This is a genomic window from Pseudomonas sp. No.21, assembly GCF_054558415.1.
Map to the genome: position 1 here is coordinate 57,506 of NZ_BAAJNO010000008.1, position 55,724 is coordinate 113,229.

The window sequence follows — 55,724 nt, forward strand, 5'->3', positions numbered from 1 at the left end:
CGTCCCTGGGCGAGCCGCCATCGGCGGGCGGCGTGGCCTCGGCGGGCGCCGCGTGCGCCGGGGCGGCCGCACCGAGGTGGGCGGCGAGGGCGCCGAGCAGCTCGGTCTGATGCTGTTCGTCCACCGGCAGGTCGCCGGTTTCCGGGTCGATCAGGGCGATCATCGAGACGATCTCGTCGAGGCAGCGCAGCATCAGCGAGACCAGCGACGGGTCGAGCGCGCGGTGGCCGTCGCGCACCGCCATCAGAAGGTTCTCCAGGTGATGGGTGAAGCTCACCAGGGGCGTGAGGGAGAACAGGCCGGCCGAGCCCTTGAGGGTGTGCATGGCACGGAACAGGCCGTTGATGGCAGCCGCGTCGTCGGGTTGCTGGTCGAGTTGCAGCAGGTATTCCTCGGCCTGCTTGCCGAGGTCACGGGCCTCTTCGATGAAGCCCAGCAGCAGCTGGCTCCACTGTTCTCCATTGAGCATCGGGCGCCTCCGTTCAGGCCACTGCCGGCTGCTCGCCGGGCAGCAGCACGTCCAGGCGCAGCAGGCTGACGACTTCCAGCGCAGCGCCTTGCAGGTTCACCACCTCGAACGTGTGGCCGGCCAGCACCAGTTGGCGACGCAGGCCGAGCAGCAGTTGCACGCCCGCGCTGTCCAGTTCCTCCAGCTCGGCGAGGTCCAGGCGCCAGGCCTCCACCCGGGCATTGGCCGCGAGCAGGGCCAGGAGCTCGCCATGGGCCTGGGCCACCTCGTAGATGGTCAGGCTGCCGCCCAGGGCGAGGCGCGCGGGGCTGGCGGCGGTGTCGAATTCGATGGCGAGCATCTCAGCCCACCAGCTTTTCGACGGCGGCCAGCAATTGCTGCGGCTGGAAGGGCTTGACGATCCAGGCGCGCGCGCCGGCGGCCTGGCCCTCGGCCTTCTTGCTCTGCTCGCTCTCGGTGGTGAGCATGACGATGGGGGTGAAGCGGTAGTCCTTGTGGGCCTTGATCTCCTTGACCAGGCCGATGCCGTCGAGGTTGGGCATGTTCACGTCGCTGATGATCAGGTTGATCTTCTGCCCGTTGAGCTTGGTCAGGGCGTCGCGCCCGTCGACGGCTTCGATGACCTGGTGGCCGGCGCCGCCGAGGGTCATCTTCACCAGTTGGCGCATCGACGAGGAGTCGTCGACTATCAGGATGGTCTTGGCCATGGGGCCTCCAATGATCAGAAAAAGGTGACTTCGCTGTTCTGCGCAGGCTGGCCGCGACGGCCGGTGCGCTCTTCGTCCGTGGTGAACTGCCGGCGCAGCTCGGTGAGCCAGCGTTGCGGCTGGCCGAGGATCGGGTCCTGTTCGCGCAGGGCGTGCAGCAGGCGCTCCAGGTCGTTCTGCAGGTGGTCGAGCATCTGGTCGCTGCGGTCCTGGAACTGCAGGCTGACGACGATTTCCTGGATGTCCGCCTGGGTGGTGCGGGCGTCGCGCTGCAGCTCGCGGGAGGTGTCGGTGAGTTCGTCGAGGTTGGCGCTCAGGCCCTGCATGATGTCGCCGGCCACCTGGTCCAGGTAGCGCAGGTTGCTTTCCTCGCTGGCCGAGAGTTCCTCGGCGGCGCTGACGGTGGAGCGGATCGCCTGGTTGATCTCGCCGACCTTCTCGACCATGCGCTGGCCGGTCTCGGCGGAGAGGCTGGAGAGCTTGCGCACCTCGTCCGCCACCACCGAGAAGCCGCGTCCGTAGTCACCGGCGCGGGCCGCTTCGATGGCCGCGTTGAGGGCCAGCAGGTTGGTCTGGCTGGCGATGTCCTGGACGTGCTTGGACATGCTCTGCAATTCGCTGGCGTAGCTGTTGAGGTGGCCGATGGTGGCCAGCAGCTCGTTCTTGTGGGCGGTGGCCTGGTGGAAGGCGGTGGTGACCTCGTCCAGGCGTTGCTGGGCCTGGCGCAGGTTGTCGGTGACGCCGGCACCGCCGATCACGCTCTCGGAGCGTTGCAGGGTCTGGTCGAGGCGCTGGGCCAGGCTGGCGAAGCGGCCGAACAGCTGGCTGACGTTGCCGCTCACCAGTTCGCGCACCTGGCCGATGTTCTGGCCCCAGGCGGGCAGTACCGCGGCGAGCAGGGGTTGGCAGTCGGTGGGCGGCGGCTCGGTGCGGGTCGGCGCCGCTTCCACCACCACCGGTGCACGGGGGCGCAGGAGGAGGGCGGCGACGGCGGCCAGGGCGATACCGGCTCCCGCGACCCAGGGCATCTCCAGCCCCAGGCCGGCGAGACCGAGGAGGAGGGCGAACCAGAGAACGGAATAGGCCAGCACGGCAGAGTCCCGGTAGTGGAGTGATACCGGGAACGATAGGAGGTGCGCTGCTCCGTCGAAATCGGGGCAGCCCCTAGGGCGGTCTAGGGGAATCCCGCCATGCGGGTGATCAGGGCACGCAGTCGCTGATCACCAGGCGGTTGCGGCCCTGGGCCTTGCCCTGGTAGAGGCGCTTGTCGGCGCGGCGGTAGAGCTCGTCGCCGCTGTGGCCGTCGGTTTTCCATTCGGCCAGGCCGAAGGTGGCGGACAGGGGGATGCGCTGCTCGCCGTATTGCAGCGGCGAGCGCTGCAGGTCGTGGCGCAGTTCCTCGACCAGGCGCGCGGCGTCGTCGCGGGTGGTCCGGCCCAGCAGCAGGCCGAACTCCTCGCCGCCCAGGCGGCCGATCAGGTCGGTGGCGCGCAGCCGTTGCTGCAGGCGCTGGCAGATATGGCGCAGGGCCTGGTCGCCGGCGTCGTGGCCCCAGCGGTCGTTGACCTGCTTGAAGTCGTCGACGTCGAGCACCACCAGCACCAGGCCGGCCCCCGTGCGCTCGGCGTCGCGGATGCTCTGCTCCAGGGCCTGCTGGAAGAAGGCGCGGTTGGCCACGCCGGTGAGGGCGTCGCTCTGCGCCAGGCGCCGCAACTGGGCGTGGGCGATCGCCCGGCGGGCTTCGTAGATGTGCATGAAGGCCAGGATCAGCAGGCCGCAGAGCATGGCGTTGCCCAGGTCGATCAGGCCCTTGGCGTCGGGCTGTGGCGGAAAGCGCAGCAGGTAGGCGATCACCGCCAGGACCAGATAGGGGATGGCCAGGAGGAAGCCGCGCAGCTTGCCCAGCAGCAGGTAGGAGAGCACCGGCACCAGGTAGATCCAGACGAAGGCGGTGGGCGAGGCGCCGGGCATGACGATGATGTAGAGGAGGAAGCTGAAGGTCGGCAGCAGGTAGGCGTAGAGCCAGGGCGTGAGCACCTGGACGTGGCGGATGCGCTGGCAGGCCCAGCCGAGCAGGGCGGCGGTGGTCATCTCCAGCAGGGACAGGGGCAGGTTGCCGGCGAGGAACTGCAGCACCGAAAAGCAGGCCAGGGTCAGGGCGGTGGAGGCGAAGATCAGCCGCACCAGGGCACGCTGGTCGGCGTCTTCCAGACCGGGGGGGCTGTGATGGGGTTGCTGCATCGCGGGCTCATCCGCAGGCCGTGAGCGCCTAGGCTATCGCAGGGCGTCGGCGCGCCGTTAGCCTTTCCTCCGGTTTCGCCGGTCCCGCGCGCAGGGTATTCGCGCCAGGGGATGATCCACCCGTCCTACGGCGTGTGTAGAGCATTGCCGTAGGTATTCGCCTCAATTACTGTATGCACATACAGTAATTCGTACCGAGATCCCCATGCCTGCCTCCTTTGCTTCCGCCCTCACGGGCCGCCTTCGCCGGGATGGCGCCTGATGGGCGCCGTGGTAGCCCTCGATGCGTTGCTGAACGAGCGGCGCATCTGGAAGGGCCAGGCCAGTGCGCATCCTGTCGGTGCGCAACCCACGGGGCATGGTGCCCTGGATGCGGCGCTGCCTTCGGGCGGCTGGCCGGAGTCGGCCCTCAGCGAAATCCTTGTGCCGGGCGCGGGGCTGGGTGAGTTGCAACTGCTCTGGCCGACCCTGGCGCGGCTCACCGCCAGCGCCGAACGGGTGGTGCTGGTCGGCGCGCCCTACCTGCCGTATCCCCAAGCCTGGCAGGCTGCGGGGGTGGACCTGCGCTGGCTGGTGCTGGTCGAGGCCGAGGGCCGCGACGCCCTCTGGGCGGCCGAGCAGTGCCTGCGTTCGGGCAGCTGCGGCGCCGTGCTCTGCTGGCCGCGCCAGGCGGACGACCGGGCCCTGCGCAGGTTGCAGGTGGCGGCGGAAACCGGGCAGACCCTGGGCTTCGCCTATCGCCCCCTGCAGGAAGCCCTCAACCCGTCGCCCGCCGCCCTGCGCCTGGCACTGGACGGCCCGGGCCGGGTGCGCGTACTCAAGTGCCGGGGTGGCCTGGCGCCGACCGGCACCCTGGCCCTCGCGGGGCACTGATGCGCTGGGTCTGCATCCTGCTGCCGCAGCTGGCGCTGGACGCCGTGCTGCGCCGCCGCGACGACCCCGAAGCGCCCCTGGCCCTGGTCACCGGCACGCCCCAACGCCGCGTGCTACAGGCGGTCAACCCGGCCGCCCGGGCCCTGGGGCTGCGCCCGGGCATGGGCCTGACCGCCGCCCACGCGCTGACCCGTGATTTCGCCCAGGCTGAATACGACGCCGGGGAGATCGAGCACTGGCAGCGCTTTCTCGCCGCCTGGGGCTACGGCTTCAGCTCCCATGTCAGCCTGCGCTACCCCCGCGTGCTGCTGCTGGAGATCGCCTCCAGCCTGGCGCTGTTCGGGCCCTGGCCGCGCTTCGAGGCGCGCCTGCGCGAGGAGCTGGCGGCGCTCGGCTTCCGTCATCGCATCGTGGTGGCGCCCAATCCGGTGGCGGCCCGCATGCTGGCCAACATCCACGATGGCCTGGCGGTGGAAGAGGGCGCGGCGCTGCAGGATGCGCTGGAGCGCATGCCGGTGGAGCGTGCCGGCTTCGAGCCGGAGGTGGCCACGGCCCTGGGGCGCATGGGGCTGCGGCGCATGAAGCAGGTCCTGGCGCTGCCCCGCGAGACCCTGGCCAAGCGCTTCACCGCACGGGTGCTGCAGCACCTGGACGAATTGCAGGGGCGCCGCGCCGTGGCCCTGGACTGCTACCTGCCGCCGGATGAGTTCGATGCGCGCATCGAGCTCAACTTCGAGGTGGAATCGAACCAGGCGCTGCTGTTCCCCCTGCGCCGCCTCACCTCGGACCTCGCCGCCTTCCTCGCCGGGCGCGACAGCGGTGTGCAGCGCTTCGTCCTGCACCTGCAGCACGCCAGCCAGGCGGACAGCCAGGTGCCGGTGGGCCTGCTGGGTGCCGAACGCGACCCGGCGATGCTCTTCGAGCTGGCCCGTGGGCGCCTGGAACAACTGCAGGTGGTGGCGCCGGTGCGCGCCTTGCGCCTGCTGGCCCGCGACCTGCCGCGCTTCGTGCCCGAGCACCGCGAACTGTTCGACCCGCGACCGCAGCAGAACCTGCCCTGGGAAGCCTTGCGCGAACGCCTGCGGGCGCGCCTGGGCGATGACGCCGTGCAGGGCCTCAAGGCCCATGCAGACCACCGCCCCGAGCATGCCTGGCGCCTGGGTGTGGACGGCCAGGCCGGGCCGCTGCTGCAGGGGCCGCCTCGGCCCGGCTGGCTGCTGCGCGAGGGCCAGCCGCTGCGCGAGTTCGCCCCGCGCCTCCTCGCCGGGCCGGAGCGGGTGGAGTCCGGCTGGTGGGATGGCGACGACCAGCGCCGCGACTACTACCAGCTGGAGACCCGCGACGGCCGCCGCGCCTGGGCCTGGTGCCCGGCGGGGGAGATCGGGCCCTTCACCCTGCTCGGGTGGTTCGCATGAGCGCCGGGTACGCCGAGCTGCACTGCCTGTCCAACTTCAGCTTCCAGCGCGGGGCCTCCAGCGCCGCCGAGCTGTTCGAGCGGGCGAAGCAGCAGGGCTACGCGGCCCTGGCGATCACCGACGAATGCACCCTGGCCGGCATCGTGCGGGCCTGGCAGGCGGCCAAGGCGAGCGCGCTGCCCTTGATCGTCGGCAGCGAGATGGCGATCGAGAACGGCCCGCGCCTGGTGCTGCTGGTGGAGGACCTGGGCGGCTACCAGCGCCTGTGCCGCCTCATCACCCGGGCCCGGTGCCGCGCTGCCAAGGGCGAGTACCGCCTGCTGGCGGAGGATTTCGAAGGGGCCCTGGATGGCCTGCTGGCCCTCTGGCTGCCCGGCGAGCCGGCGGACGAGGAGCAGGGCCGCTGGTTGCGGGCCCGCTTCCCCGGGCGCCTGTGGCTGGCGGTGGAGCTGCACCGGGGGCCGGACGACGCCAGCCGGCTGGCCCGCCTGCAGGCCCTGGCCGCTGAGCTGGCCATCCCCGCCGTGGCGGCGGGTGACGTGCACATGCATGCCCGGGGCCGCCGTGCCCTGCAGGACTGCATGACCGCCATCCGCCACCACTGCACCCTGGCCGAGGCCGGGCAGCGGCTGTTCCCCAACGGCGAGCGCCACCTGCGCTCACTCGCGGTGCTGGAGCGCTTCTACCCGCCGGCGTTGCTGGTCGAGACCCGGGTGATCGCTGCGCGCTGCCGCTTCGACCTGGGCGAGATCGACTACCAGTACCCGCGCGAGCTGGTGGCCGAGGGGCATACGCCGGTGAGCTGGCTGCGCCATCTGGTGGCCACGGGCATCCATGAACGCTGGCCGGGTGGGGCGAGCGATAAGGCATTGGAGCAGGTGGAACATGAGCTGTCGTTGATCGAGGAGCTGGGCTACGAGAGCTACTTCCTCACGGTGCACGACATCGTCCGCTTCGCCCGCTCGAAAGGCATCCTCTGCCAGGGGCGCGGCTCGGCGGCCAACTCGGTGGTGTGCTTCGTGCTCGGCATCACCGAGCTGGACCCGAGCCGCTTCAACCTGCTGTTCGAACGCTTCCTGTCCAAGGAGCGCAAGGAGCCGCCGGATATCGACGTCGACTTCGAGCACGAGCGCCGCGAAGAGGTGATGCAGTACGTGTTCCGCCGCTACGGGCGGGGCCGCGCCGCGCTGACGGCGGTGGCCAGCACCTACCACGGCGCCGGCGCGGTACGGGATATCGCCAAGGTGCTGGGCCTGCCGCCGGACCAGGTCAACGCCCTGGCCGAGTGCTGCGGCAGCTGGAGCGACCGTGCGCCGCCCATCGAGCGCTTGCTGGAAGCCGGCTTCGACCCGGAAAGCCCGGTGATGCGCCGCGTGCTGGCGCTGACGGGCGAGCTGATCGGCTTTCCCCGGCACCTGTCGCAGCACCCGGGTGGCTTCGTCATCTCCGAGGCACCGCTGGACACCCTGGTGCCGGTGGAGAACGCCAGCATGGCCGAGCGCACCGTGGTGCAGTGGGACAAGGACGACCTCGACGCCCTGGGCCTGCTCAAGGTGGACGTGCTGGCCCTGGGCATGCTCACCACCCTGCGGCGCTGCTTCGGGCTGATCGAGCGGCATCGGGGCAGGATATTGACCTTGGCGGGATTGCCTGAGAAAGACGCCGCCACCTACGAAATGATCAGCCGCGCCGACACCGTCGGCGTGTTCCAGATCGAGTCCCGTGCGCAGATGGCCATGTTGCCGCGCCTGCGGCCGAAAGCGTTCTACGACCTGGTGATACAGGTGGCCATCGTGCGGCCGGGGCCGATCCAGGGGGACATGGTCCATCCCTACCTGCGGCGGCGGAACAAGGAGGAGGCGGAGGACTATCCCTCCGAGGAGCTGAAGACGGTGCTCCAGCGCACCCTCGGTGTGCCGCTGTTCCAGGAGCAGGTGATGCAGATTGCCATGGTGGCGGCCGAGTACACGGCCGAGGAGGCCGATGGGCTGCGTCGCTCCATGGCCGCCTGGAAGCGCCATGGCGGCCTGGAGCCCCATCGCATCCGCCTGACCGAACGCATGCTGAAAAAGGGTTACGAGCTGGCATTCATCCAGCGCCTCTTCGAACAGATCAAGGGCTTCGGCAGCTACGGCTTCCCCGAGTCCCACGCCGCCAGCTTCGCCCTGCTGGCCTATGCCAGCAGCTGGCTCAAGTGCCACGAGCCGGCGATCTTCGCCTGCGCCCTGGTCAACAGCTGGCCCATGGGCTTCTACACCCCCGACCAGGTGCTGCAGGACGCCCGCCGCCACGGCATCGAGGTGCGCCCGGTGGACGTGCGCCACAGCGACTGGGATTGCGACCTGGAGCCCGATGCGCGCGGGCGCCTGGCCATCCGCCTGGGGCTGCGCATGGTCAAGGGCTTCAACGAGGAGGCAGCCGGGCGCATCTCCGCTGCACGTGCCATTCGTGCCTTCGACGATGTGGCCGACCTCTGCCACCGCGCCCGCCTGGATGCCCGCGCCCGCGAGCGCCTGGCCGATGCCGGCACCCTGCGCGGTCTGGCCGGCCATCGCCACCGGGCACGCTGGGCGGTGGCGGCGGTGGAGGAGGAGCTGCCGCTGTTCGCCGGCCTGCCGCAGCAGGCCGAGCTGCCCGTGGACCTGCCGTTGCCCAGCCGTGGCGAGGACCTGCACGCCGACTATGACACCCTGGGCACCACCCTCGGCCCCCACCCGCTGGCTCTGCTGCGCGGCGCATTGGCCAGACGCCGCTGCCGCAGCTCCCGCGACCTGGCCGGCACCGAGCACGGCCAGGCGGTGAGCGTGGCCGGCCTGGTGAAGGGCCGCCAGCGCCCGCAGACCGCCAGCGGCGTGGTCTTCGTCACCCTGGAAGACGAGTTCGGCATGGTCAACGTGGTGGTCTGGCACGACATCGCCGTACGCCAGCGCCGTGTGCTGGTGGGCTCGCAGATGCTGCAGGTGGACGGCCGCCTGGAGACCAAGGACGGCGTGCGCCACCTCATCGCCCGCCGCCTGCACGACCTCACGCCGCTGCTGGCGGGGCTGGATGTGCGCAGCCGGGATTTCCATTGACGGTGAACGACTGAGTCGCCCATCGCGAATGAATTCGCGCCCACGAGAAAGCCGCCAGCCCCGAGGGGGCCTGACCGCTGGGTAGGGTGGAGGTCGCTTTCTACCTCCACCGGCGGTGTGGCCGGCGAGCCCGGATGGTGGACGGGTGAGGCGTCGTCCACCCTACGCCCGTAGGTTGGCGCCGAGCGTAGCGAGGCCCAACGGTGAGCCGGAGGAGAGTGGTGGGTTGAAGCACAAAGCCGCCAGCCCCGAGGGGGCTTGACCGCTGGGTAGGGTGGAGGTCGCTTTCTACCTCCACCGGCGGTGTTGCCGGCAAGCCCGGATGGTGGACGGGTGGAGCGTCGTCCACCCTACGCCCGCAGGTTGGCGCCGAGCGTAGCGAGACCCAACGGTGAGCCGGAGGAGGGTGGTGGGTTGAAGCACAAAGCCGCCAGCCCCGAGGGGGCTTGACCGCTGCGTAGGGTGGAGGTCGCTTTTTACCTCCACCGGCGGTGTGGCCGGCGAGCCCGGATGGTGGACGGGTGGAGCGTCGTCCACCCTACGCCCGCAGGTTGGCGCCGAGCGTAGCGAGGCCCAACGGTGAGCCGGAGGAGGGTGGTGGGTTGAAGCAAACAGCCGCCAGCCCCGAGGGGGCCTGACCGCTGCGTAGGGTGGAGGTCGCTTTCTACCTCCACCGGCGCTGTTGCCGGCGGGCCCGGATGGTGGACGGGTGAGGCGTCGTCCACCCCAATCCGGCGGCCGGCCTGCGAAGCCAGGTGTAAGAGAAATGAGACAGCTGTCACATGATGGCAACCTGTCACTGCTTGAATGACGCCCATTCTCAGTGGAAGGAGCCTTGGATCATGGCAGCCGAAAGCAGTCTGGCGCGCCTGCTCAAACCCGTCGCGGGGCTGGAACCGGCGATGAGCATCAGCGATGTGGCCGACCGGCTGCTGACCTCCGAGCACAAGACCTTCCTTTCCCTGCCGGTGGTGGATGCCGAGGCCCGGCCGCTGGGCCTGGTGAGCCGCTACACCCTGCAGGACATCTTCATGCAGCGCTTCGGCCGCGACCTCTGGGGACGCCGCCCGGTGAGCGAGGTGATGAATGGATCGCCCCTGGTGCTGAGCCTGGAGATGAGCCTGGAACAGGCGGCCAAGCAGATCACCGCCGAGTTGCAGTACCCCATCACCGAGGATTTCATCCTGGTGGACGCCGGGGGCCGCTACCAGGGCCTGGGCACCGTGCTCGACCTGCTCAAGGCCATGGAGCTGCGCATCGCCCAGCGTAACCAGGTGCTGCGCAAGGCCCTGGTGGATCTCCGGGAATCCCAGGCCCAGCTGGTGCAGTCGGAGAAGATGGCCTCCCTGGGGCAGATGGTCGCCGGCGTCGCCCATGAGCTGAACACCCCCCTGGGTTACGTGAAGAACAACGTGCAACTGCTCGACCAGCTCACCGCGCCGCTCACCGAGCTGGCCCGCAGCCAGGCCGCCCTGGCCGATTGCCTGCGCGACCCGGATTGTGACGAGCAGCGCCTGGGCGATGCCCTGGACGCCGCTGCGGCGATGCGCGAGCAGGTGGCGCCGGAGCTGTTGGCCGAGGACCTGCGGCAGCTGTTCGGCGACACCCTCTATGGCCTGGAGCAGATCGGCGAGCTGGTGGCGGGGCTCAAGGATTTCGCCCGCCTGGACCGCGCCATGAGCGAGGAAGTGGACCTCAACGATTGCATCCGCAGCGCGCTGTTGATTGCCCGCAACCACATCAAGGACAAGGCCGAGGTGGTCCAGCAGCTCGGCGAGCTGCCGCGCGTGGCCTGCGCGCCCTCGCAGATCAACCAGGTGCTGCTCAACCTGCTGACCAATGCCGCCCAGGCCACGGTCGGCTTCGGTCGCATCCAGATAAAGAGCTGGGCCGAGGCGGACTGGGTATGCATCTCGGTGCAGGACAGCGGTTGCGGCATGGCACCGGACGTGGTGCGGCGCATCTTCGATCCCTTCTTCACCACCAAGCCGGTGGGCGAGGGCACGGGGCTGGGCCTGTCCATCAGCTACAAGATCATCCAGGACCACGGCGGCAGCATTCGCGTGGCCTCTGAAGTGGGGCGCGGCACGCGCTTCCTCATCCGCCTGCCGCGCGTGCAGGCCCGTGAAATGAAACGGAGCGCCTGAACCCATGACTTCGCCCATCCGCGTGATGTTCGTCGACGATGAGGAGCGCATCCTGCGCAGCCTCGCCCTGCAGTTCCGCCGTGACTACGAGGTGCTCACCGAGAGCGACCCGCTGCGTGCCCTGGAGCGGCTCGCCAGGGAGCCGGTGCACATAGTCGTCAGCGACCAGCGCATGCCGCAGATGAGCGGCGCCGAGCTGCTGACCCAGGTGCGCGAGATGGCGCCGGACTGCCTGCGCATCCTGCTCACGGGCTATTCCGATCTCGATGCGGCGGTGGAGGCGCTGAACAGCGGCGGCATCTTCCGCTACCTGACCAAGCCCTGGGACCCGCAGGAAATGGCCTTCACCCTGCGCCAGGCGGCCGAGATCGCCGGGCGACAGGCGCTCGCTCCGGTCGCGCCGCTGCCGGTTGCCACCCAGGCCGCTGCGCTGAGCGTGCTGCTGCTGGACGAGGACGCGGAGACCCTGGCCAGCGTCGCCGACTTCTGCATGGGCGGCGGCCATCGCCTGCTGCGCCCGCGCAACCTGGCCGAGGCGGTGGCGATGCTCAACGACGAGCCGGTGGACCTGCTGGTGGGCGACCTCAAGTTCGCCGGCGAAGACACCGCGCCGCTGCTCAAGTCCCTGGCCCAGGCCCATCCGCGGCTGCTCAGCCTGGTGGTGACGCCGTTCCGCGACACCCAGGCGCTGCTCAAGCTGATCAACGAGGCGCAGATCTTCCGCTACCTGCCCAAGCCGATCCGCCGTGGGCTGTTCGAAAAAGGCCTGAAGGCCGCCGCCGAGCAGGCCCAGGCCTGGCGCGCGCAGCCGCTGCGCGCCCCGGCCCGCCAGGCCGAGGCACCGCGCGAGGGCCGCGAGCGGGAGAAGGTGGGCAGCCTGCTGGGCATGCTCGGGCGGCTGCGGGAGCGGTTGAGCGCCTGAGCCGGTTTGTTTCCCTGGGCTGAAGCCCCGGCTACGGCCTGTTGTCCGCATGTTGGCGCACGAGCCCCCTTGAAACCGCCGGTGACCGCAGCGCCCGGCGCTTGGGGCGCAACCGGCGCCAGCCGATCACCACGCCGCTGACGCTGATGGCCAGGCCGCCGAGGCTGAAGGCGATGATCAGCACCTCCCGCAGCAACGGCCGCTCCAGCAGCGGCGGCCAGTCCCAGCTGTGCAGCAGGTTGAACAGCCAGCGACCGGCGCGGCGGTTGTCGTCCAGCACATCCAGCACCGCGCCGCTGTAGGGGTCGATATGCACCCAGCTGTGGCCGGCATCGTCGAAGGCCAGGCGCAGCAGCGGCAGGCGTTTGGGCTGGCCGCCGTACATGCTGGCTTCGCCGCGCGGGTAGTAGTAGGCGTCGTAGGCTTCCAGCCAGGTCGATTGCGCCACGGGTTGCGGCGCGGCGGCTTCCAGGGTGCTGCGGGTCAATTGCGCCAGGGCCGGGCCCGCGTCCGCCAGGGGCAACACGCGGCTTTCGCCCCGGGCGTCCAGCGCCCCGAGATAGGCCGCGCCGCCGAGCATGCGCCATTGCAGCTCCACCGGTTCCAGGCCGGATTCGCGGAAGCGCTGCAGCGCGTCGTCGACGCCGACGCCGAAGGCGCTGCCGTGCAGTTCGCCGCCCTGGAAATCCCGCGCGGCGAGGGGCGAACGCCCTTCGGTGAGGTGCCAGGGGCGCATGGACATCAGGCCGCTGAAGATCCAGGCGATCAGCAGCAGGCCGAAGCCCAGCCCGGTGAGGTGGTGCCAGCGGGCGAAGCCGGCCGGGTAGGGCGAGCGCGAGCCGCTGCGGTAGGGCCTGGAGAAGCGCCAGCGCAGCAGGCCGACCACGGCGCCCAGCACGGCCATCGCCGTGGCCGCCAGTGACAGGTAGATGACGATGCTGGCCCAGATGCCATCCAGTACGCCGCCACGCAGCGGGTAGAGCCAGTGCAGCCAGGCGCCCAGGTAGTTCCAGGCGCGTTCGGCGCGGCTGGCGTCGCGCACCACCTCGCCGGTGCGCGAGGAGACATAGAGCAGGCTGCGCGCCGTATCGTCGACCCGCACCTTGTGCAGCGGGCGGTCGGCATCCAGGGCCCGGCTGTGGCTCCACAGGTCTTCGTCCACTTCCTCCAGGTAATGGGCCTCGGCGCCGCTGTACAGCCGCGCACTGGCCAGGGCCTGCAACGGGCCCTGGGGCGCGAGCAGGCTGCCGTCGCGGGCGTCCACCGCGAGGCTGGCATCGCGGTAGCCGAGCAGGTAGCGCGGCTCGCCGGCGATGCTGACCAGGCGCAGGCTCGAGGGCGCTTCGCTGCGGCCCGTGGCCTTCAGCGCCACGGCGGGCTCCACGCAGCACCCCGCCGCCAGGGGCGGCAGCGGGGCGAGGCGCTCGGCCTGGGTCAGCTTGGGGTAGCCGACGAAGAGCATGACCACGCCCGAGACGAACCACAGGGCCATGAACAGGCACAGGGCGATGCCCAGCCAGCGATGCCAGAGGTACAGGTGGCGTTTCATCCGGCGGCCCTCAGAAGCGCATGTCCAGGGCCAGTTCCAGGCTGCGTGGCTCGCCCAGGTAGTACTGCGCACCGGTCTGGTGGATGAAGCGCGCATACACCTCGTCGGTGAGGTTGCGCAGGCGCGCGGTGACCTTGGTGTCGGCACTCAGGCGGTGTTCGAGGAAGGCGCCGTAGAGGGTGTAGGAGGGCACCCACTGGGTGTTCGCGTTGTTGGCGTAGACCGAGGAGACGTAGCGCGCGTCGACGCCGGTGCGCCAGTCCTCGGCCAGGTCATAGCTCAGCCAGAGGTTGGCCAGGCGGTCCGGGATGTTGACCGGGGTCTTGCCCTTGCGCGAGACGTTGGCGCCGCTGACCACTTCGTTGAACTCGTCGAAGCGTGCGTCGACCCAGGCGAAATTGCCCTCGACGGTCAGGGCGGGCGTGAGCCGGTAGGAGGCGGCGATCTCGATGCCGTCGGAGGTCTGCTGGCCGGCCTGGATGGTGCTGTTGGGGTTGTTGGCGTCGGCGATGGGGAAGTCCTTGCGCACGATGCGGTAGGCGGCGACGGTCGCCGAGCCACGGCCTTGGTCGAAGTCCAGCTTGCTGCCCACTTCCACCTGGCGACCGGTGCTCAGGTCGTAGTCGCGCACCTGGGTGAAGCTGGCGCCGGTGAGGGTGCCGCCCGGCGGTTCGGCCGAGGTGCTGTATTGCACGTAGAGGTTGGCGTCGGAGGTGAACTGCCAGACCAGCCCGGCGCGGCCGGTGACGGCGTCCCAGCGGCGCGAGAAGGCGGCCGGCGCGTTGGCGCTGACCGCGCCGTGGTTGCGGGCGTCCAGCTCGATGTGGTCGTAGCGCAGGGCGGTGACCAGGGCCAGTTCGTCGGTGAGCTGCTGGCGGTTCTCGGCGAAGGCGGAGGTGGTCTTCACCTCGTTGCTGCGGGCCTTGACCAGGCCGCCGGCCATGCCGGGGATGTCGTCGAAATGGCCGGGGTCGAAGGCGCCGGGCAGGACGGTGTCGAAGATCGCCGAGGAGGAGCGCGGGTAGACCGCCTGCTGGTTGACGCTGTAGTCGAGGCCGAAGGCCCAGTCGCTGGCCCGGCCGAACAGTTCGTCCTTGTGCAGGAACTCCACGCGGTTGCCGTTGAGCTCCTGGTCGTGGCGCTGCAGGTAGGCGCCGGTGCGCTGGATGGCACTGTTGCCGGCGGTGTAGCGATAGGTCTCCAGGTTGCGGTAATCGCGCTGGCCTTCGTAGTGGTAGAAGGTGTTGCGCAGGCTGCTGGCGTCATCGAAGCGGTAGTCGGTGATCGAGCGCAGCCAGCGGGTGCGCTGCTCGTAGTGGCCGTCCTCGACGTTGTAGTTGGAGAAGCGGTCGTGACGGTCGATCTTCAGTTCGCCGGCCTTGGGGTTGAGGGTCGGCGCGCCCCAGTAGGGGCTGTCTTCCTTCTCCTCCAGGTACTCGATGGCCAGGGTGTGGGAGAGGTTGTCGGTGAGGTCGCTGAGCAGGGAAAAGGCGAAGTTGCCGGCGCCACGCTCCTGGCGGTCGATGTAGCCGTTGCCGTCGTTGCGGCTGTAGTCGATACGCGCGTAGTGGTGCGGGCCGGGGCCGTCGTTGAGCACGCGGTTGACGCCGATGGAGACCTCGCGGTCGTCGAAGCGGGCGTAGCGGATGCGCGCCTCGCCGCTGTTCTCGCGGCTGGCCAGGCGGGTGACGTAGTTGAGGCTGCCGCCCACCGAGCCGCTGCCGTGGAGGAAGGAGGAGGGGCCGCCGATCAGCTCGACGCGGTCGTAGATCCAGGCATCCACCGGGCGGTTGGCGCTGGTGTATTGCAGGCTGATGCCGTTGAACAGCTGGTTGACCTGGGCGCCGTTGAAGCCGCGGTAGGCCACATAGCCGCCCCAGCCGGGCGGGGCCGAGGCGTTGACCCCGGGCAGCGCGTTGGCGACGTCGAGGAAGTTGCGCGCGCCGATGCGTTCGATCTTCTCGCGGTCGGCGATGGCCACCGAGGCGGGGTTCTCACGCGGGCTGAGGCCCAGGCGCGAGGTGCCTTCGGCGGCGGCGTCGAGGTCCAGGCCGGGGTTTTCCCTGTCGGCGCTGATGGTGCTGGCAGGCAGTTCCAGGGTGTCGCTGGCGTGTTGGGCGTAGGCGGGCGAGCAGGCACAGGCCAGCAGCACCAGGCAGGTGTGTTTCGGGTTCATCGGCTCTTCCTTGTCGAGCGGGCACGGGTGATCCGGCGCGGGAGCGCCAGGTGGTCAGGCGAGCGAGGAAGAGACGGGGGAGGCGCGGGGGTTGAGGGAGGGCCAGAGTTCCCGCGGCGGCGGTTGCGGCCAGCTATGGGCATCCAGCGGGGTGGCGGGGGCGCCGAGGAAGGCGTCGATCTGCCAGCCGAGGCTGCTGAGGGTCACGGCGGGGGCGAAGGAGGAGCAGAGCGGGCAGCTGTACTGGGCCGCGAGCTGGGGCAGTTGCTTGCCGCTGTCGTCGACCCCGGTGCCCTGGGTGTCGTTGGCCGAGCAGAAGGCGCCACCGAGGCCGCTGAGGGCCAGGCCGCTCATCTGGCCGTGGTGGATACCGCAGGCGAACAGGCTGAACAGGACGCTTGCGTAGAGCATCCAGGCGATCAGCGGGCGTTCGGTGCGGGTGAATTTCATGGGCGGCGACTTTATCAGGTCATCGGGGCGCTCGGGAGTGGTCGTTCGTGGCGTTTTGCCGCAGGCCCGTGCACGAGGAAGTCACGGGCGGCGTGGGCATTCGGCGCGCACCGGATCAGCCGGCGGCGCCCCCGCGCTCACTTGCTGTTGCACCCCCAGCTGCGCACCAGGCAGGCGTTGCCGCCGCGTTCCTGGCATTCGGCGAGGGCGCGGGCCTGGGCGTTGCCGGCGTTGAAGTCGGCGCCCCAGCCATAGGCGGTGGAACCGTTGACCTGGTCGGCGGCGTAGGCGGCGCAGCCGCTCTCGAAGTTCAGCACCACCTCGCAGCCGCTGCCGCACTCGCCCAGCGCGCGGTCCTGGGCCTGGGCGAGGTCGGGGTAGTCGTAGGCGAAGCCGTATTGCAGGCCCTGGTTGCTGTCGATGGCCAGGGCACCGGCGGCGTGGACCTGAGTGGTGGCCAGGCCGAATGCCAGGCACAGGAAAAGGTTGCGGGCGATCGCCAGGGGCCGTTGCATGGTGAGTCCTCGAAGGGCCCGCGGGATGGGTAGGTGGGGGCGGGTGGCGGAAGACTAAAGGGAAGGGATGGCGCTGGCTAGTATCTGGCCATCATCCTTGCGCGGGGGCCGAGCATATTGGCAATCAAGCCCCGTTTTTCAAGTAAGTAAGTTCTGACATCAGGATTTAAATTACTTACAAGTTTCGCACTAAAAGATCACTCGGTAATTCACCTGATATGACAGGTGCCTGGCGCAATCAGGTAATGATCGGGTTTATTCGGGTATCGCCTCATTCATGGGGCTGATGGTTCTTGTTTAAGTTCGCCTGCAACTTAGTCTCGGCTTCGCTCGCTCAAGACGGCATGCGGCAAATACAACCCTTTTCAATCACCTGGAGAGTGCCTGGCCAGCGTGGCGCTTATATAAGTCGCGGCACCAAATGAACAATAAAACGACGCACGTCGCCTTGATCCAAGAACAACAATAAAAGAGGACGATGCAATGCTTTCAAGACACTTGCCCTTTCAACTAAGCCGTTATTCGACCCTGCTGTGTACAGGGGTGCTGGCCATGCCGGCGGCGGCCGACCTGGTCGACGACGGCAGCGCTCGGCTGGACCTGCGTAACTACTACTTCAATCGTGACTTTCGCGAGGGCCGTGCTGCCGACCGCGAGGAGTGGGCGCAGGGTTTCATCCTGCGCCTGGACTCGGGCTTCACCGAGGGCAGCCTGGGGGTCGGCGTCGATGCCATCGGCATGCTCGGCGTGAAGCTGGACTCGGCGCCAGGACGCACCGGTACCGGATTGCTGCAGGTCGACCGCAGTGGCCGTGCGCAGGATGACTATTCGAAGCTGGCCCTGGCCGGGAAGATCAAGTCCGGCAAGACCCAGCTCAAGCTGGGGGCCTTCACGCCGCCAGTCCTGCCGACACTCAAGCCCAACGATGGCCGTCTGTTCCCGCAGCTGTTCGAAGGCGGGCTGCTGACCTGCGCCGAGTTCGAGAACCTGGAGCTGACCGCAGGGCGTTTGAGCCGGGTCATGCAGCGCAACGCCACGCAGTACGCGCCACTGCGGCTCAATACCCTGAACCGGCGTTTCCAGGGGCATGGCGCGACGGCGGAGCACTTCGACACGGCCGGGGTCGACTACCGATTCCACGCGCATTGGCTGGGGCGCTACCACATCGCCCAACTGGCGGACATCTACCGCCAGCAGGTCTTCGCCCTGGGCCACAAGGGCGCCCTGGGGGCCGGGGCCCTGAGCAGCGATCTGCGCCTGAGCGTCATGCGTGACCAGGGCGGCGCCAGGGGCGGCAAGATCGACAACCGGGCCCTGCAGGGGTTTCTGGGGTATGCCTACGCCGGTCACAGCCTCGGCGTGGCCTACCAGCGGATGATGGGGGACACCGGCTATGCCTACCTCCTGGGTTCGGACGCCAACCTGATCAACTTGTCGATACTCGGTGACTTCGCCAATGCCAAGGAGCGTTCCTGGGCATTGCGCTACGGGTATGACTTCGCCGGCCTGGGAATACCCGGCCTCAGTCTCAATAGCCGTTATATGTTCGGCGACCATGCCGAGATCATCGGGACTCGCAAGATCGGCAAATCCCGGGAACTGGATAATGAACTGCGCTATGTCGTGCAGGACGGTCCGCTGAAGGACTTCAGCGTTCGCTTGCGCAGTGCGGTCTTTCGTTCCAATCACGCCAGTAACTTCCAGCGCGACACCGACGATATACGCCTGATGTTCAATTACTCGTGGGCCATCCGCTGATTCGATGGCGCAACGCACCGCAGCGGCTGGAACTTATCAAGAGGTCATCCCATGTACCGTCACTTGTCGAAATGCCTGTTCAGTCTGTCGTTGCTGGCGCTGATCGACCCGAGCGAAGCCGGGCAACCTGACCCGCAGCAAAGGATTCCAGAGTTCCGGCCGGGTTATCTGGTGGGCTATCTGCAGAAGGAGGAGCTGCCCGATAGCCTGGCACTGCTGCCGCCACCCCCTGCGGCGGGTACGCCTGCCTTCCTGCTGGACCAGCACCTGGCTGAAAAAAGCCAGGCCCTGCGGGGCAGTGCGCGCTGGGAGCTGGCGATCCGCGATGCCGACCTGAAATTTCCCGCCGCTGCCGGCACCTTCTCCTGTGCCCTGGACGCGCCCATCAGCCAGCAGCAGACACCGGCGTTGTACCGGCTCCTGCGCCGCACCCTGGCCGATGCGGGCCTCGCGACCTACGGCGCCAAGACGCGCTACGCCCGGACCCGCCCCTTCGTATTCAACCGCCAACCCAGCTGTACCCCGGCGGATGAGTCCAGGCTGGCGAAGGATGGTTCCTATCCTTCCGGGCACAGCGCCATCGGCTGGGCCTGGGCGCTTTTGCTGAGCGAGCTGGCCCCGGAACGCAGCGACGCCCTCTGGGCCCGAGGCCGGGCCTATTCGGAAAGCCGCATGGTCTGCAACGTGCACTGGTACAGCGATGTCCGCGAGGGCCGCGAGGTAGGCGCCACCGCCGTGGCACGCCTGCATGGCGACCCGACCTTCCAGGCGGATTTCGCCCTGGCCAGGAGCGAGCTGATGGCCGTTCGCGGCCAGGGGGCGGTCGCCGGTCGCGACTGCGCGGCAGAGGCCAGGGCCCTGGCGATGGGAATCGACTAGGAAGGGGCCCCTTCCGGCTGGTTTCCGACCTGGCGGAGCTGGATGGAAGTGGGAAGGGGGGACGGCAACCACGCGCAGGGCGTGGTTGCCGGAAGGTGGTCACTGGCTGCCGCTGGAACCACCGGAGGAACTGCCGCTGCCGCCCGAGGAGCCCGAGCCACCCGTGCCGCCGGTTCCTGCCGGGGCGCCGGTCCCGCTGCCACCCATGCCTCCGGTGCCCGCACCGCCCGTCCCGGAGCCGGAGCCACCCGTGCCCATTCCACCGGTTCCCGAGCCGCCGGTTCCCGTTCCGCTGCCATTGGTGCCCGGGGTCAGGGCGCCGCCCTGGCCGCCGGTGCCACTGCCCGTGCCGGCACCCCCCGTCCCGGTGCCGCCGGGCGCACTCGGGCCACCGACGCCATTGCCGGGCGACTGGGTGCCTGAGCCCGTGCCACTGTCCGTGGAGGGGGTGGTGGGGGAACTGGGCGTGCTCGGGCCGGGCACGGTGGGGCCGGTGCCGCCATCGGTTTCGGCCAGTGCGCTGAGGGAGGCGCCGGCCAGGCAGCCGGTGAGGATGAAGGCAGTCAATGTGTTCAGTCTCATGGAATTCTCCAGGTGCTGTGGGTTACATGGAATACGGCCCACGGCGTCCGGAAGGGTTCGAGAAGAATGATCAACGGTGGCTGCGCGCCATCGGTCAGCGAGGTGCCGTGCCGCTTGATCAGCGGCGACCGCCACGCATAAGGTTGCAGCCTTCAGGAAGAACCAGACCTGGCCCGCCCAGGCAGAAAGGATGTTGCATGCCCGCTTTTCGCCGTAGCGCACTCGACACCGAACGCTCCCAGGCCGTCGTCCGGCTGGTCATCGCCAGCCTCGCCACGCTCTACACCGTAGTGGCCGAACTCATCGGCCGCATGCCGGAGGACAAGGCCCTTCCCATCCTCATCTACAACACGCTGTTCCTGGCGGTTTCCTTCGTGCTGCTGACGAGCATCGTGCGCTGGCCGGGCGTGTACCCATCGCGCCGGCTGTTCTCCATGGTCCACGACTACGCCGGCATCGGCTTCTCGATGATCGTCGGCGGGCCGGCGATGCTCCCGGCCTACGGCCTGTTGCTGTGGGTGACGGTGGGCAACGGCCTGCGCTTCGGTTCGCGCTACCTGGCGGTCTCGACCCTGCTGGCGCTGGTGGCGCTGGCGGTGATCACCGCGCTCAACCCCTACTGGCAGGAGCAGCCCTACATGGTGCTGACGCTGGTGGTGACCACCATCATCGTGCCGGCCTACGTGAACATCCTGCTGGGCCAGGCGCGGCGGGCCACCGAGGCGGAGAGCGCCGCCAACCTCGCCAAGTCGCGCTTCCTGGCCCAGGCCAGCCACGACCTGCGCCAGCCGATCCACAGCATCAGCCTGTTCACCGCCTGCCTGCGCGACGCCGACCTGGGCCACGAGGAGCGCCAGCTGGTGGACAGCATCGACAAGTCGCTGCACAGCGTTTCCCAGCTGTTCCGCTCGATCCTCGACATGTACAGCCTAGATGGCGGCAAGGTGGTGCCGCGCACCCAGCCGGTGGCACTGGAGGCCCTGCTGCAGGACCTGGTGCGGCAGAACGCCGAGGCCGCGCGCTGGGCCGGGGTGCGCATCCAGTTGCGGGTGCCGCCGCAGCTGCACGTGCTGGCCGACCCGCACCTGCTGTCGACCATGGTGCAGAACATTCTCTCCAACGCCCTCAAGTACGCACCGGGCCGCCCCGTGCTGCTTGGCTGCCGGCGGCGCGACGGGCGCATCGCCATCGAGGTGCACGACCAGGGTCGCGGTATCCCTCCGCAGCACCTGGCCAATGTCTTCGATGAGTTCTACCGGGTGCGCCAGGTGCGTGACCGCGATATCGAAGGCGTCGGCCTGGGCCTGGCCATCGTCAAGCGCCTGGCCCAGCTGATGGGCCTGGAAATCCGCATCGCCTCGCGCCTGGGGCGTGGCACCAGCGTGGCCATCGAAGGCCTGCAAGGCTGCGAAGCGCCGCGCCAGGCGCCTTTGCCGGCGCGCTCGTCGCTGCCGCTGCGCATGCTCGACGGCCTGCGGGTGATGCTCATCGAGGACGATGGCGCCGTGCTGCGCGCCACGGCGACGCTGCTGGAGAAGTGGGGCTGCGTGGTCGAGGCGCGGCCTTCGTTGCCGCCGGGCGAGGTGCAGTGCGACCTGGTCATCACCGATTTCGACCTCGACACCGAGACCACCGGCGCCGACTGCATCGAACGGATCCGCGCTCGCAGCGGCTGGAAGGTGCCGGCGGTGGTGATCACCGGTCACGAGGTGAAGCGGGTGCAGGAACTGGTGGCCGACCCGGACATCCCGATCCTCTCCAAGCCGCTGCACCCGGCCGAGCTGCGCTCGGTGCTGATGGCGCTGAAGCTGGGCATGCCGGAGACGGCAGCGGCGGGGTGAGGCGCGGCACCCTGGGTGGGAGCGAATTCATTGGCTCCGTCTGCGTTAGCTGTCGTGGATTCGACGGAAAGGCTCGAGAGCGGCGCTTTCAGGGCTCTTCTGGATGCCTGGCAGGCCCAGCGCATGGGTTTCGCTTCGCTCTACGCCATCCTACGAAAGGCGCGCCCCACGGCGCACGCCAAATGGTGATGCGTACATCAATGCGGAAAGTTTGAGCATCAATGTTGAAGCAGTCGCCAGACGCCCCTTTCAGGAGCGAGGGAAGTCTGGCTTCAGCCAGACCCGTATGGAGGGGCAAGCCCTTTTGGTTTCTTTTGGGTGGTTCGGCACCCCGACGACTGCCAAAAGAAACTCGCCCGGCAAGGCGAAACAGGAACCATCAGCAAAGCTCGGCAATCAACTGAGCTCGAAACCTTCTGGCAATACCTAACACAGACAGAGCGAGTTCATTCGCGATGGAGCCCCCGCTACTCGCGGCCACAAGCCTGGGGAAGGTCTTTCGCGGCTGAAGCCGCTCCTACGGAGACAGCCTGAAGCCGGGCCGGATACCGCGTGTCGGGCCTCGCTGCGCTCGGCGCCAACCTGCGGCGCCGTGCCCGGACCAGGGTGCGAACCGCTTGTAGGGGGGATGACGCTCTTTTCATCCACCAGGCGATGTCCAATCCCGCACCCTGCGCCGCTACCGGAATCAGATGCCCGCCTTGGCGGCCTTGGCCGCAGCGGCGGCGCGGGTGTTGACGCCCAGGGCGCGGAGCAGCGAGGAGACGTGGATGCGCACGGTGAAGGGGGAGATGTCCAGCTCGCGGGCGATTTCCTTGTTCGACAGGCCGCCGACGATCAGCCGCAGCACGTCCTGCTGGCGGGGCGTGAGCTGGGTCAGCCCGGCGTCGTTGGCGAGCAGGCCGGTCTCGCCGAAACGCACCACGAAGTCGCCGTCGCGGATGGCCAGCAAGGCCTCGCCGACCTCGTCCGGTGCGGTGGCCTTGCCGATGAAGCCGTCGGCACCGGCGGCCATCACCTCGTCCACGGCCTTCTGGCTGTCGACCATGGAGACGATGACGATGGAGCTGCGCTTGAACGCCTGGCGCAGTGCGCCGATGGCCTCGACGGATTGCCCGGGGAAGAGCAGGTCGAGGATGAACATGCTCGGGGTTTCGCCCTCGCGGGCCAGGGCCAGGACCTCGTCCATGCTGCCGGCTTCTTCCACCCGGGCGGTGGGGAGCACGCGCTGGACGATACGCCGCAGGCCATCACGGAATACGGGGTGATCGTCGGCGACGATGATGCGTTCGGAACGGTTTTCTTCGGACATCCGTTTATTGTCTTGTTCTCGGGGAAGCCAGACTCCATCGACGGCACGTCGACCTGGCGACACAGCTTCGGAAATCGACTGCCTGCGCGCAGCAGCGGGTGACTCTTCCTGAAAGTGTGTCAGGGTAGAGACAAATCGCCTCGCACGCCATCGTACAAAGCTCCGCATCGACCATCGGCAACTCCATTGCCAGGCCCTGCAAAGACGCCCGAATCCACCCTCGTTCGCAGCAGATCGGCCCGAATTCCCGGCGAGCGCCTGGCGTTATCCGGAGCCTGTACGAAAATGTGGAAGGAATTCTTCCCTGTAGGCCAACCGGCCCCTGTCGTCGCCCCTGGCGCGAGGAGTTGCATCCATGTTCCGAACCATTGCCCTGGCCCTCTGCCTGTCGTTCACCGGGCTGGTGTCGGCCGACCCGGCGGCGGACGCCGAGAAGGCGCGCGCCTTGCTGGACCGCGCGGTCGACTACTACCAGATGCAGGGCGAAGCGGCGCTGGCGGCATTCAGCCGGCTGGGCGAGTTCATCGAGGACGATCGCTACGTGTTCGTGGTGGACACCCACGGCGTGATGCTGGCCAGCGGCGGCCCTTCGGCCGTGCTGATCGGCCGGGACGTGTCGCAGGTGCTGGAACCCGAGCTGCGCGAGGCCTTCCAGAAGGTGCTGGCCACCACCGAGCAGCAAGGCGTGCAGACCACCGAATATCGCTGGAAGAACTGGCGCGATGGCCGGGTGGAGCGCAAGGAGGTGTATTTCCGCCGGGTTGGCGAACGCATCATCGCCGTCGGCCATTACCTGCCCCGGGCCACGCCCGAGCAGGCCCATCAGTTCATGGCACGCGCGGTGAAGGCGATGCAGGCCGACGCGGCCGGCAGCATCAAGGCGATCAACGCGCTGTCGCCGGCATTCCGCGAGGACGACCTGTATCTCTTCGTCGTCGACCTGCAGGACCGCCGCTACGTCGCCCATGGCTACAACCTGCGCCTGGTGGGCGTGGACTTCGCCACCATCGACGACCCCGAAGGCAAGCCGGTCGGCGCGCCGATCCTCGAGTTGATGGCCAAGGCCGACCAGGGCGACTACGAGTACCGCTGGAAGAACCCGGTGACCGGCAAGGTGGAGTACAAGCACGCGCTGCTGCGCAAGGTCGGCCATTACCTGGTGGTCACCGGCTACTACAGCGACTGAGGCGTGCGGGGGCTGCCGCCGCGCAGCCCCCTGCGGGACTAGCGGGTGGGGGCCTCGCCGACCACGGTGGTGCGGTACATCTCGCGGCGCATGCCGTGGTAGTCGGAAATCGGCAGGTGCCAGGTGCTGCGGTTGTCCCAGATCGCCAGCGTGCCGGGGCTCCAGCGCATGCGGCAGGTGAAGGTCGGCTGGGCCGCGACGCCGAACAGGTGGGTCAGCAGCGCGGTCGCCTCCGTGGGGCGCAGCCCTTCGATGCCGCTGGTGTAGGCCGGGTTGACGAAGAGCACCTGCTGCCCGGTTTCCGGGTGGCGGGTGATCAGCGGGTGGCTACGCACCTCGTCGTCCGTGGCTTCGCCGAAGCGGATGTCCATGTTCTCCAGCATCCTGTTGTGCGCCGCACCGACGCCATAGGCGCGCTCGGGGCTGTGGATGGCGTCGAGCCCCTGGAGGAAGGCCTGCAAGGGCGGGGACAGCCAGTCGTGGGCCAGCGCCAGGTTGGCGAAGAAGGTGTCGCCGCCGAAGGGCGGGATGTCCTTGCCGTAGAGGAGGGTGAAGGCCGGCGGCCTGGCCTGGAAGGACCAGTCGGTGTGCCAGGCTCCGCCGAACACCACGGGGCTCTTCTCGTCGGCTTCCTTGACCACATGGACCACGTTCGGGTGGTCGGCCATGCACTTCACATAGGGCTCGCGGCCGAACTCGCCGAAAGCCAGGGTCACCCGTTCCAGGTCCTCGACCTCCAGTTGCTGGTCCCGGATGAACAGCACCTTGTGATGCAGCAACGCCTGGCGCAGTTCGGCGAAGCCCTCGCCGTCGAGTCGCTTCAGGTCGACACCGCTGACGTCCGCCCCCAGGGCGCCGGTGGCGGGCACGGCCTGGAAGTGACGGGTCTCCAGGGCGCGGTTGACGCTGGGATGGACATGGAAGAACTCGAACATCGGGGCCACCTCTTGTCGTTGTCATGGGCCTGCTCAGCATGGCCAACGCGGGCGTTCCTCGCCACGGCGACTCCGGCCAAAATCCGGTCGCCCTCGCACATCCACCGCCTGTATCGCCAACCGATTGATTACCTGGCGTATCAACTGAAGTGATCGCCAGCTGATTTTTCGGCCCTTCACTCACAAATACAGTGCGCTGCAACGGCAACGCGTCAGTGACCGCTGCCACGAAACGAGCCCTTTGTGAGGAACCGAACATGAGCAACAAGCAGACCGTCGTCATCACCGGCGCATCCAGCGGCATCGGCCTGGGCCTGGCCCGCGCCTTCATCGACCAGGGCTACAACGTGGTCGGCACCGCGCGTTCCGCCGAGCGCCTGCATGAAGCCGCCGCCAGCCTGGGCGACCCGGCAGGGTTCATCGGCGTGGCCGGAGACGTGGCCGACCCAGCCACAGCGCGCCGGGTATTCGCGGCGGCCCTGGAGGCGTTCGGCAGCGTCGAAGTGCTGGTCAACAACGCCGGCTTCTTCCTGCCCAGGCCCTTCATCGACTACAGCCCGGAAGACCTGGAAGGCCTGCTGGACACCAACCTCAAGGGCGTGGTCTACAGCAGCCAGGTGGCCGCCGCGCACATGGCCGCCCAGGGTGGCGGGCGCATCATCAACATCTCTGCCGCCGTGGCCCTGCAGCCCACCATCCGGGTGCCCGCCGCGCTGCCGGTGCTGATCAAGGGCGGCATCAACCAGATGACCCGTGCGCTGGCCCTGGAGCTGTCGCCGCACAACATCCAGGTCAACGCGGTGGCACCCGGCATCATCGAGACGCCGATGCACGACCCGGCCAACCGCGAGTTCCTCAACGGCCTGGCCCCGTCGGGGCGGATCGGCACGGTGGAGGAGATCGCCGCTGCGGTGCTCTACCTGGCCGGCGCCGGCTTCACCACGGGCGTGGTGCTGGCGGTGGACGGAGGCATGAGCAGCGGGACCTGGTGACCGGGACGTGACATGAGAAAGGGAGGCATCGCGCCTCCTTTTTTGTTTTTGCGTTCGTGCATGTCCCTGGCACGGGCGTAGCTTGGGTTGAGGTACGAAGCCCAATGCAGCAGAGCCGAGCAATGCTCCGTTGGGCCTCGCTGCGCTCGGCGCCAACCTCCGGCAGGTGCTACCCCCGGGAACCCAGGGTGTTTTCTTGGGAGCCAAGAAAGAGGGAGGCGCTGGGCCTCCCCCTGTTCAAGCGTCCCGGGCTGAAGCTCGGGCTAGGTCACGAAAGTTCGCGGGCGAGGGTGGCCACCAGTTCGGCGGCGGGCAATGCCCGGGCCAGCGGTGCACCCTGGCCGGCCCACTGCACGGCGTAGTCGTCGCAACCCTTGGCCGAGGCGGCTGCGTGCAGGGCCTTGGCGGCGTCGTAGGTGATGGGGTAGTCGGGCAGGGCGGGCGCCTGGGGGTGGCCGACATCGCTGAACAGCCGGTTCGGCAGCCCGCGTGCGGAGCGCCCGGAGATGGCGGCGGTGAGGGCGGTGCATTCGACCCGGGGGCTTTGCATGGCCGCGCGGTAGGCGGCGTTGGCGGCGGATTCCGGGCAGAGGATGAAGGCGGTGCCCAGCTGCGCGCCGCTCGCCCCCAGCTGCAGGGCCGCGCGGATGCCGGCGCCGTCCATGATGCCGCCGGCGGCGATGACCGGCAGGCGGGTCTGGCTGGCCAGGGTGCGGGTGAGGGCGAAGGTGCCGATCAGCGCATCCCGCTCGGGCTCGAACACGCCGCGATGGCCGCCGGCTTCCACGCCCTGGGCGACGATGGCGTCGATCCCGGACGTTTCGATCAGCCGTGCCTCCGTCAGGTTGGTAGCGGTGACGAGCAGGCGGATGCCCCGGCTGCGCAACGCGTCGATCCAGTCCTGCGGCGGCAGGCCGAAGTGGAAGCTGACCACGGCCGGAGCGTCGTCGAGCAGCACCTGGAGCATCTCCGGGTCGTCGAGGAAGCTGCGGTAGATCTCGCGCAGCGTGGCCGGCGGTTCGGCGTCGAATTCGGCGAACAGCGGGCGCAGGTGCTCGAGCCAGGCCCGTTCGCGCGCGGGGTCGGGCTGGGCGGGCGCATGGCAGAAGAGGTTGACGTTGAACGGCCTGGCGGTCAGCGCGCGGGTGTCGCGGATCATCGCCCGTGCCTGCTCGGGCGTGCTGGCGCCGATGCCGATGGAGCCCAGCGCACCGGCGTTGGACACGGCAGCGGCCAGTTTCGGCGTGGAGACACCCACCATGGGCGCCTGGATGAGGGGGATCTCGATCCCCAGCAGTTCGGTGATCAGCATGTTTCGGCAGGCCTCTGGGTCAAGGGTTGGCTTGACGTAAAATCTCATAATGAGAATATTCAGATCAACTTGTTCTCTGTAAGAGATTGAAAGTGGACCTGACCAGCCTCGAGATCTTTCGCGCCGTCGCCGACGAGCAGAGCGTGACCCGTGCGGCCCAGCACCTGCAGCGGGTGCAGTCGAACGTCACCACGCGCATCAAGCAACTGGAAGACGAACTGGGCGTGCACCTGTTCCTGCGCGACGGCAAGCGCATGACGCTCACCGACAAGGGCCGCGAGTTCCTCGCCTATGCCGAGCGGTTGCTGGCGCTGGCGGCGGAGGCGCGGCAGTCCATGCACCCCGGCGTGGCGGGCGGGACGCTGCGCCTGGGCAGCATGGAAAGCACGGCGGCCAGCAGGCTGCCGCCGGTCCTGGCGCGCTACCACCGTGCTTACCCCGGGGTCGCCCTGGAGGTTTCCACCGGCACCAGCCAGGCCCTGATCGAGGGGGTGCTGTCGAGCCGCATCGACTGTGCCCTGGTGGCGCACCCCGAGGCGCTGCGCCGCGAGGACCTGCAAGGCCAGGCGCTGGAGCGCGGCCTCTGCGCCATGCTGGCCTTCAATGAGGAGCTGGTGATGCTGTTGCCGCCCGATCACCCGCCGCTGGTATCGCCCGGGGACCTCCGTGTCGGCGCGCTGGCCTGCTTCGCACGGGGCTGCACCTACCGGATGCTCGCCGAACGCTGGCTGGGCGAGCACCGTGCCCAGGGAGGCGCGCCCGTGCAGGTGCGCGAGGTGGGCTCCTACCACGCCATCCTCGCGTGCGTCAGTGCGGGCGACAGCGCGGGCATCGTGCCGCGCTCGCTCCTCGCGCTGTACCGCGAAAGCCCGCCGGTGACCGCGCTGCCGGCGCTGTCGGTGGACACCTTGCTGATCTGGCGCGAGGGCTACGCGACCGCGGCCTTCGAGCGCCTGCGCGAGGCGCTCGCGGCGGAATAGGCCGTGAACGGGGCGGGTGGCGTGTATCGCTCTGTATCTCGCGGCCCGCGCGCCGGGCTGGCTTACAAATGCGCCCCCTCATGGATACGCCACGGATACAGGACCAGGGCGAAATAGCCCCACCCCCGAACGCATGCAGCCAGGCTGCGGGTTCCAGGGTTCCAACGCCACCAGTGGCACGCCCCGCGCGGCATCGCCCGCGCCCTGTATCCGGAGAAGCACCATGTCCCATACCCCGCTCGCGAACACATCCCGTATCGGCCTGCTCGCCGTGGCCCTGGCCGGTGGCCTCAACATCGCCTCGTCCGCCGCCTTCGCCGTCGAGGCATTGCCCCAGGGCTACCAGCTGGCCGCCGCCGACAAGGCCGCCGAAGGCAAGTGTGGCGAAGGCAAATGCGGCTCCAGCGGTGCCAGCGCCAAGGCGGCCCAGGGCGAAGGCAAGTGCGGGGAGGGCAAGTGCGGTGAAGGCAAGTGCGGCGACGCTTCGTTCGCCCGCACCGACACCGATCACGATGGCCGCGTCTCCCTCGCCGAACTGCTGGCGGTGGCGCCGAAGGGTGGCAAGGAGTTCAAGGCGATCGACGCCAATGGCGATGGCTACCTGTCCGAGGCAGAGGTGTACAGGTTCCGCAGCAACCAGTACCTCTCCAATGGCAAGAAGGTGCCCACGGAACTGTTCACCCACATGAGCCAGGCGAAGGACTGAGTCGCCGCCCACGCCCCCAAGGAACCCTCCTGCGCCACTGGCCGGGAGGGTTCGCGCTTTCTGGAGACCCCTCATGAACACAGCCTCCTTGCACGGCGCCGGCCTCGGCCTGCGCCGTGCCCTGATGCCCGAACTGCTGGCGATGGACGCCGGCGCCCTGGATTTCCTCGAGTGCGCGCCGGACAACTGGATCGGCGTCGGTGGCCGCTTCGGCGATGGCCTGGCGCAACTGGTCGAGCGCTTCCCGCTGAGCTGCCACGGCCTGTCGCTGTCCCTGGGCGGCCCGGCGCCACTGGACCTGGAGCTGCTGCGGCAGACCCGGCGCTTCCTCGATCGCCACCACGTGGCCTGCTTCAGCGAGCACCTGAGCTACTGCTCCGACCAGGCCCAGCTCTACGACCTGCTGCCGCTGCCGTTCACCGAGGAGGCGGTGCACCACGTCGCCGCGCGCATCCGCCAGGCGCAGGACGTGCTCGGCCGGCGCATCGCCGTGGAGAACATTTCCTACTACGCCGCGCCCTACCAGGCACTGAGCGAGATCGACTTCCTCCGCGCGGTGCTGGAGGAGGCCGACTGCGACCTGCTGCTGGACGTCAACAACCTCCATGTCAACGCCATCAACCATGGCTACGACGCAGCGGCCTACCTGGCGGCGATCCCGGCCGGGCGGGTGGCCAGCCTGCATGTGGCCGGCCACTACGACGAGGCGCCGGACCTGAAGATCGACACCCACGGCGCGACGGTGAAGGGCGATGTCTGGCACCTGCTGGAGCGGGCCTACCGGCGCTTCGGCCCGCTGCCGACCTTGCTGGAGCGCGACTTCAACTTCCCGCCCCTGGTGGAGTTGCTGGAGGAGGTGGAGCAGATCCGCGCGCGGCAGCACGCCGCCACCCGCTGGCCGGAGGTGCGCCATGGCTGACACGCTGCACGCCCAGTTACTGAGCCTGGCCCGCCATGTACGTGACCCGCAGCGCTACGCGCCGCCACCCGGCATCGAGGCACGGCGCCTGGCGGTCTACCGGCAGCTGTTCTTCGGCAATGTCGAGGGGCTGCTGGCGGGGGGCTTCCCGGTGCTCCGTGCCTGCCTGGGTGATGCGCGGTGGCAGGCGCTGGTGCGAGCCTTCTACGCCGAACATCACTGCCGTACGCCGCTGTTCACCGAGCTGGCCGGGGAGTTCGTGGCCTTTCTCGAAGGCGGCGGGGGCGATGGCCTGGCGTTGCCCTGGCTGGTGGAGCTGGCCCATTACGAGTGGGTGGAAAGCGCACTGCTGCTGAGCGACCGCCAGGAGAGCGCGCATGCCCCGGAAGGTGACCTGCTCGCCGGGGTTCCGTTGCTCTCGGCCCTGGCCTGGCCGCTGGCCTATGCCTGGCCGGTGAACGAGATCGCCCCGGGCTTCCTGCCGCAACAGGCACCGGAGCAGCCGACGCTGCTGCTGGCCCGGCGTGGTGCCGACCAGCAGGTGCGCTTCTCGCGCCTGGCGCCGCTGGCCCATGCGCTGCTGGTGTCGTTGCGGGAAAGCGAATGCAGCGGGTTGCAGCACCTGGCAGGCCTGGCCGAAGCCATCGGCGTGGAGGCCGTGGCCATCCTGCCGCAGGGGCTGGCGTTGCTGGAGGCTTTGCGGGAGCAGGGCGTGGTGATCGGTACACGCCAGTAAGGCCGTGCCATTCAGAAGCGGATATCGTTACGTAACGAATATGCGAGGCGTTACGTAACGCTAAAACGCGGGAGTCCCAGTGTCTCGGTCACGCTGCACCGCGTGGGTTTCGCTTCGCTCTACCCACCCTACGGGTGGGCCCAGGCCGATCACGGAGGTATCCGCGACCTAGGGTGGACCACGCTTTATCGGTCCACCAACCGTGGCCATGCCGGGCACCGCTGGTGGATGAAAAGAGCGTCATCGAACCTGTACAGGGCGGCTCCGTGGGGATGCACAGCAAGGATTTCGCCAGGCTTTACCCATCATTTTCAAGAAGAAGCCCGCGCATCGCTGGATGCGCGGGGCTTTTCATCGGGCGGAAGAATTCAGCCCCTGCGGTGCAGCAGGGCGTCGAGGCTGAGGCGGCCGGCGCCGTTGAGGAGCAGGGGGAGGGCGGCGACCAGGTAGATCAGCGGCAGCTTGTAGTTGCCGTAGCCCTTGTCGCTGATGGAGTAGCCCTGGGCGAGTTCGGCGAGGCTCGACCAGTGTGCCGGCCAGTGCACGGCGGCGATGGCGACGACGGTGAGGATCATCAGCACCAGGGTGGCGAAGCGGGTGCCGAGGCCGAGCAGCAGGAGCACCGGGGCGATCAGTTCGGCCCACATGGAGAGCTGCCAGTTGAGCCCGGCAGGGAGCAGGTCGAAGGGGAAGGGGAAGGCGGCGTTGATCGGCTCGAACCAGTTGTCGCCGTTCCATTTCTCCAGGCCCGACTCGAAGAACTCCCAGGCCAGGAACAGGCGCAGGGGGATGTCCGCGCCCCAGTCGCCCAGTTGGGCGAATCGGTTGCAAGCCTGCTCGAAGGGGGTGGGTGCCAGTGACGTCATGGGGAATGCCTCGGGATCGGGGCGCTGGGCGGGGTGCCCGCGCGGTGAGGCCATGCTCGCCGCCGGGTTTGTCCCGCGTGTGTCTGCCCGGTGGCGCTGTGTATCCCGGTGTATCCGTGGCTCAGCCTGCTACATCCAGTTCCAGTTGCGCGCAGAGGCCGCCGCCTTCGCGGTTGCGCAGGGTGAGGCGGGCGCCCAGGGCCTGGCTCAGTTGCTGGGCGATGGCCAGGCCCAGGCCGGTGCCGCCGGTGTCGCGGTTGCGCGAGCCCTCCACGCGGTAGAAGGGCTTGAAGACCTGCTCCAGCTCCGCCTCGTCGATCCCCGGGCCTTCGTCCAGCACTTGCAGGCGCACCTGGCCGGGCCCGTCCTCCAGCACCCGCAGCTCGGCGTGGCCACCGAACTTGAGGGCGTTGTCGATGAGGTTGCTCAGCACCCGTCGCAGCGCGTGCGGCCGCGTCTCCAGCAGCGCACCCGTGCGGCCTTCCAGGCTCACCGCCTGGCCGCTGTCCTGGTAGTCGAGCACCAGGCTGTCGAGGAAGGCGTCCAGCGCCACGCGGCAGACGGCTTCGCGGCCGCCGTCCATGCTGCGCGCATAGGCGACGCCCTCGCGCACCAGGTGCTGCATTTCGTCGAGGTCACTCCACAGGCGTTCGATTTCGGGGGTGCTGTCCATCTGCTCCACACGCAGCTTCATGCGCGTGATCGGGGTCTGCAGGTCATGGGAGATCGACGCCAGCAGCTGCATGCGCTCCTTGAGGTAGGCGGCGATGCGGCCTTGCAGGGCGTTGAAGGCGCGGGCGGCATGGGCGACCTCGCGCGGGCCGGTTTCCGCCAGCGGCGTGGCGGGCGTGTCCGGGTCGAGCTGGTCGACGGCGCTGGCCAGGCGGGTGAGGGGGCGGATGGCCATGCGCACGGCGAGCCAGGTGCACAGCAGCAGCACCACCAGTTGCAGGGTGAGCATCAACGGCAGCCACCTGGCCATGGGGATGGGGGCCGGGGTCACGTCCAGTGTCAGCGGGTGGCCGTCGCGCAGTTGCAGGTGCACCTGGAAGTGCGGCGCGGGCCCTTCGATGGTGGCGAAGCTCAGGGTGTAGTCCTTGCCGAGGGCGCGCTCGATGGAGGTGGCGGCCATGGGCGCCGCGCTCATGTCCATGGGTGTGCCCGGCAGGCCCGGGTCCAGGCGGTAGCGGTAGTTCGGCCGCTCCAGCAGCGGCAGCCAGGCCGCGCGCTCCTGGGCGGGGAGGCGGTCGATCAGGGCGACGACGGTGCTCACGTCCATTTCCAGGTTGTTGAGCATCATGCTGCGGCCGGTCTGGTAGCGCTCGTAGAACTGCGAGCTGAAGGACATGCCGTAGGCGAGCACCAGGCCGCTGAGGAAGATCAGCATCAGCCGCGCGGCCAGCGTCCGTGGCCAGTGGAGGAGGGTGCTCACGACAGGGGCTCGATCAGTTGCACGGGCAGGGAGAAGACGTAGCCCTCGCTGCGCACGGTCTTGATGCAGGCCGGCTCGCGGGCGTCGTCCAGCAGGCGTTGGCGCAGGCGGCTGACCAGCAGGTCGATGGAGCGGTCGAACACGTCGGCTTCGCGGCCCTGGGTCAGGTTCAGCAATTGCTCGCGGCTGAGCACGCGCTGCGGGTGGTCGAGGAAGACCCGCAGCAGGCGGTACTCGGCGCCGCTCAGGGCGACCATGGTGCCCTCGGCGTCGAGCAGGTGGCGCGCGCTGGTGTCCAGGCGCCACTGGCCGAAGCCGATCAGGCGGCTGCTTTCGCTGATCTGCAGGTTCGGCGGCAGCATGCGGGTGCGACGCAGCACGGAGTTGATCCGCGCCAGCAGCTCGCGGGCGGAGAAGGGCTTGGTCAGGTAGTCGTCGGCGCCCATTTCCAGGCCGATGATGCGGTCGGTCTCCTCGCTGCGGGCGGTGAGCATCAGCACCGGGGTGGACCTGTGCCTGCCCACGCGCAGCTCGCGGCAGAGCTTCAGGCCGTCTTCGCCGGGCATCATGATGTCGAGCACGATGAGGTCCACCGTGTTGCCGTCGAGAAAGCCGCGCATCTGCCGGCCATCGGCCGCCAGGCTCACGCGCAGGCCGTTCTTCTTCAGGTAGTTGCCGACCAGCTCGCGGATTTCCCGGTCGTCGTCGACGATCAGGATGTGGTCGATGTGGTCCATGAAGCGCTCCTCGGAGGGTGTCGGCGCTAGTGTATCGACGTCGCGGCCGCTTGCCCGCTGCCCTTTGTATTGCAGTGTATACAGGGCCCCTTTGTTACCTGGCGCGGCAAATCGGCGACGCTTTTGACACAGTGGCGACACCCCCTGGCCGTGCAATGAAGGCCCGGCAACCCGGCCGGCTTTCATCTCCAGGAGATCGACATGCAATCACTCGCCCGCACCGCCGCCTTCGCCCTGTCGCTGGTCCTGCCGCTGGCCAGCCTTGGCCTGCAGGCCGCGGAATCCATCCCCGTCGAGCAGTACCACTACGGCATGCAGCTGGATGTGCAGAAGGTCCTGGCGCTGCACGAGGCGCCGACCGTGCTCTGCCAGGTCGTCGAAGCCCGCATGGACTACCTGGATTCCCAGGGCCGCGAACACCGTCTCGCCTACCTGAAGCACGCCACGGCCTGCCAGGACAGCAACTGAGCCCATCGCCCCCGAAACCGCCTGCGCCGAGGTGCCCATGCTGCTCATCGCCTTCATCGGTGGGGTGCTGACCCTGTTCAGCCCCTGCATTCTTCCCGTCCTGCCGCTGCTGTTGTCCCGATCCGGCGGGTCGGCCGGCTCGACGCTGCTGACCCTGCTCGGCCTCGCCTCGGGTTTCGCTGCGCTGGCGAGCCTGGCGGCCGTTTCCGCCGACTGGGCCATCGAGGCCAGCACCTGGGGGCGCTGGATCGCCCTGGTGGTGCTGGGTTCCTCGGCGCTGGCGTTGCTTTCCAGCCGCGTCGCCAGTTGGCTTTCCCGGCCCTGGCTGTGGCTGGCCGAGCGCCTGCATGGCCAGGCGCAGCGGCTGCCGTCGGCGCTTGCACCCTGGCTGCTGGGCTGCGCCACGGGCCTGCTGTGGGCGCCCTGCGCGGGGCCGATCCTCGGGCTGATCCTCTCCGGGGCGATGCTCGATGGCCCCAATGCCTCCACCAGCCTGCTCCTGTTCAGCTTCGGCCTGGGCAGCGCGACCGGGCTGGCGCTGGCGATCTTCCTCGGGCGCGGCGTGCTGCAGCGCCTGCGGCCGTCATTGCGCCTGGTCGGCTGGCTGCGCCGCGGCACGGGCGTGGTGGCGCTGCTGGCGGTGGTCGGCATCGCCAGCGGGCTCGGCCCGCAACTGGCCGGCGTCGGCTCATCGGCCCTGGCTTCCGGTCTCGAAGCCCGGGTGCTCGATGACCTGCCGCAGCTGCTGGAGCATCTGGTCGGCGATGCCCGCGCGGATGAGCGGCTGCCCGACCTGGGCCCCGCACCGTCGCTGAGGGGCGCCAGCCAGTGGCTGAACAGCCCGCCGCTGGACATGCAGGCGCTGCGCGGCAAGGTGGTGCTGGTGGACTTCTGGACCTATGACTGCATCAACTGCCGCAACAGCCTGCCCCATGTGAACGAATGGGCACGCCGCTATGCCGACCAGGGACTGGTGGTGATCGGGGTGCACACGCCGGAATACCCCTTCGAGCGGGTCGAGGCGAATGTGCGAAAGGCCGTCACGCGCCTGGGCATCCAGCATCCCGTGGCCACCGACAACCAGTACCGGGTGTGGCGCGCCTTCGACAACCAGTACTGGCCGGCGCACTACTTCATCGATGCCCGGGGGCGCATCCGCCACATGCATGCGGGGGAGGGGCGTTATGCGGAGCAGGAGGCGGTGATCCAGGCGCTGCTGAAGGAGCGTGACCAGGCGGCGCAACGCTGAGCAGGAGGCTCAGGGTAAAAGGGAGGCACCGGCCTCCCTTTTGCGTAGGACGCTGGCGGGCCTCAGCCGGGTTGGTTCCTGCGGTACTCGGTGGTGGTGACGCCGGCGTAGCCCCAGTTATCGGTGTCGACTTCCTCGATGACGACATGGGTGAGGTGGGGGTCCTTGCCCAGGACCCGTTGCAGGGTCTCGGTGATCTCGGCGATGACCTGGGCCTTCTGTTCGCGGGTGACGCCGTCGCGGGTGATGCGGACGTTGACGAATGGCATCTGGAGTTCATCTTGGTGGAGCGGATGGGGGCCTTGGCCAAGGGCTATCGGCCTGCGGACTGTAACTGTATTTGTTCCGCTTCCCCGGATTTATGTAGGATCGGAAACTTCAGTTATTACCCGGTGTAACCAATCGTGAAGCGCCATTTCGAAGACATCCAGCTGGGCAGCATCGAGCTGTTCTGCCTGGCCGCAGAGGAAGGCAGCTTCACGGCGGCCGCGCTGGTGGCCGGGGTCACGCCGGCGGCGGTCAGCCGCTCCATTTCGCGCCTGGAGGAGCGCCTGGGCACGCGGTTGTTCCAGCGCACGACGCGCAGCATCCGTCTCACGGAAAGCGGGCGTGGCTACTTCGAGCAATGCCGCCAGGCGCTGACCCAGCTGATCGAGGCCGAGCGCGACATGATGGGCCGCCAGCAGGAGCCGACGGGCCAGTTGCGCATCAGCATCCCCACCACCTACGGTCACCACCGCATCCTGCCGGTGCTGGCGCGCTTTCGCGAGCGCTGCCCGGGGGTGAAGGTCGACATCCACCTGAGCAACCGCAACATCGACTTCGTCGGCGAGGGCTACGACCTGGCGATCCGCGTGCGCGCGCTGCCCGATTCGACGCTGATCGCCCGGCACCTGGAAGACGCCGCCCTGGTGGTGGTGGCGAGCCCGGATTACCTGGCCCGGGCTCCGGCGCCGCAGTCCCTGGAGGCGCTGGACGAGCACGACTGCATCCAGTTCGAGCTGCCCAGCAATGGCCGCCGCATTCCCTGGCTGTTCAACGACAACGGCCAGGAGCGGGAGCTGCTGCTGAAGGGCAACTACTGCTGCTCGGACGATGTGCTCGGCGGCGTGACCCTGGCCAAGCACGGTGCGGGGCTGTTCCAGACCTACCGCTTCATCGTCGAGCGGGAGCTGGCGGAGGGTTCGCTGGTGGAGGTGCTGCCGGCGTTCGGCGGGCGCTCGCGGCCCTTCACCCTGTTGTATCCGCAGGGCCGGCACATGCCGTTGCGCCTGCGCGCCTTCATCGAGTTCCTGATGGCTTGCAAGCGCGAGTGGAATGTCTGAAACCGGGCCCATGAGCTGGGCCCGGAGCTGCGTTTCTAGGCGGCCTGGCCCTTGCCGGCGCGGATGTCGAAGGCGCCGCCGGTGAAGGTGCCCGCCGTTGTGACCTGGCCCTTGCCGGGCAGCAGCGGGAACACCAGTTCGGCGAAGCGGTAGGCCTCTTCCAGGTGCGGGTAGCCGGAGAGCACGAAGCTTTCGATGCCCAGTTCGGCGTATTCCTGCAGGCGCGCGGCGACGGTCTGCGGGTCCCCCACAAGGGCGGTGCCCGCGCCGCCACGAACCAGGCCCACGCCGGCCCAGAGGTTGGGCGCCACTTCCAGGTTGTCACGCCGGCCCTGGTGCAGGGCGGCCATGCGCCGCTGGCCTTCGGAGTCCATGCGCGCGTAGTTGGCCTGGGCGGCGGCGATGGTGGCGTCGTCCAGGTGGCTGATCAGCTCGTCGGCCGCGGCCCAGGCCGCCTCGTTGGTTTCCCGCACGATCACGTGCAGGCGTACGCCGAAGCGTACCGTGCGCCCATGTTTCGCCGCGCGGGCACGCACGTCGGCGATCTTCTCGGCCACCGCCGCCGGTGGCTCGCCCCAGCTCAGGTAGGCGTCCACATGCTTGGCGGCGAGCTCGTGGGCCGCCACCGAGGAGCCACCGAAGTAGAGAGGCGGGTAGGGCTTCTGCAACGGCGGGAAGAAGTTCTGCGCGCCACGGACCTTGTGGTGCTCGCCGTCGAAGTCGACGGTCTCGCCTTGCAGCAGGCGGCGCCAGATGGTGAGGAATTCGTCCGAGGCGGCATAGCGCGCGTCATGGTCGAGGAACACGCCATCGGCGGCGAGCTCCGTGGCATCGCCGCCCGGCACCACGTTGAGCAGCAGGCGCCCGCCGCTGGCCTGGTCGAGGCTCACGGCCTGGCGGGCCGTGGCGGTGGGGTTGCCGAGAGTGGTGCGCAGGGCCACCAGCAGCTTGATGCGCTGGGTGACGGGCACCAGGCTGGCGGCGGTCACCCAGGGGTCGAGGCAACTGGCGCCGGTGGGGATCAGCACGCCGTCGTAGCCGAGCTGGTCCGCCGCCACGGCGATCTGCCGCATGTAGGCGTTGGTGGCCGGGCGGCCACTCTCGGAACGGCCAAGGAAACGGGTATCGCCGGAAGTCGGCAGGAACCAGAAAACGTCGAAGCTCATGGATCAATCCTCGTTGCAGGCCAGCGTCCCGCAAGGGCAGGGCGCATGAATGGGTGTGCAACGCAGGGCGGGGGGGCGCTTGCTTGGGCAAGTCTCTGTCGCGGGCTGGGCCCGTTGGATCGGCATATATCCTAAAAGCGAAGAACTACCCTGGATAAATAATTTCAGGGAATAAGCATGTGCCAAAACACGCGACGACCGCGGCGACCGAGGAGGAGGGAGGCGGCAGGCCCGCGCCGGGCGGGCCTGCCGGCCATCAGGGAAGCTGACGGCGCTCAGGGCAGGGGCGTTCTACTGGCGCCATGGGGGATGCGAGGAGGACGGGACATTGCCTGGCGAGCGGGGCTCACTGCGAGTTCATGCAGTTGATCACGCTGGCGTTGGTGATGATGTCCTTGCCATCCGTGTAGAGCGTGATGCTGCAGAAGTAGTCGAGCACGGTGCGGTTTTCGTAGTAGCCGGTCTCGCGGTACACCGCCTCGTTGCCGACCTGCGCCATGCCAGCGACGCCACCGCCGCCGACGCCCACCCAGGTTTCCTTCTGGCCGACATATTCCTTGCCGGTGCTGACGAATACCTGCTCCGGCGTCATGTGGGTCTGTACGCGGTTCCAGGCATAGAAACCACCGCTGCCGTACGAAGACGGCCCCATGCCCTGGTCGGGCTGGCCGAACAGCTCGAAGGCCTTGCTGGCCGGTTGGCCAATGAGCTTCTGCGCGGCTGCACGGACGCCGTTGTCATTGGTATGGGTCGGCGTCGGGCCTGCGCATGCGCCAACGGACAGAGCCGCCAGGGCGATGAGGGCGAGCTTCAGTGAGGGCACGGTTTCACTCCTTGTGATGGCAAGAATCCTTCAGCGGGCCTGGACTCTATTACCCGCGCCGACTGCGGTCGATTAGGTCGAGTGTGCTAGTGGCAAACGGCTGTGCCTTGGGGTGATTGGGCGTGAGCCCGCCGCTGCCGCGTCTACCTGTCGGGAAGCGCTTAATCTCGGAGCAACGGTGCGCAGGTTGTTCGGCATTCCCGCGTTATGGCTTAAAGTTGCCGGTCGCCGAAAGAACCGTCATGGCCATGGCCATGAAGGGCTTTCATCCTCTACGAACGAATGGGGTGAAGATGAACAGGCCTTTCATTTCCCTGTGCCCGGAAATTACCCGGGCAGACGCGCTGAAGCTGATGGATTGGTTGGAGGATGAGCGCGTCACCTGCTACCTGAGCGATTCGCGGGATGTCTCCCGTACCATCGAGCAAGCCATGGACCGGACCCAGATGCCGATCCTGACGCACCTGTTCAACAGCGGCGGACGATTCTTCATGGCCTATGACCGGCAGGACGCACCGGTAGGCTTCGTCCGTCTCATCAAGACCGGGTCGTGTTGCGAGATCGTCCTGGTGATCGGAGACAGCGGCAAGTGGGGCCGGAACCTCGGCGCCCGCACCATCCGCGAAGGCATGAAGCTGGCCTTCCTCGACATGCGGGCCAAGACGCTCATCGCCAGGATCCACCCGGACAACGCCCGTTCGCTGAAGGCCTTTCTGCGCAGCGGCTTTCTGCTCGAGAGCGAAACGCCGACATTGAAATCCTTCGCCATGACGGCGGGGCGCTATCTCCAGCTCTTGCGCGAAGGTGCCGTGAGCGACGCCACCGGCATCTGCATCACCGAGATCGACAAGGCCCGGCTCGAAAGCCTGCTCGTGCTCGAGGAAGGCCCGGCCGTCGTCGAGCTCGAACACGAGCTGGAGCGAGCCATCGTCGTCAAGCCGCAAGAGGTGGCGCGCAATGTCGTGACGATGAACTCCAGGGCCTTGCTGCAACTGGACGACGAAGAGATCGAAGTGGCCTTGGTCTATCCCGAGGAGGCGGACAGCCGCGCCGGGAAGCATTCGGTGTGCTCCGACATCGGCGCTGCCATCCTGGGTTATCAGGAGGGTGACGCCATCGACTGGCGGATCGCCGACCGGACACGAAGGATCGAGATCAGGAAAGTGCTGTACCAACCGGAAGCAGCGGGCGACTTTCATCTCTAGCGTCGTCGGGTTTGCGCGAAAATCCCAGGGACGGGAAATCATGCATTTGACGAAACCGGGAGGGCTGACGAGTTCATGGGCATGATTCATCCCTACGCGATTTAACATAATCTACATTATAGGTAATTTCGTATTTTCCCAGCAGGCGCCCAGGGCACAGATTGTGGGTGACTTTAAAAGACTGGAAGTCTGTCTTTTAAAGTGGAGACTCTTGAAAATCAATGCCATAGGGATCGGGTAGCTTGTAGCTTGCGCTGAAACGACGCAGATTGATTTTCAAAATTGGGAACGGGCTGACGCCTCTTTCCGAGGTCCAAAGTTCCGCACCGCGCCAGTAAAGCATGCATGCTCTGCAGCTACTGGAGCTAAGTAAATGGGTGGCGCCACCGGCGGCATCCCGATAAAAACGATAGCTGATTCCGCTTGCTGATGGTTGAGGTACGTCAAACTGCGGGCTACTGGCGGCCTGCCCCTGATGGAAACCGCTTCACGCCTAGGCAGTGGCGAAGTCTCCAACTTCCTCCACGCCTTCAAACGCTGGAATGGCGGCACGGCCTTAACTCTAGTCGACGCATGCACGCGTTCTGGCATCGGCAGCGCCCATAGTGTTATGCAGTTCGTCGAGGTGCTACAGCCGCGACTACGCCCCATGGCCATTGCCACTCTCAGAGCTCTGCGGGCTACATCTCTATGTGCAATCCGCCCCCGGCCGCCCATGAGCAACTGCGGGGCGCTTCCGGCATCAATCGGGCACCTTTCATTTCTCCGATTTTAAAGATCGAGCATCAATACTAACTGGCTGTTTTGACTAATATTTTTAGTTAGCATCATGGGGTTTACAGGTTTTAAGAGACAAGGTCCGCGATAGAGCTGAGCGTTGCAATATCCGATACAATGGCGAGCTTCCGGTGGTCCGGGATTTCCTTCTCGACTTCGATGATGGAATCCTTGTATGTAAGCGCCCGGTGAACACACCTTCTGAACTCCAGCATTAAGGGTGATGGTGGCCACCCATCTTTTACCGGACGCGATCACCCTTATCGCCAGGATTCCCATGCGCCAACGAAGCTCCTATCCAAAAACCTTCAAGGCCCAGGTCGCGCAGGAATGCCGGCAACCGGTGGGCCACAGTTTCCGGCGTCGCCATCAGCCACGGCATCAACGCCAACGTGATCCGCAAGTGGCTGCCGATTTACCTCGACCGCCCCCCGGCCTGCCGGCATTCGTGCCGGTACAAGCGACTGCCGGGCGGCCGGCTGAAGAAGCGGCGGTGATCACATTGCCGCTGGGTGACACATCATAACGGTCAAGCGATCATGAGCCTGATCCAGTCGGCACGCATGAGCGAGCATGATCCGTACGCGTACCTCAACGATGTACTGACGCGGTTGCCGACGTAGAAGGCCAGTGAGATTGAGCACCTGTTGCCGCATCAATGGATGCCGGGCTGACCTGCGCAAGACGTATTCCCCGTACGCTTACTGGTCACCTACTCAAATGACCTTCAGCGAGGCACCGGCAGCGGTGTATTGCTGCTAAGGCTGTCGGCCCAGGCCTGAACTGCTTGGTGATCGATCACGCGGCCTGCGTCCACATCGGCCAGGGCCGCTCGGGTCAGGCGGCCGCGCTCTTCTTCCTGATCAATCCATGTGGCCAAGGCTTGCTTGAGAATCCAGTCCGTGGAGCGGCCCAGATGTGCGGCCATCTGATCGACTCTCTCAGCTAGCTGTACTGGGACGTGAGCCGTGATAACCCGGGTTTCGATTGGGCAGATCATGATGGGCTACTCCTACGCAACGAAGGGCTGCGGACTGTCGTCCATTATGACTGGCCATTTCGTTACTGCCGAGCCGAAAGCAGTCTCGCCAACCAGATGTCTTTGCCGGATGGTTACCCCTGTATGCAGTATCTAAGTGACACATGCATACAGCAACTGATCGGTTTCTTAGGCAGCGCCGAGCGCTCTAGAACCGGGTTTATAGTCGATTATAGAGTGATTATAGAACAATTATAGAATTCGCTTTTGGTGCCTGATTGGGTATGCCCGAAGCAGGCAGCTCCTGCACCTCGGCTAACCACAGATGTTTGACTAGGACCCAAGCACCTAGGGGCTCGACTTAACGGCTAGCGAGGCCGGTCTTGTGCTAGCGCGCCGAATGGGTGGTGCGAACCCTACGAGCTGAGAAATCCGGTTAAACGGAGCTACCAGTTGAGCCCGATACCCTGCATGACACTCTGTTTGATCCAAATCAACGAAGCACTGTTATTGTCAAAACGAGCGTTCATGCCCCGGGGCAATCTGCTATCGTCGCCCTATCGCCCCGCCTGGTGAATTGCTGTGCGTCGGATTGGATTGATCCTGGTAATGATTGCTAGCCTCGTGCTGCCGAGCTTCGGCGGTACGGCTTTCAGCATGCCTGCACAACCTTGCCCGATGCAGAGCGCCGATCATCAGGGCCATGCAATGGTCGATGCTCCGTGCTGCGAGCAAATGGACACGTCTGATGGGGTGGCCAATAAGTCCCCCTGCAAATCCGGCCAGGAATGCAAGACCGGAGGACTTCTCCAGACCACCGTGATCAAGAGCATATCCCCTCTCCCCTCACGCCCCGAGATATTGCTGACCCAGTCGGTGATTAAGCGAGAGCCCGCAGGACTCTGGCGCCCTCCTCGTTTCGTCTAATGCCGTGATCATCCCGCGCCTTACAGTCAGGCGCATCGTCGCGACCACGTTTCGTAGCTGCGACCTCGATCAATCGCATTGGAGGCGAAAGCATGTCCGCTTTCCTTTTTCCACGCCGTGGCTATCTCGGCGTGTTGGCTGCCGCATTCTGGGCAGCTCCCTGGCTTGCCGCGCAGGCACAGCCCCTAACCTTCGAACGAGCCCAAGCTCTGGCCGAACAGAGTGCCCCTGAGAACCTCGCGCGCCAGGCGCAGGTGGCATCGGCACAGCAGGCTGTAGGGCCCGCAGACGCCTTGCCCGATCCCAAGCTGATTCTAGGCATCGACAACCTGCCGATCGAAGGCCCTGACCGTTACACACTTAATCGTGACTCCATGACCATGCGCCGCATTGGACTCATGCAGGAGGTACCAAACGGCGACAAGCGTCTGGCCCGTCGCCAACTGGCCGAAGCCTCCATGACGCGGGCCGAGGCCGAGCAGCGTGCCATGCAGTTGGAAATCAAGCGCCAGACGGCAGTGAGCTGGCTGGACGTGTACTACGCCGAACGCAGTGTTGGCCTCTTCGATCAACTGGACCGTCAGATCGAGATGCTCCGCTCGACCGTGCAATCGCTAATTGCCGGCGGTAGTGCTCAGCCTGGCGAGCTGTTGCAGGCCGACCAGGAAGCTTTGGCGTTACAAGATCGGCGAGATGAACTGAATCGCGATGTGGCAGTAGCTCGTGCCAAGCTGCGCCGCTGGATAGGCAACGAGGCTGACCAGCCTTTGCAAGGAGGTGTTCCCAATCTGAACCTGGTGGCACCGCACCTGCAGCAACGCATTGCCTCACACCCTGAGTTGCGCGCTGCCTCCGCCCGAGTCGGCGAGGCTAGCGCCGAGCTGAACGAGGCCATCGCCGAGAAGACCCCCGACTGGGGTGTTGAGTTTGCCTACAACAATCGCGACAACCAGTTCGGCGATATGGTGATGGTGCAATTCACGTTCGACCTGCCGTTGTTCGTAGGCACACGTCAGGGGCCCAAGATCAACGCCAGACAACAAAGCGTGTCGCAGATGGAAGCCGAGCAGGAAGCATTACTGCGCGCCCATCAGGCTGAGCTGGAAGGCGGTATTGCCGAGCTTGAGCAACTGCGCAGGACCTTGTCACGCACCGAAAAAACCTTGATCCCGCTTGCAAGCAAACGTGCCGATCTCGAACTGGCCGCCTACCAAGCCGGTAACAGCCAGCTCACATCCGTTATTACTGCCCAGCGCGACCTGATTGAGGCGCAGCTGCGGCAGATTGAACAGCAGCGCAAGTTGAGCCAGCTCTCCGCAAGCCTGTACTACGCCTATGTGGAGGGCCTGAAATGAAGATATCGACATTTGGTTTTGCGGTCGCCGTGCTGACCGTGGGCATTGGCGCGGCGGGCGGTGGCTACTGGCTGGCCCAGCGGCAAGCCAAACACGAGCTACTGCCTAGCTCCGCACCGACGGACGAGCGCAAGGTGCTCTATTGGTACGACCCTATGCAGCCTGAGCAGCGCTTCGATAAACCGGGCAAGTCACCTTTCATGGATATGGAACTTGTCCCTAAATACGCAGGATCCGAGCAGGATCCGTCTGTCCTGAGCATCCCCGCTCAAGCCGTGCAGAACCTCGGAATGCGAACCTCGATGGTGATCCGAGGTGTACTGCCCTCGGATATCGAGGCGGTGGGTTCCCTGGCCTATAACCAGCGAGAAGTGGCGAACCTCCAGGCCCGCGCCGGCGGATTCGTCGAGCGGGTTTACGGTCGCGCCCCGGGCGATGTGCTGCCTGCCGGAGCCCCCCTGGTCGACCTGCTGATTCCCGAATGGTCCGCCGCGCAGTTGGAGTTCCTGGCGGTACTGCGTACCGCTGACACTCGCTTGATAAGTGCGGCCCAAGAGCGCCTGCGCCTGCTTGGCATGCCTCAAACGTTGATCGAGCAGGTCCGCCGCAGCGGCAAACCACGGGCGGTGCAAACCCTCACCACACCTATCAGCGGCGAGCTCCAAGCCTTGCAGGTACGCGCCGGGATGACCGTCGAAGCCGGCCAGGACCTGGCGCGGATCAACGGGCTGTCCACTGTCTGGCTCGACGCCGCAATCCCCGAAGACCAAGCTGGAGCGGTTCAGCTTGGCGCGAGCATCACCGCCACCCTGACCGCCTTCCCAGAACAGCCTCTGCAAGGTCGTGTCGTTGCCCTGCTACCGAGTGCCGACCCGCAGACGCGTACGCTCACGGTACGCAGCGAGCTCGCCAATCCCGCCGGTAAATTGCGTCCCGGCATGTTCGCCGCCGTACGCCTGAACAGTGCCGTCGAACAATCCACGCTTCTTGTGCCGAGTGAAGCCGTGATTCGCACCGGGAAGCGTGCGTTGGTGATGCTGGTAGAAGGCGATGGGCGCTACCGCCCCCTGGAAATAACCTTGGGCCGCGAGGCTGATGGGCGTCTGGAGGTGTTGTCCGGTCTTGAGGAGGGTCAGGCGGTCGTTACCTCCGGCCAGTTCCTCATCGATTCGGAGGCCAGCCTACAGGGTGTCATGGCCAGCCATGCCGAGCAGGACAATAAGAAGGAACTACATGAGGCCCATGGTGTGATTCGTGCTCTGGACGCGGAGTCAGTCACCCTGGAGCACGGGCCCTTCGAGAGCCTGAATATGCCAGGTATGACCATGGCTTTTCCATTGGTCAGCTCAGAAGTAGCTGTGGGACTTAAGCCAGGAGATCACGTACGTATCGGCGCCCGCCAGAAAAACTCCGGCCTGATGATCGAGCAGCTCAGCAAGGAAGGAGACCAGCCATGATCGCACGCCTGATCCACTGGTCTATCGGCAATCGCTTTCTGGTGCTGCTGGCGACCCTGTTCATCACCGCCCTGGGCATCTGGTCGCTGCGCAACACGCCGTTGGATGCACTGCCGGATCTGTCCGACACCCAGGTCATCATCCGCACAAGCTTCCCCGGGCAGGCACCGCAGATTGTCGAGAACCAGGTGACCTATCCGCTGGCCACCACCATGCTCTCGGTTCCGGGGGCGAAGACGGTGCGCGGCTACTCGTTCTTCGGCGACTCCTTCGTCTACGTGCTGTTCGAAGACGACACCGATCTCTACTGGGCACGTTCGCGCGTGCTGGAGTACCTCAACCAGGCCCAGGAACGCCTGCCTGAGGGCGTCACCACCACTCTGGGCCCGGATGCCACCGGCGTGGGCTGGATCTACCAGTACGCGTTGGTCGACCGCAGCGGCCAGCATGACCTGTCCCAGCTGCGTGCGCTGCAGGACTGGTTTCTCAAGTACGAGCTCAAGAGCCTGCCCAACGTGGCCGAGGTGGCCACCCTCGGCGGCATGGTCAAGCAGTACCAAGTGCTGCTCGATCCGCAGAAGTTGGTGGCTTACGGGGTAACTCAGCAGGAGGTCGAAGCGGCGCTGAAGAGCGCTAACCAGGAAACCGGCGGCGCCATCTTGGAGCTGGCGGAGCGCGAGTACATGGTGCGGGCCTCGGGCTATTTGGAGAGCCTGGATGATTTTCGCAATGTGCCGCTGCGGGCTTCGGCAAGCGGAATTCCGGTGCTGCTAGGCCAGGTGGCCACCATTCAACTGGGGCCAGAGATGCGTCGCGGTATCGCCGAATTGGACGGCCAGGGTGAAGTGGTCGGTGGCGTGGTCATCCTGCGCTCCGGCAAGAATGCCCGGGACACCATCGCTGCCGTGAAGACCAAGCTGGACAGCCTGAAAGCCAGCCTGCCCACCGGCGTCGAAGTGGTCACTACCTATGACCGTTCGCAACTGATCGACCGTGCCATCGACAACCTCAGCTACAAGCTGCTGGAAGAGTTCGTGGTGGTTGCCTTGGTTTGCCTGATCTTTCTCTGGCACCTGCGTTCGTCGCTGGTGGCGATCATCACCCTGCCCCTGGGCATCCTGATGGCCTTCATCGTCATGCGCTACCAGGGCGTCAATGCCAACATCATGTCGCTCGGCGGGATCGCCATCGCCATCGGCGCCATGGTCGATGCCGCCGTGGTGATGATCGAGAACGCGCACAAGCACATCGAGGCCTGGAAGGCTCGGCACCCCAATGAGCCGCTCCAAGGCGAGGCGCACTGGCGAGTGATCGGCGAAGCCGCAGCCGAAGTCGGACCGGCACTCTTCTTCAGCCTGCTGATCATCACCCTATCGTTCCTCCCGGTATTTACCCTGGAGGCCCAGGAAGGGCGCCTGTTCGGCCCTCTGGCCTTCACCAAGACCTATGCCATGGCCGCCGCCGCCGGCCTCTCGGTCACCCTGGTACCGGTGCTGATGGGCTACTGGATTCGTGGGCATATCCCCAGCGAACAGCAAAACCCCTTGAACCGCTGGCTGATCGGCGCATACCGGCCGGTGCTGGAGTGGGTGCTGGCCTGGCCCAAGGTGACCTTGGCGCTGGCCGTGCTGGTCTTTGTGTCCAGTCTGTGGCCCCTCAGCAGACTCGGAGGAGAGTTCCTGCCGCCCATGGACGAAGGCGATCTGTTGTACATGCCTTCGGCCCTGCCCGGCTTGCCGGCGAGCAAGGCAACCCAGCTGCTGCAGCAAACCAACCGCATGATCCTCACGGTGCCGGAGGTGGCCCGGGTATTCGGCAAAGCCGGGCGAGCGGAGACAGCCACCGATCCGGCGCCGCTGGAAATGTTCGAGACCACCGTGCAGTTCAAGCCGCGCGAGCAATGGCGCGCGGGTATGACGCCGGAGAAGCTGATTGAGGAGCTGGATCGTGCGGTGAAAGTCCCAGGGCTGTCCAACATCTGGGTGCCGCCAATTCGCAACCGCATCGACATGCTGGCCACGGGGATCAAGAGCCCCATCGGCGTGAAGGTCTCCGGAACCTCCCTGGTCGATATCGAGCGCATTACTCGCGATATCGAGGTGGTGGCCAAAGATGTACCTGGGGTGAGCTCAGCGCTGGCAGAGCGCCTCACCGGCGGACGCTATGTGGATATCCAGATCGATCGCCTGGCCGCGGCACGCTACGGCCTGAGCATTGCCGACGTACAAGCGGTGGTATCGGGTGCCATTGGCGGCAGCAATATCGGCGAGACGGTCGAAGGATTGGCCCGCTTTCCGATTAACCTGCGCTATCCCAAGGAGTGGCGGGACAGTCCCCAGGCGCTAAGGCGTATGCCGATCCTCACCCCTGCCGGCCAGCAGATCACCTTGGGCACCGTCGCACAGGTTAGCCTGACCGAAGGGCCACCGATGCTGCGCAGCGAGAACGGGCGCCTGTCCGGCTGGGTCTATGTCGATGTCCGTGGGCGCGACCTGGCATCGACCGTGCGTGAGCTGCAGCAACGCGTAGCTGAGCGGGTAAAACTCGACGCTGGCATGACCGTTTCTTACTCCGGTCAGTTCGAGTACCTGGAGCGCGCCAATGCGCGGTTGTCCTGGGTGGTGCCGGCGACCTTGTTGATTATCTTCGTGCTGCTCTACCTGACCTTCAGCCGCTTCAGCGAGGCCCTGCTGATCATGGCCACCCTGCCCTTCGCCCTGTCGGGGGGCATCTGGCTGCTCTATTGGTTCGGCTTCAACTTGTCGGTGGCCACTGGGGTCGGCTTCATTGCCCTGGCCGGCGTCTCAGCCGAGTTCGGGGTGATCATGCTCTTGTATCTGAGGAACGCCTGGCATGCTCGGCTGGACTCTGGACGCAGCGGTGATCCGGCCCTGCTTGAGGCCATTCGTGAGGGCGCGGTGCTGCGCGTGAGGCCTAAGGTGATGACGGTGGCCGTGATCATCGCCGGCCTGCTGCCGATCCTCTGGGGCGGCGGTGCCGGTTCCGAAGTGATGAAGCGCATCGCCGCGCCCATGGTCGGCGGCATGATTACCGCGCCGCTGATGTCCATGCTGGTTTTGCCGGCCGCCTACTGGCTGATGCGAAGGCAGCGTACACAGAAGGTTCGCGCACCACAGGAGATATAGCTTTACAAACCCGGGCAAGCCACGCGCCAAGCTGACTCGCCCGGGTAACGCGGCAGGAAGCATTACGGCGATGTAACTTTGACTTCATTTTTATGACAGGTTGAGCGGATATATTTTAATCACCACCTTGAAGGAGTGATTAAATATGAAAAGCCTCAAAGTTATTGCAGCCCTTGCCGTTATGGTTGTTTCCTCTGCCGCTCTGGCAGAAGGCGGCGCTGATCGTGTTTATGGTCGGATGATTCAGGCCAATGAGCAGGCCATGCAAGAGTATGCTGCCGCTAACGGAAAGAATCCGCCTGAAGTTATTCATTACCGCTACGGCATGAAGCTCGATATCGCCAGGGTCGTGGCCATTACCTCAACGGACTCTAGCTGCGGTGTGATGCCGGCCCAGATGACCTACGAGGACTCCAATGGCGATCTGAATATTCTTGAATACCGGGCAGCCGGGACAGGTTGCCGTAATCAAAACTAGATAAATGACATCGCGCTGACTGAAATGTAATTTCCAAGTCACCCTGACGTTATTTGGCATGTGGAAATATGACCAAGGCGTGCCTGGCTATGCCCGGCGCGCTTGGCACATATATGCGACCACACAATGACAACTGCCAATAACATCAGGAGCATTTATGAATAACAGAACCCTGTTAGGACTTTCTCTGCTCACTCTGAGCGTCAGTACCGGGCAAGCTGCAATGGCCGCCGGCGAGAAAGGCGAGGGATTTATCGAAGGCAGCAGCCTGACCATTCTCAATCGAAATCTCTACTTCAACCGCGATTTCCGTAAAGGCCAGTCCAGCAGCTCGGGTAATGGCTATTCGGAAGAGTGGGCGCATGGCGTGATAGGCAGATTCGAGTCTGGTTTCACCGAGGGCACCATAGGCTTTGGTGTCGATGCCTTTGCCATGCTAGGGCTCAAGCTTGACACCGGCGACGGCCGTTCTGGAGCAGGCGGCTCAGTCGACGTGATGCCTTACAACAGCCTCGGGCAGGCTGAGGACAACTACTCCAAACTGGGGGGCGCGGTGAAAACTCGGTTCATGGATACCGAGATCAAGGTAGGCGACGTCTTTCCCGTCAGCCCGGTCGTCCAATACGGTGATGCACGGCTTTTACCGGAGAGTTTCCGAGGTGTCACCGTGGTCAACAGCAGCGTGGAAGGACTGTCGCTTCAGGGCGGTCGCCTCCACTCGATGAGCCAACCCAATACCAGCAGCATGCGCGACGGCTTCGCTACCTTCTACGCGGGCGAAGTGGACTCGCCATGGATCGCCTATTTCGGTGGTGATTACACGCTTAATGACAACGTCGGCTTTAGTCTCTACACCAGCCGCCTCAAGGATGCCTGGAATCAATATTACGCGGGCACCACGCTGAGCTACCCGCTTGCGGACGATGTCGCCTTGATCGGCGGGCTGAACTACTACAAGGCGGTCGATGAAGGGAGGCAGCTCCTCGGGAGCTTCGATAACAACATCTGGAGCGGCAAGGTCGGCATCCAATTCGGCGCTCATACAGTGCTGGTGGGTCTCCAGCGCAACAATGGCGATGATGACTTCGACTACTTGCGCCAATCGGACTCCATCTACCTCGACAACTCCATCCAGTACAGCGACTTCAACTCGCCGAAGGAGAAGTCATGGCAAGTGCGCTATGACCTGGATATGGAGCCTTTCGGTGTGCCTGGGTTGAGCTTCATGACTCGATATGCCCAAGGCTGGGATGCCGACTACAGCAACGCCAACGAAGTCTATATGCGCCGTGATGACAACGGCGATCCGTTGACCAACCAGAAGCGCTGGGAGCGGGACATCGAGGCCAAGTACGTTCTGCAGTCTGGGTCGTTGAAGGACATGTCCTTTCGCATTCGACAAGCCACGACTCGCGCCACCGACTTCGAGTCGGATCTGGATGAGTTCCGCTTCATTGTCGAATACCCGCTGGAAGTTCTCTAACCTCGGTGCGCGAGCGGGTTGATTGCCCGCTCGCGCCGTGGTCCTGCTGTCCCCTCGTAGTGCTCCTTTGGTTTGGAGACAGCCCTTGGCGCCCTCGGGCGCCTTTTTTACTTAGGTTAAAGGATGTATGAAAAAGAATCGGCCACTCTAGACGCAAGCAGCCGTGCGGGCAGGCAGTACTACTGGGTGGGATATTCTGCAACGACCTGATCAGAACCCGTCTTGGTCAAGCCAATGACCTGGTAGGCATGCTGTACGCCATCGACTTCCATGCCGGGGGAGCCCGCCGGCATCCCGGGAACAGCGATGCCCAGCAGATCATCGCGCTTGGTGAGTTCGATGACCTGAGCCGCCGGCACATGACCTTCGACGAACTTGCCGTCAATCAGCGCGGTGTGGCAAGACGCCAACCGCGGCGCGACGCCCAGACTTTGCTTCACTGCTGTCATGTTGCTTTCGACATGGTCGACGACTTTGAAGCCATTCGCTTCGAGGTGTGAAATCCACTTCTTGCAACATCCGCAATTGGCATCACGATGGACATCAATCGTCAGGGCATCAGCTGCTTGAACCGCAGACGTGACGGAGAGAGCGGCCAGTAAGGCCAGATATTTAGCTTTCATGTACGTGCTCTTTGCCATCGGCGTGGGTGTGGGTCTTGGGCGAGGCGTTCGGAGCCTGCTCGGCGTGATGATCACCTCCGTTGGACGACGCCTCATCTCCAGCATGGTGGTCATCGCCACTCATATCCGAATGGTGACCTGCCTTAGGTGCGGAGCCACCCTCGCTATCCGTAGCCGCGGCATCGTGATGACCAGGCTCTCCAGCATCACCTGATCCATGATGGTCATCGCCACCGCCACTATTGTCATGATGGCCAGGCTTGTTGTCGCCGTGCTGTCCTTCATGGTTATGCATCTGCGTTTCCCCACCACCGTGCTGATGGCCGCCACTGGATGCGACGAGTGTTTGGTATTGCTTGGCATCCATCGTCGGCAGTTGGTTGAGGAAGGCAACCATGCCCCAGATGTACTCGTCTCCCATGCTCTTGCCCCACGCAGGCATACCCGTTGCTTTGATGCCATGCTTGATCACCCAGAACGCTGCTGACGGATTGCCATCGACACCGATCTTGGCGAGGTTGGGGGGCGCAGGATAAAGCGATTGGCTTAGCTCGGTCTCCGCCACACCTGGCGCCAAATGACAGCCGATACACATGGAGTTGTAGTTGCCCGCACCGGCGCGAATAAGAGCTTGATCATCCAGGTTGGGAACCTCGATGTCCCGCGAACGGACTTCGATAGAGCGGTCACGGGCCATCGTGAGAAACGCATGCACTGCAGGAAAATGGGGATCGTCGGCCCCCACGTTGACCACGCCAAAGTAGGCGCCGGCCAGGACAGCTGTGCTACCGACCACGCCGGCCGCCACCAAAGTTTTAATTGTTCTTTTCATGTCAGGTTCTCAAAACCACATCCGGATACCGGCGACAAAACGCGCCTCGTCTACATCACCGCCCTCGTCGCGCACCATGTCTGCCGTGTTGCCATAGGAGCGGCTCCAGGAAACCCCGATATAGGGGGCAAACTGCCTGACAATCTCGTAACGCAGACGCAAGCCGAGCTCGGTATTTGCCAACCCAGACCCCACACCTCGCTCAGGATCGTTCTTGCCGTAGAAGTTCATTTCGGCAGTTGGCTGGAGAATCAGCCGGTTGGTCAGCAGAATGTCGTACTCGCCCTCCAGTCGGGCAGCAGTTTGGCCATTCTCGCCGACGAAGGCCGTGGCTTCGGCCTCAAAGGCGTAAAGCGCCATGCCCTGGATACCGAAGGCGGCCCAAGTCTGCGGCGACTCCGGTTTGAAGTCCTGGCGAACGCCCGCGACGACATCCCACCAAGGGCCGATCGAGCGGCCGTACAGCAGCTGTAATTCAGCATCCTCGGTCACGCCGTTGGTACGCTCGCCTTCGGAGCGGAACCAGACTCGGTTGATATCACCGCCTACCCAGCCCGACGCATCCCAGGCCAGGGTGCTGCCCTCATCTGCGTCCTGGTATTCGAGCTGATCGAGCAGGAAAAAACTGTTGATGGCGCTGTCGTGAACCTTGTGGCCAGGTAATGGCGGGAAAGCCGCTTGGCGATCAGCATCCGTCAGAACGGGAATCGGCGTACGGCTGGTGGTTCTCGGGGCTTCAGCGGAGCCATGGTTCATCTTTGAATGATCCATGCCCTCCATCTGTCCTTGCATGGCGCCATGCCCCATCTTGCTGTGATCCATAGCCTGGGCCTTCTCTTGGCTCTGGCCGTGGCCCATCTGGCTATGATCCATGCTGCCCGAAGCACCCTGCATGGCACCATGGTCCATCGTGCTGTGATCCATGCCCTCCATCGGCGCTTTGGCGGAACCGTGGCCCATCTGGCTGTGGTCCATCGACATGGAGCCGTGCCCCATTGCCGAATGATCCATTTCTTCCGCAGCCTGGGTAACGCCGCCGCTGAGTGCACTCAGCGACACGGCCAGCGCTATGAGGGACGGGCGTGAAAACCTAGTGGTCATGGTTCGAACCTGCTTCGGCTTCGGTGCCGCCATGCTTATCCATCATCTTCTCGTGCCCCATATCGTCATGGTTCATACCCTCATGATCCATGGCGCCATGATCCATCTGATGGCCAGCGGCCTTGCCTTTCGATTGATCTGCAGGCTTGTCACTGGCGTCGGGCGCAGCCGACTCGGCAGCATGTTGTTCGTGCTCGCTGTGCCCCTCACCTGCCAATGACGTCGGCGCGTGCAGAACAGCCAAAAGACTGAACATCGCTGCGCTGCCAAACAGGGCATTACGCTTCATAAAAGTACTCATCAGAAATCTCCTTTACTCATCCACACGGACTTCACGGAACATGCCCGTTTCCATGTGGAGCAACAGGTGGCAGTGATAGGCCCAACGCCCCAACGCATCGGCGGTCACCCGATAGCTGCGCTTGGAACCTGGCGGCATGTCGATGGTGTGTTTACGCACCAGGAAATTGCCGTTCGCATCCTCCAGATCACTCCACATGCCATGAAGATGGATCGGGTGAGTCATCATGGTGTCGTTGACCAGCGTGATGCGAACACGCTCGCCGTACTTGAGGCGCAGAGGCTCGGCGTCAGAGAACTTGATTCCATCGAAGGACCAGGAGAATTTCTCCATGTGCCCGGTAAGGTGCAGCTCGATGGTGCGACTTGGTTCGCGACCATCCGGGTCGAGGAAGGTGCTGCGCAGGTCAGAGTACGTGAGGACGCGTCGGCCGTTGTCTCGCAAACCAATACCTGGGTCGTCCAACTTATGCGTTGGTGTCATGGTTTGCATATCGACCAGCGGGTTGTTGGTCTCTGAGGCTGGGTGTGCCTGCATGGCACCTGCCATGCCTGCCATGCCCGAATGATCCATTCCAGCCATCTGGCTGTGATCCATGCCGGCCATGCCACCCTGCATGCTCCCATGATCCATGCCCGCCATACTGCCGTGGTCCATTCCGGCCATGTTCCCGTGATCCATACCGCCCATGCTGCCGTGATCCATACCCATGTCGCCCATGGCAATCAGCGGACGCGGGTCGGGGCTGGGTACTGGTGCACTCAACCCCTCCTGTACAGCAAGGGTGCCGCGCGCATAGCCAGTGCGATCCATGGATTGTGCAAACACGGTATACGCCTGTTCGCTGTCTGGTTCGACGATCACGTCGTAGGTCTCGGCCACGGCGATACGGAACTCGTCGACGCTGACCGGTTTGACGTGCAGACCATCGGCCGCAACCACAGTCATCTTCAGGCCCGGGATGCGCACATCGAAATAGGTCATCGCCGAGGCGTTGATGAAGCGCAGGCGGATCTTTTCGCCTGGTTTGAATATGCCGGTCCAGTTGCCATTGGGTGCCTGGCCATTCATCAGGTAGGTGTAGGTGTAGCCACTGACGTCAGCGAGATCCGTCGGGCTCATCTTCATCTCGGCCCACATCTTGCGATCGGCTACGGCGGCGGACCAACCCATCTCGCTTACGTCATCGATGAAGTCACCAACGGTGCGTTTGTGCTGGTTGTAGTAGTCCGACTGTTTCTTGAGCTTGGCCAGTACCCGCGTTGGATTTTCATCCGTCCAGTCGCTCAGCAACACGACGTAATCACGGTCGTAACTGAAGGGCTCGGGCTCCTTGGCATCGATGACCAGCGCGCCGTATACGCCGACCTGCTCCTGCAGCCCCGAGTGACTGTGATACCAGTAGGTACCGTTCTGGTTGACCTTGAACTTGTACTCATACATGCCGTCAGGGGCGATGCCATGGAAGCTCAGGCCAGGAACACCATCCATGTTCGCCGGCAGGATGATGCCGTGCCAATGGATGGAGGTGTCCTCCTTGAGGCGGTTGCGCACGCGCAATGTGACGGTATCGCCTTCGCGCCAACGAAGAATCGGCCCAGGGAGCGAGCCGTTGATGGTCATGGCCGTGCGCGCTGCGCCGGTGATGTTCACCGGGGTTTCACCGATGAATAGGTCGAATTCGTTACCAGTCAGTACGTTGGGCTGGCCGGGGCTGTTCACCGCCCAGACCGGCGTGCGCCACAGGCCAAGTCCGCCGATAATACCGGTGGCTGCCAGGCCTTTGACGAAGGTGCGCCTTGTGGTTTTGCTTTGCATGCCGTTTTGTCCAATCCGTCAAATGAGCCGGTGATGGTGTGCCCGGTCTCGGGTTCATGGCTGCTTCAATGTCGGGGATTTACCCCTCAACTTTCCACGTCGGTGCATTGCACAAGCCTTACCGACGATGAGCAGTATGAAACTGCCATATCCCAACCATCCGGGTGATTACATTTCTGTAAGGTAGATGACTTCAGCAGTTGGTGTGCTCTGCTTGCTCGGTTGGACTGCTGGCTACAGGAGCCTCAACTTTCTGCTGCTGGGCCACCCGGTAGGCCTCCAGAGACGTCTGGCGTGCCTGCTCCATGCGCGCGAAGGTTCGGTCAGCACCACCTTCAGCCATTGCCAAGCTGGAGATGCTCAGAGCAGTAACTACAAGCAGAGCTTTGATCGATTTCATTTTGGGTATTCCTCGTAAGTTAAGTGGTCCCTGCAACTGCAGAGGCCGAGCTTTAGGCTCGATGTCACGTTAACTAAGAGGGCCTGTCAGCAACCTGAGC

Annotated in this window: 49 protein-coding genes and 1 pseudogene (1 of these 50 cut by a window edge); 24 read left to right on the top strand and 26 right to left on the bottom strand. The window is 65.8% G+C overall.

Annotation, left to right across the window (positions count from 1 at the left end; all coding sequences use genetic code 11):
* From ACYJSS_RS17665 to ACYJSS_RS17685, 5 genes are all read right to left on the bottom strand, one after another.
* Positions 1–469 carry the beginning of a chemotaxis protein CheA gene (locus tag ACYJSS_RS17665; RefSeq protein ID WP_236204920.1) on the bottom strand. The gene continues 1,724 nt to the left of window position 1, outside the view, so only the first 469 of its 2,193 coding nucleotides appear in the window; its start codon is at positions 467–469; its stop codon lies off the left edge, out of view.
* A 13-nt stretch (positions 470–482) separates the two neighbouring features.
* Positions 483–809, bottom strand: coding sequence for an STAS domain-containing protein (locus ACYJSS_RS17670; protein WP_111264256.1), 327 nt, complete (start codon positions 807–809; stop codon positions 483–485).
* 1 nt (position 810) lies between these two features.
* Positions 811–1,176, bottom strand: a complete 366-nt coding sequence (locus tag ACYJSS_RS17675) for a response regulator (RefSeq protein ID WP_021221682.1) — start codon at positions 1,174–1,176, stop codon at positions 811–813.
* A 14-nt stretch (positions 1,177–1,190) separates the two neighbouring features.
* The gene (locus ACYJSS_RS17680; RefSeq protein WP_236204955.1) at positions 1,191–2,204 is read right to left on the bottom strand and encodes a methyl-accepting chemotaxis protein; all 1,014 of its coding nucleotides are present in this window, start codon (positions 2,202–2,204) and stop codon (positions 1,191–1,193) included.
* Positions 2,205–2,376: 172 nt separating this feature from the next.
* Positions 2,377–3,417, bottom strand: a complete 1,041-nt coding sequence (locus ACYJSS_RS17685; protein ID WP_111264254.1) for a GGDEF domain-containing protein — start codon at positions 3,415–3,417, stop codon at positions 2,377–2,379.
* 261 nt (positions 3,418–3,678) lie between these two features.
* Here ACYJSS_RS17685 and imuA point away from each other — a divergent pair, with 261 nt between their 5' ends.
* The 5 genes from imuA (at position 3,679) to ACYJSS_RS17710 (ending at position 11,848) form a co-directional block, all read left to right on the top strand.
* Positions 3,679–4,290, top strand: a complete 612-nt coding sequence (imuA, locus tag ACYJSS_RS17690) for a translesion DNA synthesis-associated protein ImuA (RefSeq protein WP_236204919.1) — start codon at positions 3,679–3,681, stop codon at positions 4,288–4,290.
* The gene (locus tag ACYJSS_RS17695; protein ID WP_236204918.1) at positions 4,290–5,705 is read left to right on the top strand and encodes a Y-family DNA polymerase; all 1,416 of its coding nucleotides are present in this window, start codon (positions 4,290–4,292) and stop codon (positions 5,703–5,705) included. Before imuA ends, ACYJSS_RS17695 begins: the two co-directional genes overlap by 1 nt.
* Positions 5,702–8,779 (top strand): error-prone DNA polymerase, encoded by a 3,078-nt coding sequence (locus ACYJSS_RS17700; RefSeq protein ID WP_236204917.1) that lies wholly within the window; start codon positions 5,702–5,704, stop codon positions 8,777–8,779. Before ACYJSS_RS17695 ends, ACYJSS_RS17700 begins: the two co-directional genes overlap by 4 nt.
* Before the next feature lie 842 nt (positions 8,780–9,621).
* Complete coding sequence (locus ACYJSS_RS17705) at positions 9,622–10,926, top strand: sensor histidine kinase (RefSeq protein WP_111264250.1); 1,305 nt, start codon at positions 9,622–9,624, stop codon at positions 10,924–10,926.
* Positions 10,927–10,930: 4 nt separating this feature from the next.
* Positions 10,931–11,848 (top strand): response regulator, encoded by a 918-nt coding sequence (locus ACYJSS_RS17710; RefSeq protein WP_236204916.1) that lies wholly within the window; start codon positions 10,931–10,933, stop codon positions 11,846–11,848.
* A 31-nt stretch (positions 11,849–11,879) separates the two neighbouring features.
* Here the strand turns inward: ACYJSS_RS17710 and ACYJSS_RS17715 are convergent, their stop codons facing one another.
* The 4 genes from ACYJSS_RS17715 to ACYJSS_RS17730 all read right to left on the bottom strand — a co-directional run bounded on the left by ACYJSS_RS17715 (position 11,880) and on the right by ACYJSS_RS17730 (position 16,538).
* Positions 11,880–13,397 (bottom strand): PepSY domain-containing protein, encoded by a 1,518-nt coding sequence (locus tag ACYJSS_RS17715; RefSeq protein WP_236204915.1) that lies wholly within the window; start codon positions 13,395–13,397, stop codon positions 11,880–11,882.
* A 10-nt stretch (positions 13,398–13,407) separates the two neighbouring features.
* Positions 13,408–15,573 carry a TonB-dependent receptor gene (locus ACYJSS_RS17720; RefSeq protein WP_236204914.1) on the bottom strand — a complete coding sequence of 722 codons (2,166 nt, stop codon included), beginning with the start codon at positions 15,571–15,573 and terminating at the stop codon, positions 13,408–13,410.
* 54 nt (positions 15,574–15,627) lie between these two features.
* On the bottom strand, positions 15,628–16,023 hold the full coding sequence (locus ACYJSS_RS17725; RefSeq protein WP_236204913.1) for a DUF2946 family protein: 396 nt from the start codon (positions 16,021–16,023) through the stop codon (positions 15,628–15,630).
* Between the two features lie 137 nt (positions 16,024–16,160).
* Positions 16,161–16,538 (bottom strand): DUF4189 domain-containing protein, encoded by a 378-nt coding sequence (locus ACYJSS_RS17730; protein ID WP_236204912.1) that lies wholly within the window; start codon positions 16,536–16,538, stop codon positions 16,161–16,163.
* Between the two features lie 483 nt (positions 16,539–17,021).
* Between ACYJSS_RS17730 and ACYJSS_RS17735 the strand changes: the two genes are divergently transcribed.
* Positions 17,022–18,296: an OprD family porin gene (locus ACYJSS_RS17735; protein WP_236204911.1), complete on the top strand. Its 1,275-nt coding sequence runs from the start codon at positions 17,022–17,024 to the stop codon at positions 18,294–18,296.
* A 51-nt stretch (positions 18,297–18,347) separates the two neighbouring features.
* Positions 18,348–19,175, top strand: coding sequence for an acid phosphatase (locus ACYJSS_RS17740; protein WP_236204910.1), 828 nt, complete (start codon positions 18,348–18,350; stop codon positions 19,173–19,175).
* A gap of 99 nt (positions 19,176–19,274) precedes the next feature.
* Here the strand turns inward: ACYJSS_RS17740 and ACYJSS_RS17745 are convergent, their stop codons facing one another.
* The gene (locus tag ACYJSS_RS17745) at positions 19,275–19,757 is read right to left on the bottom strand and encodes a hypothetical protein (protein ID WP_236204909.1); all 483 of its coding nucleotides are present in this window, start codon (positions 19,755–19,757) and stop codon (positions 19,275–19,277) included.
* A 197-nt stretch (positions 19,758–19,954) separates the two neighbouring features.
* On the opposite strand from ACYJSS_RS17745, the gene ACYJSS_RS17750 reads away from it, so the two are divergent.
* Positions 19,955–21,598, top strand: coding sequence for a hybrid sensor histidine kinase/response regulator (locus tag ACYJSS_RS17750; RefSeq protein WP_111264749.1), 1,644 nt, complete (start codon positions 19,955–19,957; stop codon positions 21,596–21,598).
* A 688-nt stretch (positions 21,599–22,286) separates the two neighbouring features.
* On the opposite strand, the gene ACYJSS_RS17755 is transcribed toward ACYJSS_RS17750, so the two are convergent.
* Positions 22,287–22,910 carry a LuxR C-terminal-related transcriptional regulator gene (locus tag ACYJSS_RS17755; protein WP_236204908.1) on the bottom strand — a complete coding sequence of 208 codons (624 nt, stop codon included), beginning with the start codon at positions 22,908–22,910 and terminating at the stop codon, positions 22,287–22,289.
* Between the two features lie 355 nt (positions 22,911–23,265).
* Between ACYJSS_RS17755 and ACYJSS_RS17760 the strand changes: the two genes are divergently transcribed.
* Positions 23,266–24,096, top strand: a complete 831-nt coding sequence (locus ACYJSS_RS17760; protein WP_236204907.1) for a cache domain-containing protein — start codon at positions 23,266–23,268, stop codon at positions 24,094–24,096.
* 38 nt (positions 24,097–24,134) lie between these two features.
* Here ACYJSS_RS17760 and ACYJSS_RS17765 read toward each other — a convergent pair whose 3' ends face one another.
* The gene (locus ACYJSS_RS17765; protein WP_111264752.1) at positions 24,135–25,031 is read right to left on the bottom strand and encodes a TauD/TfdA dioxygenase family protein; all 897 of its coding nucleotides are present in this window, start codon (positions 25,029–25,031) and stop codon (positions 24,135–24,137) included.
* A gap of 257 nt (positions 25,032–25,288) precedes the next feature.
* On the opposite strand from ACYJSS_RS17765, the gene ACYJSS_RS17770 reads away from it, so the two are divergent.
* A complete protein-coding gene (locus ACYJSS_RS17770; protein WP_111264753.1) occupies positions 25,289–26,023 on the top strand; it encodes an SDR family NAD(P)-dependent oxidoreductase in 735 nt (244 codons plus the stop codon).
* 268 nt (positions 26,024–26,291) lie between these two features.
* Here the strand turns inward: ACYJSS_RS17770 and ACYJSS_RS17775 are convergent, their stop codons facing one another.
* Complete coding sequence (locus ACYJSS_RS17775) at positions 26,292–27,335, bottom strand: NAD(P)H-dependent flavin oxidoreductase (RefSeq protein WP_236204906.1); 1,044 nt, start codon at positions 27,333–27,335, stop codon at positions 26,292–26,294.
* Between the two features lie 92 nt (positions 27,336–27,427).
* Between ACYJSS_RS17775 and ACYJSS_RS17780 the strand changes: the two genes are divergently transcribed.
* The 4 genes from ACYJSS_RS17780 (at position 27,428) to ACYJSS_RS17795 (ending at position 30,676) form a co-directional block, all read left to right on the top strand.
* Positions 27,428–28,315, top strand: a complete 888-nt coding sequence (locus ACYJSS_RS17780; protein ID WP_236204905.1) for a LysR substrate-binding domain-containing protein — start codon at positions 27,428–27,430, stop codon at positions 28,313–28,315.
* Positions 28,316–28,538: 223 nt separating this feature from the next.
* Positions 28,539–29,021 (top strand): HvfA family oxazolone/thioamide-modified RiPP metallophore, encoded by a 483-nt coding sequence (locus ACYJSS_RS17785; RefSeq protein WP_111264455.1) that lies wholly within the window; start codon positions 28,539–28,541, stop codon positions 29,019–29,021.
* 73 nt (positions 29,022–29,094) lie between these two features.
* On the top strand, positions 29,095–29,940 hold the full coding sequence (locus ACYJSS_RS17790; protein ID WP_111264456.1) for an HvfB family MNIO-type RiPP peptide maturase: 846 nt from the start codon (positions 29,095–29,097) through the stop codon (positions 29,938–29,940).
* Positions 29,933–30,676: an HvfC family RiPP maturation protein gene (locus ACYJSS_RS17795; protein WP_111264457.1), complete on the top strand. Its 744-nt coding sequence runs from the start codon at positions 29,933–29,935 to the stop codon at positions 30,674–30,676. Before ACYJSS_RS17790 ends, ACYJSS_RS17795 begins: the two co-directional genes overlap by 8 nt.
* 368 nt (positions 30,677–31,044) lie before the next feature.
* Here ACYJSS_RS17795 and ACYJSS_RS17800 read toward each other — a convergent pair whose 3' ends face one another.
* From ACYJSS_RS17800 to ACYJSS_RS17810, 3 genes are all read right to left on the bottom strand, one after another.
* Positions 31,045–31,542, bottom strand: a complete 498-nt coding sequence (locus tag ACYJSS_RS17800) for an HvfX family Cu-binding RiPP maturation protein (RefSeq protein WP_111264458.1) — start codon at positions 31,540–31,542, stop codon at positions 31,045–31,047.
* A gap of 121 nt (positions 31,543–31,663) precedes the next feature.
* Positions 31,664–32,929: a sensor histidine kinase gene (locus ACYJSS_RS17805; RefSeq protein WP_236204954.1), complete on the bottom strand. Its 1,266-nt coding sequence runs from the start codon at positions 32,927–32,929 to the stop codon at positions 31,664–31,666.
* 41 nt (positions 32,930–32,970) lie between these two features.
* Entirely contained in the window at positions 32,971–33,711 is a 741-nt protein-coding gene (locus ACYJSS_RS17810) for a response regulator (RefSeq protein WP_111264459.1), read from the bottom strand.
* A 201-nt stretch (positions 33,712–33,912) separates the two neighbouring features.
* Between ACYJSS_RS17810 and ACYJSS_RS17815 the strand changes: the two genes are divergently transcribed.
* Positions 33,913–34,179, top strand: a complete 267-nt coding sequence (locus ACYJSS_RS17815; RefSeq protein WP_111264460.1) for a DUF2790 domain-containing protein — start codon at positions 33,913–33,915, stop codon at positions 34,177–34,179.
* 37 nt (positions 34,180–34,216) lie between these two features.
* Positions 34,217–35,428: a cytochrome c biogenesis protein DipZ gene (locus tag ACYJSS_RS17820; RefSeq protein WP_111264461.1), complete on the top strand. Its 1,212-nt coding sequence runs from the start codon at positions 34,217–34,219 to the stop codon at positions 35,426–35,428.
* A 62-nt stretch (positions 35,429–35,490) separates the two neighbouring features.
* Here the strand turns inward: ACYJSS_RS17820 and ACYJSS_RS17825 are convergent, their stop codons facing one another.
* The gene (locus ACYJSS_RS17825) at positions 35,491–35,697 is read right to left on the bottom strand and encodes a tautomerase family protein (RefSeq protein WP_111264462.1); all 207 of its coding nucleotides are present in this window, start codon (positions 35,695–35,697) and stop codon (positions 35,491–35,493) included.
* A 135-nt stretch (positions 35,698–35,832) separates the two neighbouring features.
* On the opposite strand from ACYJSS_RS17825, the gene ACYJSS_RS17830 reads away from it, so the two are divergent.
* Complete coding sequence (locus ACYJSS_RS17830; protein ID WP_111264463.1) at positions 35,833–36,753, top strand: LysR family transcriptional regulator; 921 nt, start codon at positions 35,833–35,835, stop codon at positions 36,751–36,753.
* Positions 36,754–36,788: 35 nt separating this feature from the next.
* On the opposite strand, the gene ssuD is transcribed toward ACYJSS_RS17830, so the two are convergent.
* Together ssuD and ACYJSS_RS17840 are read right to left on the bottom strand one after the other, a co-directional pair.
* Positions 36,789–37,919, bottom strand: a complete 1,131-nt coding sequence (gene ssuD, locus ACYJSS_RS17835) for an FMNH2-dependent alkanesulfonate monooxygenase (protein ID WP_111264464.1) — start codon at positions 37,917–37,919, stop codon at positions 36,789–36,791.
* A gap of 346 nt (positions 37,920–38,265) precedes the next feature.
* Positions 38,266–38,742, bottom strand: coding sequence for a hypothetical protein (locus ACYJSS_RS17840; RefSeq protein WP_111264465.1), 477 nt, complete (start codon positions 38,740–38,742; stop codon positions 38,266–38,268).
* Positions 38,743–38,984: 242 nt separating this feature from the next.
* Here ACYJSS_RS17840 and ACYJSS_RS17845 point away from each other — a divergent pair, with 242 nt between their 5' ends.
* Positions 38,985–39,947 carry a bifunctional GNAT family N-acetyltransferase/nucleoside diphosphate kinase regulator gene (locus ACYJSS_RS17845; protein ID WP_111264466.1) on the top strand — a complete coding sequence of 321 codons (963 nt, stop codon included), beginning with the start codon at positions 38,985–38,987 and terminating at the stop codon, positions 39,945–39,947.
* A 1,310-nt stretch (positions 39,948–41,257) separates the two neighbouring features.
* Positions 41,258–41,347, top strand: a pseudogene (locus tag ACYJSS_RS17850) (transposase domain-containing protein); the annotation flags it as partial.
* 104 nt (positions 41,348–41,451) lie between these two features.
* Here the strand turns inward: ACYJSS_RS17850 and ACYJSS_RS17855 are convergent.
* A complete protein-coding gene (locus ACYJSS_RS17855; RefSeq protein WP_012018603.1) occupies positions 41,452–41,724 on the bottom strand; it encodes a CopG family ribbon-helix-helix protein in 273 nt (90 codons plus the stop codon).
* A gap of 998 nt (positions 41,725–42,722) precedes the next feature.
* Between ACYJSS_RS17855 and ACYJSS_RS17860 the strand changes: the two genes are divergently transcribed.
* The 5 genes from ACYJSS_RS17860 (at position 42,723) to ACYJSS_RS17880 (ending at position 50,549) form a co-directional block, all read left to right on the top strand.
* Positions 42,723–43,985: a TolC family protein gene (locus ACYJSS_RS17860; RefSeq protein WP_003460116.1), complete on the top strand. Its 1,263-nt coding sequence runs from the start codon at positions 42,723–42,725 to the stop codon at positions 43,983–43,985.
* A complete protein-coding gene (locus ACYJSS_RS17865; RefSeq protein ID WP_236204903.1) occupies positions 43,982–45,442 on the top strand; it encodes an efflux RND transporter periplasmic adaptor subunit in 1,461 nt (486 codons plus the stop codon). The genes ACYJSS_RS17860 and ACYJSS_RS17865 overlap by 4 nt, the downstream gene beginning before the upstream one ends.
* The gene (locus ACYJSS_RS17870) at positions 45,439–48,588 is read left to right on the top strand and encodes an efflux RND transporter permease subunit (protein ID WP_236204902.1); all 3,150 of its coding nucleotides are present in this window, start codon (positions 45,439–45,441) and stop codon (positions 48,586–48,588) included. Before ACYJSS_RS17865 ends, ACYJSS_RS17870 begins: the two co-directional genes overlap by 4 nt.
* 145 nt (positions 48,589–48,733) lie before the next feature.
* Positions 48,734–49,066 (top strand): DUF2790 domain-containing protein, encoded by a 333-nt coding sequence (locus ACYJSS_RS17875; protein WP_236204901.1) that lies wholly within the window; start codon positions 48,734–48,736, stop codon positions 49,064–49,066.
* A gap of 157 nt (positions 49,067–49,223) precedes the next feature.
* Positions 49,224–50,549, top strand: a complete 1,326-nt coding sequence (locus ACYJSS_RS17880) for an OprD family porin (protein WP_236204900.1) — start codon at positions 49,224–49,226, stop codon at positions 50,547–50,549.
* 179 nt (positions 50,550–50,728) lie between these two features.
* Here ACYJSS_RS17880 and ACYJSS_RS17885 read toward each other — a convergent pair whose 3' ends face one another.
* The 6 genes from ACYJSS_RS17885 to ACYJSS_RS17910 form a co-directional block, all read right to left on the bottom strand.
* Positions 50,729–51,172, bottom strand: a complete 444-nt coding sequence (locus tag ACYJSS_RS17885; RefSeq protein WP_112211902.1) for a DUF411 domain-containing protein — start codon at positions 51,170–51,172, stop codon at positions 50,729–50,731.
* Positions 51,162–52,004: a c-type cytochrome gene (locus ACYJSS_RS17890; protein WP_003139525.1), complete on the bottom strand. Its 843-nt coding sequence runs from the start codon at positions 52,002–52,004 to the stop codon at positions 51,162–51,164. The genes ACYJSS_RS17885 and ACYJSS_RS17890 overlap by 11 nt, the downstream gene beginning before the upstream one ends.
* 9 nt (positions 52,005–52,013) lie before the next feature.
* Positions 52,014–53,105 carry a copper resistance protein B gene (locus ACYJSS_RS17895; RefSeq protein WP_236204899.1) on the bottom strand — a complete coding sequence of 364 codons (1,092 nt, stop codon included), beginning with the start codon at positions 53,103–53,105 and terminating at the stop codon, positions 52,014–52,016.
* Positions 53,095–53,406: a hypothetical protein gene (locus tag ACYJSS_RS17900; protein WP_003246749.1), complete on the bottom strand. Its 312-nt coding sequence runs from the start codon at positions 53,404–53,406 to the stop codon at positions 53,095–53,097. Before ACYJSS_RS17900 ends, ACYJSS_RS17895 begins: the two co-directional genes overlap by 11 nt.
* 12 nt (positions 53,407–53,418) lie before the next feature.
* Complete coding sequence (locus tag ACYJSS_RS17905; RefSeq protein WP_236204898.1) at positions 53,419–55,224, bottom strand: copper resistance system multicopper oxidase; 1,806 nt, start codon at positions 55,222–55,224, stop codon at positions 53,419–53,421.
* Between the two features lie 193 nt (positions 55,225–55,417).
* Positions 55,418–55,624, bottom strand: coding sequence for a co-regulatory protein PtrA N-terminal domain-containing protein (locus ACYJSS_RS17910; protein WP_003139535.1), 207 nt, complete (start codon positions 55,622–55,624; stop codon positions 55,418–55,420).
* Positions 55,625–55,724: the final 100 nt, after the last annotated feature.

What these genes read in the sequence shown, in the direction of transcription:
- ACYJSS_RS17670 (WP_111264256.1), bottom strand. Translation starts at nt 809, where the DNA reads ATGCTCGCCATCGAATTCGACACCGCCGCCAGCCCCGCGCGCCTCGCC.
- ACYJSS_RS17675 (WP_021221682.1), bottom strand. Translation starts at nt 1,176, where the DNA reads ATGGCCAAGACCATCCTGATAGTCGACGACTCCTCGTCGATGCGCCAA.
- ACYJSS_RS17680 (WP_236204955.1), bottom strand. Translation starts at nt 2,204, where the DNA reads ATGCCCTGGGTCGCGGGAGCCGGTATCGCCCTGGCCGCCGTCGCCGCC.
- ACYJSS_RS17685 (WP_111264254.1), bottom strand. Translation starts at nt 3,417, where the DNA reads ATGCAGCAACCCCATCACAGCCCCCCCGGTCTGGAAGACGCCGACCAG.
- imuA (WP_236204919.1), top strand. Translation starts at nt 3,679, where the DNA reads ATGGGCGCCGTGGTAGCCCTCGATGCGTTGCTGAACGAGCGGCGCATC.
- ACYJSS_RS17695 (WP_236204918.1), top strand. Translation starts at nt 4,290, where the DNA reads ATGCGCTGGGTCTGCATCCTGCTGCCGCAGCTGGCGCTGGACGCCGTG.
- ACYJSS_RS17700 (WP_236204917.1), top strand. Translation starts at nt 5,702, where the DNA reads ATGAGCGCCGGGTACGCCGAGCTGCACTGCCTGTCCAACTTCAGCTTC.
- ACYJSS_RS17705 (WP_111264250.1), top strand. Translation starts at nt 9,622, where the DNA reads ATGGCAGCCGAAAGCAGTCTGGCGCGCCTGCTCAAACCCGTCGCGGGG.
- ACYJSS_RS17710 (WP_236204916.1), top strand. Translation starts at nt 10,931, where the DNA reads ATGACTTCGCCCATCCGCGTGATGTTCGTCGACGATGAGGAGCGCATC.
- ACYJSS_RS17715 (WP_236204915.1), bottom strand. Translation starts at nt 13,397, where the DNA reads ATGAAACGCCACCTGTACCTCTGGCATCGCTGGCTGGGCATCGCCCTG.
- ACYJSS_RS17720 (WP_236204914.1), bottom strand. Translation starts at nt 15,573, where the DNA reads ATGAACCCGAAACACACCTGCCTGGTGCTGCTGGCCTGTGCCTGCTCG.
- ACYJSS_RS17725 (WP_236204913.1), bottom strand. Translation starts at nt 16,023, where the DNA reads ATGAAATTCACCCGCACCGAACGCCCGCTGATCGCCTGGATGCTCTAC.
- ACYJSS_RS17730 (WP_236204912.1), bottom strand. Translation starts at nt 16,538, where the DNA reads ATGCAACGGCCCCTGGCGATCGCCCGCAACCTTTTCCTGTGCCTGGCA.
- ACYJSS_RS17735 (WP_236204911.1), top strand. Translation starts at nt 17,022, where the DNA reads ATGCTTTCAAGACACTTGCCCTTTCAACTAAGCCGTTATTCGACCCTG.
- ACYJSS_RS17740 (WP_236204910.1), top strand. Translation starts at nt 18,348, where the DNA reads ATGTACCGTCACTTGTCGAAATGCCTGTTCAGTCTGTCGTTGCTGGCG.
- ACYJSS_RS17745 (WP_236204909.1), bottom strand. Translation starts at nt 19,757, where the DNA reads ATGAGACTGAACACATTGACTGCCTTCATCCTCACCGGCTGCCTGGCC.
- ACYJSS_RS17750 (WP_111264749.1), top strand. Translation starts at nt 19,955, where the DNA reads ATGCCCGCTTTTCGCCGTAGCGCACTCGACACCGAACGCTCCCAGGCC.
- ACYJSS_RS17755 (WP_236204908.1), bottom strand. Translation starts at nt 22,910, where the DNA reads ATGTCCGAAGAAAACCGTTCCGAACGCATCATCGTCGCCGACGATCAC.
- ACYJSS_RS17760 (WP_236204907.1), top strand. Translation starts at nt 23,266, where the DNA reads ATGTTCCGAACCATTGCCCTGGCCCTCTGCCTGTCGTTCACCGGGCTG.
- ACYJSS_RS17765 (WP_111264752.1), bottom strand. Translation starts at nt 25,031, where the DNA reads ATGTTCGAGTTCTTCCATGTCCATCCCAGCGTCAACCGCGCCCTGGAG.
- ACYJSS_RS17770 (WP_111264753.1), top strand. Translation starts at nt 25,289, where the DNA reads ATGAGCAACAAGCAGACCGTCGTCATCACCGGCGCATCCAGCGGCATC.
- ACYJSS_RS17775 (WP_236204906.1), bottom strand. Translation starts at nt 27,335, where the DNA reads ATGCTGATCACCGAACTGCTGGGGATCGAGATCCCCCTCATCCAGGCG.
- ACYJSS_RS17785 (WP_111264455.1), top strand. Translation starts at nt 28,539, where the DNA reads ATGTCCCATACCCCGCTCGCGAACACATCCCGTATCGGCCTGCTCGCC.
- ACYJSS_RS17790 (WP_111264456.1), top strand. Translation starts at nt 29,095, where the DNA reads ATGAACACAGCCTCCTTGCACGGCGCCGGCCTCGGCCTGCGCCGTGCC.
- ACYJSS_RS17795 (WP_111264457.1), top strand. Translation starts at nt 29,933, where the DNA reads ATGGCTGACACGCTGCACGCCCAGTTACTGAGCCTGGCCCGCCATGTA.
- ACYJSS_RS17800 (WP_111264458.1), bottom strand. Translation starts at nt 31,542, where the DNA reads ATGACGTCACTGGCACCCACCCCCTTCGAGCAGGCTTGCAACCGATTC.
- ACYJSS_RS17805 (WP_236204954.1), bottom strand. Translation starts at nt 32,929, where the DNA reads ATGCTGATCTTCCTCAGCGGCCTGGTGCTCGCCTACGGCATGTCCTTC.
- ACYJSS_RS17810 (WP_111264459.1), bottom strand. Translation starts at nt 33,711, where the DNA reads ATGGACCACATCGACCACATCCTGATCGTCGACGACGACCGGGAAATC.
- ACYJSS_RS17815 (WP_111264460.1), top strand. Translation starts at nt 33,913, where the DNA reads ATGCAATCACTCGCCCGCACCGCCGCCTTCGCCCTGTCGCTGGTCCTG.
- ACYJSS_RS17820 (WP_111264461.1), top strand. Translation starts at nt 34,217, where the DNA reads ATGCTGCTCATCGCCTTCATCGGTGGGGTGCTGACCCTGTTCAGCCCC.
- ACYJSS_RS17825 (WP_111264462.1), bottom strand. Translation starts at nt 35,697, where the DNA reads ATGCCATTCGTCAACGTCCGCATCACCCGCGACGGCGTCACCCGCGAA.
- ssuD (WP_111264464.1), bottom strand. Translation starts at nt 37,919, where the DNA reads ATGAGCTTCGACGTTTTCTGGTTCCTGCCGACTTCCGGCGATACCCGT.
- ACYJSS_RS17845 (WP_111264466.1), top strand. Translation starts at nt 38,985, where the DNA reads ATGGCCATGGCCATGAAGGGCTTTCATCCTCTACGAACGAATGGGGTG.
- ACYJSS_RS17855 (WP_012018603.1), bottom strand. Translation starts at nt 41,724, where the DNA reads ATGATCTGCCCAATCGAAACCCGGGTTATCACGGCTCACGTCCCAGTA.
- ACYJSS_RS17860 (WP_003460116.1), top strand. Translation starts at nt 42,723, where the DNA reads ATGTCCGCTTTCCTTTTTCCACGCCGTGGCTATCTCGGCGTGTTGGCT.
- ACYJSS_RS17865 (WP_236204903.1), top strand. Translation starts at nt 43,982, where the DNA reads ATGAAGATATCGACATTTGGTTTTGCGGTCGCCGTGCTGACCGTGGGC.
- ACYJSS_RS17870 (WP_236204902.1), top strand. Translation starts at nt 45,439, where the DNA reads ATGATCGCACGCCTGATCCACTGGTCTATCGGCAATCGCTTTCTGGTG.
- ACYJSS_RS17875 (WP_236204901.1), top strand. Translation starts at nt 48,734, where the DNA reads ATGAAAAGCCTCAAAGTTATTGCAGCCCTTGCCGTTATGGTTGTTTCC.
- ACYJSS_RS17880 (WP_236204900.1), top strand. Translation starts at nt 49,224, where the DNA reads ATGAATAACAGAACCCTGTTAGGACTTTCTCTGCTCACTCTGAGCGTC.
- ACYJSS_RS17885 (WP_112211902.1), bottom strand. Translation starts at nt 51,172, where the DNA reads ATGAAAGCTAAATATCTGGCCTTACTGGCCGCTCTCTCCGTCACGTCT.
- ACYJSS_RS17890 (WP_003139525.1), bottom strand. Translation starts at nt 52,004, where the DNA reads ATGAAAAGAACAATTAAAACTTTGGTGGCGGCCGGCGTGGTCGGTAGC.
- ACYJSS_RS17895 (WP_236204899.1), bottom strand. Translation starts at nt 53,105, where the DNA reads ATGACCACTAGGTTTTCACGCCCGTCCCTCATAGCGCTGGCCGTGTCG.
- ACYJSS_RS17900 (WP_003246749.1), bottom strand. Translation starts at nt 53,406, where the DNA reads ATGAGTACTTTTATGAAGCGTAATGCCCTGTTTGGCAGCGCAGCGATG.
- ACYJSS_RS17905 (WP_236204898.1), bottom strand. Translation starts at nt 55,224, where the DNA reads ATGCAAAGCAAAACCACAAGGCGCACCTTCGTCAAAGGCCTGGCAGCC.
- ACYJSS_RS17910 (WP_003139535.1), bottom strand. Translation starts at nt 55,624, where the DNA reads ATGAAATCGATCAAAGCTCTGCTTGTAGTTACTGCTCTGAGCATCTCC.